The organism is Aerococcus urinaeequi (assembly GCF_001543205.1).
Taxonomy (GTDB): Bacteria; Bacillota; Bacilli; order Lactobacillales; family Aerococcaceae; genus Aerococcus; species Aerococcus urinaeequi.
Window position 1 is genome coordinate 1326440 of sequence record NZ_CP014162.1, and the last position, 57671, is coordinate 1384110.

At 39.5% G+C, this 57671-nt stretch carries 57 protein-coding genes, 1 pseudogene and 2 riboswitches (1 of these 60 cut by a window edge); of the genes and pseudogenes, 41 read left to right on the top strand and 17 right to left on the bottom strand.

Annotated elements, in window-relative coordinates:
- Window positions 1-735, bottom strand: the 5' portion of a protein-coding gene (locus AWM74_RS06015; protein ID WP_026465776.1) for a uroporphyrinogen decarboxylase/cobalamine-independent methonine synthase family protein. It extends 444 nt beyond the left edge of the window; the window shows 735 of its 1179 coding nt (coding positions 1-735); the start codon lies at window positions 733-735; its stop codon lies off the left edge, out of view.
- Window positions 736-862: 127 nt separating this feature from the next.
- On the opposite strand from AWM74_RS06015, the gene AWM74_RS06020 reads away from it, so the two are divergent.
- The 3 genes from AWM74_RS06020 (at window position 863) to rpsI (ending at window position 2776) form a co-directional block, all read left to right on the top strand.
- Entirely contained in the window at window positions 863-1774 is a 912-nt protein-coding gene (locus tag AWM74_RS06020; RefSeq protein WP_026465775.1) for a LysR family transcriptional regulator, read from the top strand.
- Window positions 1775-1925: 151 nt separating this feature from the next.
- On the top strand, window positions 1926-2369 hold the full coding sequence (gene rplM, locus AWM74_RS06025; protein ID WP_004262667.1) for a 50S ribosomal protein L13: 444 nt from the start codon (window positions 1926-1928) through the stop codon (window positions 2367-2369).
- Between the two features lie 14 nt (window positions 2370-2383).
- On the top strand, window positions 2384-2776 hold the full coding sequence (rpsI, locus tag AWM74_RS06030; RefSeq protein WP_026465774.1) for a 30S ribosomal protein S9: 393 nt from the start codon (window positions 2384-2386) through the stop codon (window positions 2774-2776).
- Between the two features lie 294 nt (window positions 2777-3070).
- Here the strand turns inward: rpsI and AWM74_RS06035 are convergent, their stop codons facing one another.
- On the bottom strand, window positions 3071-3385 hold the full coding sequence (locus AWM74_RS06035; protein ID WP_026465773.1) for a DUF4298 domain-containing protein: 315 nt from the start codon (window positions 3383-3385) through the stop codon (window positions 3071-3073).
- 38 nt (window positions 3386-3423) lie between these two features.
- Window positions 3424-3654: a hypothetical protein gene (locus AWM74_RS06040; RefSeq protein WP_026465772.1), complete on the bottom strand. Its 231-nt coding sequence runs from the start codon at window positions 3652-3654 to the stop codon at window positions 3424-3426.
- Window positions 3655-3806: 152 nt separating this feature from the next.
- Between AWM74_RS06040 and AWM74_RS06045 the strand changes: the two genes are divergently transcribed.
- The 11 genes from AWM74_RS06045 (at window position 3807) to AWM74_RS06095 (ending at window position 13216) form a co-directional block, all read left to right on the top strand.
- On the top strand, window positions 3807-4241 hold the full coding sequence (locus AWM74_RS06045; protein WP_026465771.1) for a cupin domain-containing protein: 435 nt from the start codon (window positions 3807-3809) through the stop codon (window positions 4239-4241).
- Between the two features lie 241 nt (window positions 4242-4482).
- Window positions 4483-4866 (top strand): tautomerase family protein, encoded by a 384-nt coding sequence (locus AWM74_RS06050; protein WP_026465770.1) that lies wholly within the window; start codon window positions 4483-4485, stop codon window positions 4864-4866.
- Between the two features lie 98 nt (window positions 4867-4964).
- Window positions 4965-5492 carry a methylated-DNA--[protein]-cysteine S-methyltransferase gene (locus tag AWM74_RS06055; RefSeq protein WP_026465769.1) on the top strand — a complete coding sequence of 176 codons (528 nt, stop codon included), beginning with the start codon at window positions 4965-4967 and terminating at the stop codon, window positions 5490-5492.
- Window positions 5493-5574: 82 nt separating this feature from the next.
- Complete coding sequence (locus tag AWM74_RS06060) at window positions 5575-6213, top strand: endonuclease III domain-containing protein (protein WP_026465768.1); 639 nt, start codon at window positions 5575-5577, stop codon at window positions 6211-6213.
- A 94-nt stretch (window positions 6214-6307) separates the two neighbouring features.
- Window positions 6308-6429: riboswitch (FMN riboswitch) on the top strand.
- A 120-nt stretch (window positions 6430-6549) separates the two neighbouring features.
- On the top strand, window positions 6550-7644 hold the full coding sequence (gene ribD / locus AWM74_RS06065; RefSeq protein WP_026465767.1) for a bifunctional diaminohydroxyphosphoribosylaminopyrimidine deaminase/5-amino-6-(5-phosphoribosylamino)uracil reductase RibD: 1095 nt from the start codon (window positions 6550-6552) through the stop codon (window positions 7642-7644).
- Window positions 7645-8247 (top strand): riboflavin synthase, encoded by a 603-nt coding sequence (locus tag AWM74_RS06070; protein WP_026465766.1) that lies wholly within the window; start codon window positions 7645-7647, stop codon window positions 8245-8247.
- Entirely contained in the window at window positions 8248-9444 is a 1197-nt protein-coding gene (locus tag AWM74_RS06075; RefSeq protein ID WP_026465765.1) for a bifunctional 3,4-dihydroxy-2-butanone-4-phosphate synthase/GTP cyclohydrolase II, read from the top strand. It abuts the gene before it with no gap.
- Window positions 9445-9462: 18 nt separating this feature from the next.
- The gene (gene ribH, locus AWM74_RS06080) at window positions 9463-9936 is read left to right on the top strand and encodes a 6,7-dimethyl-8-ribityllumazine synthase (RefSeq protein ID WP_026465764.1); all 474 of its coding nucleotides are present in this window, start codon (window positions 9463-9465) and stop codon (window positions 9934-9936) included.
- A gap of 149 nt (window positions 9937-10085) precedes the next feature.
- Window positions 10086-11465 carry a M24 family metallopeptidase gene (locus AWM74_RS06085; protein WP_026465763.1) on the top strand — a complete coding sequence of 460 codons (1380 nt, stop codon included), beginning with the start codon at window positions 10086-10088 and terminating at the stop codon, window positions 11463-11465.
- A 136-nt stretch (window positions 11466-11601) separates the two neighbouring features.
- The gene (locus AWM74_RS06090) at window positions 11602-12444 is read left to right on the top strand and encodes a glycosyltransferase family 8 protein (protein ID WP_051218204.1); all 843 of its coding nucleotides are present in this window, start codon (window positions 11602-11604) and stop codon (window positions 12442-12444) included.
- 64 nt (window positions 12445-12508) lie between these two features.
- Complete coding sequence (locus AWM74_RS06095; RefSeq protein ID WP_026465761.1) at window positions 12509-13216, top strand: GntR family transcriptional regulator; 708 nt, start codon at window positions 12509-12511, stop codon at window positions 13214-13216.
- A 42-nt stretch (window positions 13217-13258) separates the two neighbouring features.
- Here AWM74_RS06095 and AWM74_RS06100 read toward each other — a convergent pair whose 3' ends face one another.
- On the bottom strand, window positions 13259-14458 hold the full coding sequence (locus AWM74_RS06100) for an enolase C-terminal domain-like protein (protein WP_026465760.1): 1200 nt from the start codon (window positions 14456-14458) through the stop codon (window positions 13259-13261).
- 263 nt (window positions 14459-14721) lie between these two features.
- Here AWM74_RS06100 and AWM74_RS06105 point away from each other — a divergent pair, with 263 nt between their 5' ends.
- Window positions 14722-16554, top strand: coding sequence for a glucose PTS transporter subunit IIA (locus AWM74_RS06105; protein ID WP_026465759.1), 1833 nt, complete (start codon window positions 14722-14724; stop codon window positions 16552-16554).
- A 177-nt stretch (window positions 16555-16731) separates the two neighbouring features.
- Here the strand turns inward: AWM74_RS06105 and AWM74_RS06110 are convergent, their stop codons facing one another.
- A complete protein-coding gene (locus AWM74_RS06110) occupies window positions 16732-20685 on the bottom strand; it encodes an FtsX-like permease family protein (protein WP_026465758.1) in 3954 nt (1317 codons plus the stop codon).
- A gap of 13 nt (window positions 20686-20698) precedes the next feature.
- Entirely contained in the window at window positions 20699-21400 is a 702-nt protein-coding gene (locus tag AWM74_RS06115) for an ABC transporter ATP-binding protein (protein WP_026465757.1), read from the bottom strand.
- Between the two features lie 180 nt (window positions 21401-21580).
- Here AWM74_RS06115 and AWM74_RS06120 point away from each other — a divergent pair, with 180 nt between their 5' ends.
- Complete coding sequence (locus AWM74_RS06120; protein WP_026465756.1) at window positions 21581-22177, top strand: TetR/AcrR family transcriptional regulator; 597 nt, start codon at window positions 21581-21583, stop codon at window positions 22175-22177.
- A 122-nt stretch (window positions 22178-22299) separates the two neighbouring features.
- Here AWM74_RS06120 and AWM74_RS06125 read toward each other — a convergent pair whose 3' ends face one another.
- Window positions 22300-23172, bottom strand: coding sequence for an alpha/beta hydrolase (locus AWM74_RS06125; RefSeq protein WP_026465755.1), 873 nt, complete (start codon window positions 23170-23172; stop codon window positions 22300-22302).
- Window positions 23156-23743 (bottom strand): MFS transporter, encoded by a 588-nt coding sequence (locus AWM74_RS06130; RefSeq protein WP_026465754.1) that lies wholly within the window; start codon window positions 23741-23743, stop codon window positions 23156-23158. The genes AWM74_RS06125 and AWM74_RS06130 overlap by 17 nt, the downstream gene beginning before the upstream one ends.
- Window positions 23744-24181: 438 nt before the next feature.
- On the opposite strand from AWM74_RS06130, the gene AWM74_RS06135 reads away from it, so the two are divergent.
- Together AWM74_RS06135 and AWM74_RS06140 are read left to right on the top strand one after the other, a co-directional pair.
- Window positions 24182-26086: a beta-glucoside-specific PTS transporter subunit IIABC gene (locus AWM74_RS06135; protein ID WP_026465753.1), complete on the top strand. Its 1905-nt coding sequence runs from the start codon at window positions 24182-24184 to the stop codon at window positions 26084-26086.
- Between the two features lie 23 nt (window positions 26087-26109).
- Window positions 26110-27549, top strand: a complete 1440-nt coding sequence (locus AWM74_RS06140; RefSeq protein ID WP_026465752.1) for a 6-phospho-beta-glucosidase — start codon at window positions 26110-26112, stop codon at window positions 27547-27549.
- An 83-nt stretch (window positions 27550-27632) separates the two neighbouring features.
- Here the strand turns inward: AWM74_RS06140 and AWM74_RS09475 are convergent, their stop codons facing one another.
- On the bottom strand, window positions 27633-28994 hold the full coding sequence (locus AWM74_RS09475; RefSeq protein WP_051218202.1) for a DNA/RNA non-specific endonuclease: 1362 nt from the start codon (window positions 28992-28994) through the stop codon (window positions 27633-27635).
- 229 nt (window positions 28995-29223) lie between these two features.
- Here AWM74_RS09475 and AWM74_RS06150 point away from each other — a divergent pair, with 229 nt between their 5' ends.
- Both AWM74_RS06150 and AWM74_RS06155 read left to right on the top strand, forming a co-directional pair.
- Window positions 29224-29577, top strand: a complete 354-nt coding sequence (locus AWM74_RS06150) for a winged helix-turn-helix transcriptional regulator (RefSeq protein WP_026465751.1) — start codon at window positions 29224-29226, stop codon at window positions 29575-29577.
- A 158-nt stretch (window positions 29578-29735) separates the two neighbouring features.
- Complete coding sequence (locus AWM74_RS06155) at window positions 29736-30305, top strand: NADPH-dependent F420 reductase (protein WP_026465750.1); 570 nt, start codon at window positions 29736-29738, stop codon at window positions 30303-30305.
- A 174-nt stretch (window positions 30306-30479) separates the two neighbouring features.
- Here AWM74_RS06155 and AWM74_RS06160 read toward each other — a convergent pair whose 3' ends face one another.
- Together AWM74_RS06160 and AWM74_RS06165 are read right to left on the bottom strand one after the other, a co-directional pair.
- Window positions 30480-30767, bottom strand: coding sequence for a YkvA family protein (locus AWM74_RS06160; protein WP_236702824.1), 288 nt, complete (start codon window positions 30765-30767; stop codon window positions 30480-30482).
- 74 nt (window positions 30768-30841) lie between these two features.
- Window positions 30842-31339 carry a GNAT family N-acetyltransferase gene (locus AWM74_RS06165; protein ID WP_026465748.1) on the bottom strand — a complete coding sequence of 166 codons (498 nt, stop codon included), beginning with the start codon at window positions 31337-31339 and terminating at the stop codon, window positions 30842-30844.
- Window positions 31340-31572: 233 nt separating this feature from the next.
- A riboswitch (TPP riboswitch) is annotated at window positions 31573-31663 on the top strand.
- Between the two features lie 186 nt (window positions 31664-31849).
- Between AWM74_RS06165 and thiM the strand changes: the two genes are divergently transcribed.
- Genes thiM through thiD form a run of 3 tightly spaced genes read left to right on the top strand, consistent with a single transcriptional unit; the run spans window position 31850 to window position 34140 of the window.
- Window positions 31850-32689 (top strand): hydroxyethylthiazole kinase, encoded by an 840-nt coding sequence (gene thiM / locus AWM74_RS06170; protein ID WP_051218200.1) that lies wholly within the window; start codon window positions 31850-31852, stop codon window positions 32687-32689.
- Complete coding sequence (thiE, locus tag AWM74_RS06175) at window positions 32689-33315, top strand: thiamine phosphate synthase (protein ID WP_026465746.1); 627 nt, start codon at window positions 32689-32691, stop codon at window positions 33313-33315. The genes thiM and thiE overlap by 1 nt, the downstream gene beginning before the upstream one ends.
- Window positions 33316-34140 (top strand): bifunctional hydroxymethylpyrimidine kinase/phosphomethylpyrimidine kinase, encoded by an 825-nt coding sequence (gene thiD / locus AWM74_RS06180; protein ID WP_026465745.1) that lies wholly within the window; start codon window positions 33316-33318, stop codon window positions 34138-34140.
- 89 nt (window positions 34141-34229) lie between these two features.
- Here thiD and AWM74_RS06185 read toward each other — a convergent pair whose 3' ends face one another.
- Entirely contained in the window at window positions 34230-34433 is a 204-nt protein-coding gene (locus AWM74_RS06185) for a hypothetical protein (protein WP_148639034.1), read from the bottom strand.
- A gap of 252 nt (window positions 34434-34685) precedes the next feature.
- Between AWM74_RS06185 and AWM74_RS06190 the strand changes: the two genes are divergently transcribed.
- The 7 genes and pseudogenes from AWM74_RS06190 to AWM74_RS06220 all read left to right on the top strand — a co-directional run.
- Window positions 34686-35972: a GntP family permease gene (locus AWM74_RS06190; protein WP_026465744.1), complete on the top strand. Its 1287-nt coding sequence runs from the start codon at window positions 34686-34688 to the stop codon at window positions 35970-35972.
- Window positions 35973-35997: 25 nt separating this feature from the next.
- On the top strand, window positions 35998-37134 hold the full coding sequence (locus AWM74_RS06195; protein ID WP_026465743.1) for a glycerate kinase family protein: 1137 nt from the start codon (window positions 35998-36000) through the stop codon (window positions 37132-37134).
- Between the two features lie 33 nt (window positions 37135-37167).
- The gene (locus AWM74_RS06200; RefSeq protein ID WP_026465742.1) at window positions 37168-38211 is read left to right on the top strand and encodes a CdaR family transcriptional regulator; all 1044 of its coding nucleotides are present in this window, start codon (window positions 37168-37170) and stop codon (window positions 38209-38211) included.
- A gap of 137 nt (window positions 38212-38348) precedes the next feature.
- Window positions 38349-39446 (top strand): SLC13 family permease, encoded by a 1098-nt coding sequence (locus AWM74_RS06205; protein ID WP_026465741.1) that lies wholly within the window; start codon window positions 38349-38351, stop codon window positions 39444-39446.
- Window positions 39447-39785: 339 nt separating this feature from the next.
- Window positions 39786-40964, top strand: a complete 1179-nt coding sequence (locus AWM74_RS06210; protein WP_026465740.1) for an ABC transporter substrate-binding protein — start codon at window positions 39786-39788, stop codon at window positions 40962-40964.
- A gap of 262 nt (window positions 40965-41226) precedes the next feature.
- A complete protein-coding gene (gene nagA / locus AWM74_RS06215; protein WP_026465739.1) occupies window positions 41227-42384 on the top strand; it encodes an N-acetylglucosamine-6-phosphate deacetylase in 1158 nt (385 codons plus the stop codon).
- A 76-nt stretch (window positions 42385-42460) separates the two neighbouring features.
- Window positions 42461-42685, top strand: a pseudogene (locus AWM74_RS06220) (peptide ABC transporter ATP-binding protein); the annotation flags it as partial.
- Window positions 42686-42761: 76 nt separating this feature from the next.
- Here the strand turns inward: AWM74_RS06220 and AWM74_RS06225 are convergent.
- The 4 genes from AWM74_RS06225 to AWM74_RS06240 are packed head-to-tail and all read right to left on the bottom strand — an operon-like array spanning window position 42762 to window position 45843.
- The gene (locus AWM74_RS06225; protein WP_148639035.1) at window positions 42762-43958 is read right to left on the bottom strand and encodes a hypothetical protein; all 1197 of its coding nucleotides are present in this window, start codon (window positions 43956-43958) and stop codon (window positions 42762-42764) included.
- Window positions 43959-43971: 13 nt separating this feature from the next.
- Window positions 43972-44787, bottom strand: a complete 816-nt coding sequence (locus AWM74_RS06230) for a hypothetical protein (RefSeq protein ID WP_026465736.1) — start codon at window positions 44785-44787, stop codon at window positions 43972-43974.
- A complete protein-coding gene (locus AWM74_RS06235) occupies window positions 44787-45473 on the bottom strand; it encodes an ATP-binding cassette domain-containing protein (protein WP_026465735.1) in 687 nt (228 codons plus the stop codon). The genes AWM74_RS06230 and AWM74_RS06235 overlap by 1 nt, the downstream gene beginning before the upstream one ends.
- Window positions 45466-45843: a GntR family transcriptional regulator gene (locus tag AWM74_RS06240; RefSeq protein ID WP_016896652.1), complete on the bottom strand. Its 378-nt coding sequence runs from the start codon at window positions 45841-45843 to the stop codon at window positions 45466-45468. Before AWM74_RS06240 ends, AWM74_RS06235 begins: the two co-directional genes overlap by 8 nt.
- A gap of 950 nt (window positions 45844-46793) precedes the next feature.
- Between AWM74_RS06240 and AWM74_RS06245 the strand changes: the two genes are divergently transcribed.
- The 11 genes from AWM74_RS06245 (at window position 46794) to AWM74_RS06295 (ending at window position 56795) form a co-directional block, all read left to right on the top strand.
- Window positions 46794-47600, top strand: coding sequence for an ATP phosphoribosyltransferase regulatory subunit (locus tag AWM74_RS06245; protein ID WP_026465734.1), 807 nt, complete (start codon window positions 46794-46796; stop codon window positions 47598-47600).
- The gene (hisG, locus tag AWM74_RS06250; RefSeq protein ID WP_026465733.1) at window positions 47597-48205 is read left to right on the top strand and encodes an ATP phosphoribosyltransferase; all 609 of its coding nucleotides are present in this window, start codon (window positions 47597-47599) and stop codon (window positions 48203-48205) included. Before AWM74_RS06245 ends, hisG begins: the two co-directional genes overlap by 4 nt.
- Complete coding sequence (hisD, locus tag AWM74_RS06255; RefSeq protein ID WP_026465732.1) at window positions 48206-49456, top strand: histidinol dehydrogenase; 1251 nt, start codon at window positions 48206-48208, stop codon at window positions 49454-49456.
- A gap of 3 nt (window positions 49457-49459) precedes the next feature.
- A complete protein-coding gene (locus AWM74_RS06260) occupies window positions 49460-50500 on the top strand; it encodes a pyridoxal phosphate-dependent aminotransferase (protein ID WP_026465731.1) in 1041 nt (346 codons plus the stop codon).
- Window positions 50490-51068 carry an imidazoleglycerol-phosphate dehydratase HisB gene (gene hisB, locus AWM74_RS06265; RefSeq protein WP_026465730.1) on the top strand — a complete coding sequence of 193 codons (579 nt, stop codon included), beginning with the start codon at window positions 50490-50492 and terminating at the stop codon, window positions 51066-51068. The genes AWM74_RS06260 and hisB overlap by 11 nt, the downstream gene beginning before the upstream one ends.
- A gap of 161 nt (window positions 51069-51229) precedes the next feature.
- Entirely contained in the window at window positions 51230-51928 is a 699-nt protein-coding gene (locus AWM74_RS06270) for a HisA/HisF-related TIM barrel protein (RefSeq protein ID WP_026465729.1), read from the top strand.
- Between the two features lie 3 nt (window positions 51929-51931).
- Window positions 51932-52678 (top strand): imidazole glycerol phosphate synthase subunit HisF, encoded by a 747-nt coding sequence (gene hisF / locus AWM74_RS06275; RefSeq protein ID WP_026465728.1) that lies wholly within the window; start codon window positions 51932-51934, stop codon window positions 52676-52678.
- A gap of 3 nt (window positions 52679-52681) precedes the next feature.
- Complete coding sequence (gene hisIE, locus AWM74_RS06280; protein ID WP_026465727.1) at window positions 52682-53320, top strand: bifunctional phosphoribosyl-AMP cyclohydrolase/phosphoribosyl-ATP diphosphatase HisIE; 639 nt, start codon at window positions 52682-52684, stop codon at window positions 53318-53320.
- A 490-nt stretch (window positions 53321-53810) separates the two neighbouring features.
- The gene (locus AWM74_RS06285) at window positions 53811-54536 is read left to right on the top strand and encodes an isocitrate lyase/phosphoenolpyruvate mutase family protein (protein ID WP_051218198.1); all 726 of its coding nucleotides are present in this window, start codon (window positions 53811-53813) and stop codon (window positions 54534-54536) included.
- 12 nt (window positions 54537-54548) lie between these two features.
- Entirely contained in the window at window positions 54549-55451 is a 903-nt protein-coding gene (locus AWM74_RS06290) for an isocitrate lyase/PEP mutase family protein (RefSeq protein ID WP_026465726.1), read from the top strand.
- A 39-nt stretch (window positions 55452-55490) separates the two neighbouring features.
- Window positions 55491-56795, top strand: a complete 1305-nt coding sequence (locus tag AWM74_RS06295) for an SLC13 family permease (protein ID WP_026465725.1) — start codon at window positions 55491-55493, stop codon at window positions 56793-56795.
- 55 nt (window positions 56796-56850) lie between these two features.
- Here AWM74_RS06295 and AWM74_RS06300 read toward each other — a convergent pair whose 3' ends face one another.
- A complete protein-coding gene (locus tag AWM74_RS06300; protein ID WP_026465724.1) occupies window positions 56851-57573 on the bottom strand; it encodes a GntR family transcriptional regulator in 723 nt (240 codons plus the stop codon).
- Window positions 57574-57671 lie beyond the last annotated feature (98 nt).

The window sequence follows — 57671 nt, forward strand, 5'->3', positions numbered from 1 at the left end:
ATTGTTAACAGCTACATAAGCTTCTGCACTGGCTTTAGCTGCCTCATCATCCCAAGTACCATCTTCATTTCTAAATGGTGAATTTGAAGCATCCTCAGCATGGATAGTCCATAAACAGTCATCTAATTGGATGATCTTACCGCCTTCTTGCACATATTCATCTAAGAATTCTTTGTAGGCATTGATTAGACCTTCTCGTAATTCAGCTTGTGATTTGTATACCTGGTTGTATGTTTGTAGGTTTAAACCTAAATCAACATAAATATGACCTGGTGAAGGGATACAAACTTTCACATCAGCATCTGAATCATTTAAGGCTACTAATCGCTTGTAGTGGTCAATGAAAGGATGGTTTTTACCTGATAAGGGTTTGAAGATTTCAATCCCGATGTCTTTACGTGTTTCAAATGGGTTTTCGTCGTCATGATCAACAAAGATATACCCTTGGTCAGCAATGAAACGACGTACGCCGTCAAAGCCCCAAACGAAGTCTAGATGCCATAATGATTTAGAGTATTCGCCATCTGTAATTTCTGGGAAGTCTAATTCGATTTCTTTTTTTACGATATCAGCAACTGCCTCGTCTTCTACTTTTTCGTAGTTGTCGAAATCTTGGTAGAATGGATATTGGATATCGTCGCGTTCCTCGATTTGACGTTTGTAAGCTAATAAGTCTTCTGGACGTAAGAATGAACCAACTGTAAGGAATCGTTTTGAAGTTTGTGTTTGTGTCATAATAATGTTCTCCTTTTTCGATAAATATTTTTGAACTTGTTATGAGTATATGGGTCTGGCATAATAATTACAAATAACTATTATTTGTCGGTTTTCATAGCTTGAAACTATGGTAAGGAGTGAGCGTATGCGGATTGAAGATTTGCAGTATTTTATGAAGGTTGTTGAAGTGGGGAACATGACGCAGGCGGCCAAGGATTTGTTTATTGCCCAGCCGTCTTTGTCGAAGGCCATGGCCAATTTGGAGTCTGAGATGGGGGTAACTTTATTTCAGCGGACGGCTAAGGGGACAGTTCTGACGGTGCAGGGGGAGGAATTTCTCCAGTATGCACGGCAAGTCTTGGAGCAGATTGACTTGATGAATCACCGCTATAAGGAAGGAAGTCAGGCCAACCGGATATTTTCAGTATCGGGCCAGCATTATGCCTTTGTAGTGGATGCTTTCGTGAAGTTACTAAGGGAGATGGATGCAGACCAATATGAGGCGACATTAAAAGAAGAGCGAACATTTGAGGTCTTGGATGACGTTGCTAATTTTACCTCTGAGGTGGGCGTTATTTACCGGTCTAATTATAATCAGAAAGTATTGGAAGGGGCTTTTCAAGAAAAGCAACTGACTTTTACGCCATTGTTTAAAACTGCACCACATGTGTTTATTGATAAAGGGCATCCTTTAGCTAAACAAGCGACCATTAGTTTAGATGACTTAACTGCTTATCCTCGTTTATCATATGAACAAGGCACCCACAACTCTTTCTACTATTGGGAAGAGATTTTAGCGGATATTCCTGTCCCAAAACGGATTATTGTTTCTGACCGAGCAACCTTATTTAATCTACTCATCGGTCTAGATGGCTATACTATTTCTTCAGGAATCATCAATGATGACTTGAACAGTCCGGATATATTAGCAATTCCTCTTGAGTCAGACGAGGTGATTGAACTAGGTTACCTAACCGCTAACCGTCACCAGCTGTCTTCAATCGCCAAGCGCTATTTAGGCTTACTTGAAGAATCTATTCAACAATATGCTAAATAATAAATCCGGCATAAGTGATTTTTTCGTTGAAAAAGATTGACTAAATGGATTGTGAAGTGATACAATATAAGACGGTATTGTTTGCCCCATGATAGGCCCCGGAAACCAATTATGAATCGAACAATCAGACAAGATAAACGGAGGAAATATAATGCGTACAACATATATGGCGAAAGCAAATGAAGTTGAACGTAACTGGGTTGTCCTAGACGCTACAGATGTTCCATTGGGACGTCTATCAACAGTTGTGGCAAGCATGTTACGTGGTAAAAATAAACCAACATTCACACCAAACGTTGACACAGGTGATCAAGTTATCATCATCAACGCTGAAAAAGTGAAATTAACTGGTAAAAAAGCAACAGATAAAAAATACTACCGTCACTCAGGTTACCCAGGTGGTATCTATGAAACAACTGCAGGTACATTACGTGATGAAAAACCAGCACGTTTAATCGAAACTTCAGTTAAAGGTATGTTACCAAAAAACCGTTTAGGTCGTGCTCAATTTACACACCTACACGTATACGCTGGTGCGGAACACCCACATGCAGCGCAACAACCTAAACAATTAGACATTAACGAATTAATCTAAGGAGGGAAAAGCAAATGGCACAAGCTCAATACATCGCAACAGGCCGTCGTAAAAACTCAACAGCCCGTGTACGCTTAGTACCTGGTACAGGTAAAATCGTTTTTAACGGTAAAGAAATGGCAGAATACCTACCATACGAATCATTATTCGTAATCGTTAAACAACCTTTAGCAGTTACACAAACTGAAGGCCAATATGACATCTTCATCAACGTTAACGGTGGTGGATATGCTGGTCAATCAGGTGCAGCTCGTCACGGTATCTCTCGTGCATTATTAGAAGTAGATCCTGACTTCCGTAAACCACTTAAAGATGCTGGTCTTTTAACACGTGACCCACGTATGAAAGAACGTAAGAAACCAGGTCTTAAAAAAGCGCGTAAATCACCTCAATTCTCAAAACGTTAATCTTTGGGCTATTACGAATTTATTCGCTTACGGATACAGTATGGGACGGAGATTTCAAAAGAAGTCGAGTACCAATCCATATTCAAACCAAAAAGACATTTCTCACTTATGTGGGAAATGTCTTTTTTTTTGTTTTTTGTGATAAATAAGTCTAATACCATTAAAGTAGCTTACACTAAAATTCTTTTCTTGATAGATATGCCAAATGAAGCTAAATAGAAAAAATGATAGCTATTCACCACTTAAAATTCGATTTAATTAGCAGTAAATAACTAAATTTTTGTTATTGATGGATTAGGAATTTGAGCTGTCTTCCAATAAGCTTTCACCAACACTTTTTAGTTTATTGGCTAAATCCATAATAGCTATAACAAGGTCATAACTGTAGTCTTCTCCTAGTACAGCTGTTGTACTAGCATCTTCAAATAAGCCTTGTTCTTCCATCTTTAAATGTTTAAACCAAGTCTCACTGCCATAGTAGTTAAGGAATAGTTTGATATTTGGTAGGTATTTTTCAAAATTTTCCAGTGAACCAGATATGGCCTCGATTTCTTTAGAAATCTTCGAAAAATTTTCTTCCATCTCATAAAAATTATCAGTATTCTTCACGTTACCCCCAACTTTCTTAAAGAATATACATTGGATGATTATTTTATTGCGCTAATGATAGTGGTAATTGTTGGTACGATTGAAATGATCGTATAAACTTGGACAAAATAAGCAATAGGTTCCTCCCATGAAGGAGGTGCAATTAAAGCAATAAAGTAGAGTATAATAATAAAAATAAGATTTGTTAAAAACCTAGATAAAGCCTCACGCCAGCTTATTTTCTGTTTAAAATTAAATGCTTGTTGCCAAAAATGGATAAATAACTTCATGATAAAACGCCTTTCTAAGGATGAATGAATAGCTAAAAAAAGCATAAACTAAAAATAAACAGCAAGCAACAAAATCATTTATGATCACTGATTCACAATATATTTGCATTTAAATATATAAGGAGTAAAATTATAGATAAGGAGGGATTATGATGACTGATAATAAATTTCTAACTGGTAATGTAGATAACGACAAAAAGCCATATATTATAGATGTTGAAAAAGAAACGTTAGAGAATACAAATTTTCGTACGACTATTTGGACAGGTAATAAGTTGCAGTTGACTGTTATGGAAATTCCTGTAGGTGGTGATATTGGTTTAGAAGTACATCATGAAAGTGATCAATTTATCCGTATCGAGCAAGGTGAGGGTCTTTGCCAGATGGGCCCTGCTGAGGACGATTTATCCTTTGAACAAAAAATTGGAGAAGATGAAGCAGTCTTTGTGCCACTAGGTTTATGGCATAATATCACCAATCGGGGGAGTGTACCGTTAAAACTGTACACCATTTATGCTAGCCCTGACCACGTACCTGGTACTGTTCATGGCACTCAAGAAGATGCTGAAAGCGATCCAAATGAATAAAACAACCATGAAATGCATGAAAAGTACAAACAATAGTTAAGTCAAGTAAACCGATGACCTTAAAAGCGTTATCGGTTTTTTTATGCTAGAAATCAACCAGTCTCTATAAAAAGATATTCCTTTACATATATCAAACAATGTATAGTACGGTACTTCTAAAAATTGTTGTAGGATGAAACTAGCAATTTAATTAATTTTTCATATATAATAATATTATGCAAAAAGATAAGGAGTGTGCTACATGCCATTAGTTAGAATCGATCTATTAGAAGGTAAGACTGCAGAATTTAAAACGCAATTAGGTGAGTTAGTTTACGAATCTATGCTTGAAACGATTGGAATCCCTGAAGAAGATAAGTTCGTTATTGTGAATGATTTAAAAGCTGAAGAACTGATATTTTCTACCAATTACCTAGGTGTTGACCGTACAGAAGGTATCGTGATCATTCAAATCACGATGAATGAAGGGCGTACAACTGAGGTAAAGAAAGCTTTATACAAGACGGTTGCTGATAAATTAAATAACCAATTAGATATTCGCAAAGAAGATGTCTTTATCAACTTAGTCGAAGTAAATAAAGAGAACTGGTCCTTTGGTAATGGTATTGCACAGTACGCAGAATAAATAGCATTACTACAAGTACATAAAAGCCATACCCTAGCTATCCCCATCTTTTTTGAGATAGCTGGGGTATCTGTCATCTTAACCCAGGAGGGATTACCATGTATTACAAATCATCTTACACCTCACCACTTGGTCAAATGACTATCGTGAATGATGAACAAGCGATTAAAGGATTGTGGTTTAGTGATCAAAGATACTTTGGTGGTAAATACGACTTACAGACTATGGTAGAAGGAGAAACACCAGTGACAAAGCAAGTCAAAAATTGGTTAGATGCTTATTTTGCTGGTGAGAACCCAACTCTTGACCCAAACATTTTGGACCCAGAAGTAACGCCTTACCGTAAGGAAATCCTGAACGCACTGATTAATGTCCCTTACGGCCAAACGACTAGCTATAAGGAATTAGCTGATAAAGTTGCTTTAACCACTCCTGGGAAAAGGGGCTCTGCTCGTGCAGCTGGCGGCGCTGTTGGTCATAATCCTATTTCAATTCTAATCCCATGTCACCGGGTTGTAGCCACTAACGGTGCATTAACTGGTTATGCAGGTGGTATCGACCGCAAAATTGCCTTGCTGGCTTTAGAAGGCATTGACCAATCCAAGCTAGACAACCATAAAGTATAGGTGTGACGCTGATAGGAATCCATTCATTTTTACATAAAGATGCAAAAAAATAACACATAACGGTAAAATAATTTAGGGTGAGATGATGAATAAATTAGCTATTAGAAAGTTATACGATACCTTATTAAATGAAATGGGCCCACAAGGTTGGTGGCCTGCTGATTCTAAGGTAGAAATAATCCTGGGAGCTATCCTTGTTCAAGATACCAACTGGCGTAACGTTGAAAAGTCCCTAAATAACTTGAACGCAGCTACTGGTTTTTTGCCAGAAGAAATTTTAAAGCTCCCGTTAGAAGAATTAGAAACGCTGATTCGACCAAGTGGTTTCTACCGCAACAAGGCGCGAGCAATTCAAGCCAGTTTCCAATGGTTTGGTAACCACAAATGGGATTATCAAGCCGTGCAGTATGAATACGGAAAACAGTTGCGAAGTGAAATCTTGAAATTACACGGGGTAGGGTTTGAAACAGCTGACGTATTTCGCGTTTTTATATTTGACCAACCAGCGTTTATCGCTGATGCCTACGCTAGGCGGTTATTCAGTTGGTTGACAGGCAATTCGTACACAACCTATCAAAGCCTTTACCAAGAGATTAACCTACCGGATGACTTCACTTATGAGGAAGCCCAGGAATTCCATGGCTTAATTGATGAGTTTGGCAAACTATACTTGGGTAAAAATGGCCAGGTGAAGGGAAATTTTTTATCCAATCACCCATGATAAATACTCTATAGTATATATTTTTAATTTAAAAAATACATTTGGGTTTACATTTTCTTTTTAATACCGTATGATATCACCATAAACATTCAAATAAAATCTTCAGGGCAGGGTGTAATTCCCGACCGGCGGTAAAGTCCGCGACCTCCTTTAATTAGGGGCTGACTCGGTGTAATTCCGAGACCGACAGTAGAGTCTGGATGGAAGAAGAGTAGAATCAAAATAAACGAATACTATAAGTCTATAGTTTATTTGTGTGCCCTAGAAATCTTATTTCTAGGGCTTTTTTTCGTCACTCTGACTGGATTATTTGTTGTTTAGAGAAAGGATGAGTGAATGAAAGACTATATGCAAGAAGCACTTGACCTAGCCAAATTAGGACAGGGTTGGACAAGGTCTAATCCTATGGTTGGTGCAGTTATCGTAAAGAATAGCCAAATCATCGGTCGAGGCTATCATCAGCAGTATGGCGGTTTGCATGCGGAAAGAGAAGCCTTAAAGGATGCCAGCGAACAAGGGCATGATGTAAAAGGGGCAACTATGTACGTCACGCTGGAACCCTGCTGTTATTTTGGTAAAACACCTCCCTGTACGCAAGCTATTATCGAAGCGGGAATTGAAAAAGTGGTAGTTGCTGCAATTGATCCGAATCCATTAGTTGCTGAAAAAGGCATCCAGGAATTAAGAAACCACCATATTGAAGTAGAAACGGGTCTTTTGGCTGAAGAGAGTGAAGATCTTAACCGTAAATTCAATTACTTTATGACTCATCAACGCCCCTATGTCACCATGAAATATGCCATGACCCTAGATGGTCGAACGGCCGCCTATACTGGGGATTCCCAGTGGATAACGGACAAAATTGCACGAGAGCATGTGCATTACCAACGCCACAGTAACCAAGCCATTATGGTTGGCATAGGGACTGCGCTTGCTGATGATCCATCGTTAACAGTTCGAATTGACGACTTTGAGGGGATTAATCCTATCCGTATTGTTTGTGATACGAGCTTGAAGCTACCCTTAACCAGCCAATTAGTGAAAACAGCGAAGGAAACGCCCACAATTATTGCGACAACTAATCAGAATCCACAAGATCACCAAGCCTATCAAGCAGCTGGCTGCCAGCTATTGGTTGTGAATGTGAAGAATGACAAGGTAGATTTAGTGGATTTAACCACACAACTAGGCCAACAAGGTATTCAAAGTATTTATGTTGAAGGCGGATCAAGACTAAATGCTTCGCTACTTGAATCAGAGTTAATCGAGGAAATCCACACTTATATTGGTCCCAAAGTCATTGGTGGTTTTGACCAGTATAGTCCTATCCGTGGTTTTGGTTTTCCGCAGATGGACCAAGCGCTCACAAGTTATATCCAAGCAATCACGCCATTAGGTAAAGACCTTTTGATAGAAAGTAGGGTGGATTAAATGTTTACAGGAATTATCGAAGATATTGGCCGTATTGAAAGTATCGAGGCCATCAACAATCATGCAGGACTTCTTTTAACCATTATTTCGGAAAAAATAGTATCCGATGTCAATCTAGGTGACTCTATTAGTGTGAACGGCATTTGTCTTACCGTGACGAATTTCACTGATACTAATTTCCAAGTTGAAGTGATGCCAGAAACGATTGCGAAAACATCTTTAGAAGGAATTGCTAACAATAGACGAGTGAATCTTGAACGAGCGATGAAAGCCAGCGCGAGATTCGGTGGTCATATTGTAAGTGGCCATATTGATGGTATTGGTAAAATCACCGCAATTGAGGCGGATGGTATCGCTAATTGGTACACGGTTCAAACAAGTAAAGACCTAATGCGCTATATCATCATGAAGGGGTCTATCGCTATTGATGGTACAAGTTTAACGGTTGCTGGCGTTGAAGGAGATAGTTTCAAAGTTTCCATTATCCCCCACACGAGTGAACAAACAATTTTTTCAACCTATCAAGTAGGCACTATCGTGAATTTAGAAAATGATATTGTTGGTAAGTATATTGAGCGATTTACAGTGAAGGAGCGGGTATAGATGGATTTTTCAACAATCGAAGACGCATTAGCAGCTTTACAAGCGGGTCAAATTATCATGGTTTTGGATGATGAGAATAGAGAAAATGAAGGAGACTTAATTTGTGCAGCAGAGTTTGCAACAACAGCTAATATTAATTTTATGGCGACTCATGCTAAGGGGTTAATTTGCCAGCCAATGAGTCAGGAAGTAGCTAGTCGTTTGAATTTGTCGCCAATGGTGGATGATAATACAGACCCACATACAACCGCATTTACGGTATCCATTGACCATAAAGAGACAAGCACTGGTGTATCCGCAGTTGAGCGGGGACTCACTATGCGTGAAGCAGCAAATCCGGCTAGTCAACCCAGCGACTTTAATCGTCCGGGACATGTTTTCCCATTGGTGGCGAAAGAAAATGGTGTGTTGGAGCGAAATGGTCATACAGAAGCAACGGTTGATTTAATGAAATTAGCTGGACTGAATCCAGTGGGTGTTTGTGTAGAAATTATGCGCGAAGACGGTACGATGATGCGCCAAGCCGAATTGCTTAAGCAAGCAGAGATGTGGCAGATGCCAGTCATCACTATTAAAGGCTTACAAGACTACCGGTTAAAAACTGAGCGTCATACCCACCATGTATCACAAGCTAAAATGCCGACAAAATTTGGTGAATTTACTATCCATACTTTTATCAACGATGTAGATAATCAAGAACATGTGGCTTTGGTAAAAGGGGATGTTTCAGGTAAGGGACAGGTCCTAACGCGTTTGCATTCTGAATGTTTAACGGGAGATGTATTGGGCTCAAACCGGTGTGACTGCGGAGAACAATTACATGAGGCTTTACGGAAAATCAACGAAGCTGGCCAAGGCGTTCTCTTATATTTAAGACAGGAAGGTCGCGGTATTGGCTTAATCAATAAAATAAAAGCCTACCAGTTACAAGAAGAAGGACTGGATACTGTAGAAGCCAACCATGCCCTAGGATTCCCAGATGATTTAAGGGAATACCATACGGCTGCACAAATGTTAGGGGAACTGGGTGTGACATCCATTGACCTTATGACCAACAATCCTGATAAAATCGCACAATTAGAAGCATCGGGTATCCAAGTAGCCAACCGTGTGAGTATTGAAATGGCTGCTAATCCGGATGATGAAAACTACTTAATCACTAAAAAAGTAAAAATGGGTCATTTATTAGACTTATAAAATATGGAGGAAAATAGCATGAATATTATTCAAGGAAAATTGTTTAACGGAGAAGATATTAAAATTGGGATTGTTATTGCGCGATTCAATGATTTTCTAACTAAAAGCTTACTAAGTGGTTGTGAAGATGGGCTTACACGTTCAGGTGTTTTGACAGAAAATATCGATGTTGCTTGGGTACCGGGCGCTTATGAAATCCCGCTGACGGCTGCAACGATGGCTGAAACAGGTAAATACGATGCGATCATTACACTGGGTGCTGTGATTAGAGGGGCTACAAGTCATTTTGATGTGGTGGTTAATCAAGCGTCAAGTGGGGTATCTCAAGTGGGACTAACGCATAAATTACCGGTTATCTTTGGTGTTTTAACGGTCGAAAATATTGAACAAGCCATTGAACGCTCTGGTACTAAAGCTGGTAACCTAGGCTTTACTTATGCAACGAATGCCATTGAAATGATTAATTTATTCAAGGAAATTAAACACAAATAAGTCATTATTCAATATGAAAATATCTCTAACAGCATAAGGCTAGCTTTAATTTTCAATCATGGTAAGATGGGAGATGGGAAAATAAAGCGCATTCAATTAATTATCAAGCCTTTTTGATGATTTGCGCAAAAAGCTTAAGGAGACTTCATATGACAATACAATTTAAACAAACATTAGCGCCGGCTAAGGATAATTCTGGAAAACCTATCATTTTAAGTGACGCTACCTTCGCTCAACGCAAGGACAAAGTCCTTCAATTGATGCGAAAATATGACTTCTCATCATTGATGATTTACGCAGACAAAGAACACGGTAGTAACTTTGAATATTTAACTGGTTTTATTCCACGATTTGAAGAAGCTATCCAGGTAATCAACCAAGACGGGACGTCGACACTGATTTTAGGTAATGAGAACTACAATAAGACCAGTATGGCACGTACACAAAGCGAAGGCGTTCTTTGTCCATTCTTCTCTTTACCAAACCAACCTATGGATTTCACTAAAACTTTCGCTGACTATCTTAAAGACACTGAAGTAGATGCTTCTAAACGAATTGGTTTAGTAGATTGGAAGCTTTTGTCTAATGATATGAATAACTTCCACAACCACCATTCAGTACCAGCATTTATTGTGGATGGTGTACATGAGGTTTTTGGTGCTGATAAAGTAGTCAATGCTACCCAACTTTACATGCATCCAAAAGAGGGTGCTCGTGTGACAAACAATGCAGAGGAAATCGCTCGTTATGAATATGGTGCTTCGCTTGCTTCTGATGCTATTCTTGAAGCAATGAACCAGCTAAATATTGGTCAAAGCGAGTTAGAGGCAGGGAATCGCTTAAATCGCGATGGTCAATATCCTTCTGTTGTGACCATTGCAGCCTTTGGTGATCGTTTTAAAGACGCTAATATTTATCCCACTGATAACACGTTAAATGATGGCGATAAAGTTGCATTAACTGTAGCCTATAAAGGTGGCTTGTCTAGCCGGTCTGGCTATGCAGTGAAAGACGAAAGTCAGCTCGCAGAAAGTGATCCAGGTTACTTAGAGGAAGTCGTTTTCCCCTATTTCCAAGCCTATAAATGGTGGTTAGACAATCTGAACATTGGTACAAAAGGTGGCGATTTCTACCAAGCGTTTAGTGAGTTTTATCCGCAAGCTACTTATGGCTGGAACTTGTGCCCGGGGCATTTAGTAGCTGACGAAGAATGGCTAAGCTCACCATTTTATAAAGATTCTGATGCAACAATTCAAAGTGGCTACATCTTCCAACTAGACTTTATACCTTCACAAGCGAACCATAATGGTGTTTCAGCTGAATCGACGATAGCGGTTGCGGACGCAGCACTACGTGAAGAGATTAAGATTAAACAACCAGAACTTTGGTCAAGAATCTCTAAGCGGAAGGATTATCTAAAAGAAGCATTAGGTTTAGCGTTACCAGAACATTTATTACCATTAGCGAGTACTTTTGCCTACTATAGACCATTCTTATTAGACAAAAAAACTGCTATCTACTTTGGATAAAAAAATTCCCCTCAAGATTGGTTGCCAAACTTGAGGGATTTTTGTCTATTTTTAAGTGAATAATGACGGACTATCCATACTGAATTGCCATAAAGATGTTAATATATGTATAATATTATAAATAAATTGGAGGGTTATGCTCTTGGACGAACAGATTGAATTATTATTTACCATCGATGAAGGCTATTTAAATCCCTTAAAAGTGGCATTAACATCGATTCGCCAAAATAATCCAGGCCAAGCCATCCGTATTTGGCTGATTCATGAATCAATTACAACGCAAACTATTCGCGAATTGCAGAAGCTAACGGATTATTTACAGTTTGGTTTTGAAGCGATTAAAATTGATGGTAGTCGATGGAATAGCGCTAAAACTGAAAATAGGTACCCAAAAGAGATGTACTTCCGCCTGCTTGCGGGTGAAATATTACCTAAAGAAATGAAACATGTGATTTATTTAGATCCAGATATTTTAGTGGTTAATCCTTTATTAGATCTGTGGCAAACAGATCTAGAAGGTCATATGCTAGCAGCCGCTACACATGTTGGGTTGACGGACGTTTCTACCCGAGTAAACCAAATGCGACTTGACGTTGACCATGCATACTATAATTCTGGTGTGATGGTGATTGATTTAGATAAAGCTAGAGAAATTGTCAAATGGTCAGATATTGCGCAAATGATTGAAAAATATAACTTGCTATTAATCCTACCCGACCAGGATATCCTCAACCGATTATATGGTAAATACACTAAGGGAATTCCAGAAGAAATTTGGAATTATGATACGCGTAAATATATGCGGTATTTCACCAAAAGTCTTGCTCAACATGATATTCACTGGGTGATGAAGAATACTGCTATTCTCCATTTCTGTGGTGGGCCCAAACCATGGGACGATAAACATGATAATCGCTTTACCAGTCTTTATCTTAACTATCAAAACCAATTGAAGCGAATAGAAGAAGCGATTAAATAGTGTAGAATATATACATATTTCTATGACGGTAGATTGAATGATAGAACGTTGGGAGGATAATTTTTTGAAAAAAAGTGAATTCATCGTACAAGATCTTTTGAGTAAAATATATCAAGAAAACTTTATAAATGGTAAACTGCCCAGTCAAAGAGAACTTGCCAAAATTTATGAAGTATCCCGGTATACGATTCAATCAGTTGTAAAAATATTGGAAGATATCGGAATTGTAGAAGTGAGACATGGATCAGGAATCTATGTACGTACCGGATGGGTTAAAAATCCGCTGATCTTTAATTCTTTAACTAGAACACCGTACGAGAGAATTACATCCAAAATGTTAAGTTTAAATAGAAGATTAGCGAGTAAAGAAGAACAGCGGATTTTTCAAATTGATACGGAAGCTGAAATATGGGAATTTGAGCGTGTTCGAATTGTAAACTATAAAATAGAACAACTTGAGAAATCAAAAATGCCAGTAACATTATTTCCAGAATTAACCAAAGAAATAATTGAACACTCTATTCAAGACTATGTCGAAAAAAGTGGCTATCGAATATCTCACTTTATTACGAGTTACAATTCTGTAAGTGTAGGTAAAGAACTAGCTGAAAAATTAGTATGTAGAAAAGGTACGCCAGCAATGGAAATTATTAATAGATCTTTGTTAGAAGATGGAAAAGTATATGAGTATAGTGAAATTATATCAATTGATTATGCTGTTACTTATATTCGACCTTTTGATCGTGATGTTCACCAAACTAGAATAGATTAGAAAAAGGCTCAAGATAATAGAAGCTTATCTTGAGCCTTTTCACTATGGTGTTATAAGAGTGCCGTCTGGAATTCTGCTTTGGGTCCATTCATGAGGTCTGTATTCGACAGGAAATTGTTCTACTAATTTTTCATTAAAAGTAATGCCAATACCATCACGCTCTATTGGATAAAAGTAACCGTCTTCAGGTTCTGGTATATTTCCAAATATTTTTTTAGTATTTGGTTTAATATCAATGTTTTCTTGAATTGCTGCATTATGAAAATGAATATTTAGGTGCGTATTGACTGCTAAACCTACTGGGCTAATATCTGACGGGGTGTGCCAAGCGAGTCTAATACCCATAGCTTCACAAAAATGAGCTAACTTAATTGCCGGTGTAATACCGCCTATCTGAGAAACGTGAACTCTAAGGAAATCAATTTGACGATTAATGATTAAATCCTTCCACTCCATTGGGTTATTAAACAATTCACCTGTAGCAATAGGTGTTGTTGATTGACTGCGCAATTGGGTTAGCCATTCATTTTGATCTGGTGCTAGGATATCTTCTAAGAAAAATAGATTATATTTCTCAGCAGCCTTCGCAAATTGAATTGCTTGATTTGGATATAAACGCTCATGTACATCGTGCAAGATTTGGAATTTATTTCCATACTTATTTGTGATACTTTCAAACATTTTTAACGTAGTCTGCATGTATGATTGCTGGTCAAAGTATGATCCGACCAGTGGATTTTTAGGCGTTTCTAGATGATCGGGATTCCCACCGTAAAAACCTAATTGACATCTGATGTATTTGTACCCTTCATTTAAAAATTTATCTATTTCTTGGTAAAGTTCTTCTAAATTATCTGCAACTGCATGTGTATAAGCGGGGATTGCTGTTCTTGATTTGCCACCTAAAAGTTGATATAAAGGCATTTTTGCGTATTTTCCTTTGATATCCCAAAGTGCCATATCAACGCCTGAGATAGCATTATTAATGACTGGACCATTTCTCCAGTAAGCATTAACGTTCATCAGTTGCCATAAATCCTCTATATTGTTTGCATCCCTACCTAGTAATAAAGGTTTTAAGTTTTCGTCAATAATAGATTTTACTGCTAATGGCCTAAATTGAAATGTTGCACATCCTAGTCCATAAAGTCCTGATTCAGTTTCTACTTTCACAATTACTAAATTATGACGGTCTGGTTTTGTAATAAATGATTTTATATCGGTGATTATGTTTGGATTCATTTTTGTCACTCCCTTGTTAAGTCTATTTCAGTATAAGTAGTCATTAGATAAAAACTCAAGGGCTAAAGTAAGTGGTTTGAATTTATTAGACTATTAGCATTAAAACCAGTCCAATTTCAATAGAAAGTAATTAGATAGCTTATATATCAACGTTTTTAAAGAGAATTATGAATAAAGGACTGGTTTTACTTTATAGGTGTACCATGCTAACATCTATTTGAAAGCGGAAACATTATTGTGCGTCTATTGTGGGAGGTAGAATTATGGATTATAAGGAAACAGGCAGGTTTATAATTAAAAATGTGGGTGGAGAGTCGAATATTAACAATGTTTGGCACTGTATGACTCGATTACGTTTTGACTTAAAAGATGAAACAATGGTAAATTATGATAATTTGGAAAAAGATACCAATATTGTTGGGACTAAATACCAAAGTGATCAATTACAAATAGTCATCGGAACTGATGTAGAAAATTATTTCACAGAAATCGCGAATATATTACATATAGATTCAGGAGAAGAAAATGAGAATAAAGAGAAGAAAGGATTTATCTCTTTGTTCATGGATACGGTATCTGGTGTATTTGGGCCTATTGTACCAGCTATTGCTGGTGCAGGAATGATTAAAGGGTTAATGGCAGGATTAGTCGCACTAGAAGTCATCTCTAATCAGACAGATTCATACTTGGTAATTGATATGATTGCTAGTGGAGTGTTTACTTTCTTACCGTTTTTTGTAGCGATGTCAGCAGCAAAAATATTTAAAACTAATCAATACCTTGCTGTAGCTATTGCTGCAACTTTACAATTTCCAACGATGACCAGTGCTGTTGCTGAAGGAGCGGTTACACAGTTTAACTTGTTTGGAATAATACCTGTTCCAGTTTTTAATTATGCTGGTACAGTAATACCGATTATATTTGCTGTTTTAGCACTGAGTTATATATATAATTGGGTTGATAAAATACTTCCCAAAGTACTTAGAACAGTATTCACACCAACGATATCTCTTTTTCTTTCTGGTATTCTAACATTAACAGTAATTGGTCCAATCAGTATCTTCTTAGGTAATCTATTGGCGGATGGTGTTGCTTGGTTATTCACTATTTCACCAGTATTAGCGGGGATTATAGTCGGTGCAATTAGACCAATTTCGATATTTACTGGACTTCATCACGCTATGACACCAATTGCTTTACAAAACTTTGCTAATCAAGGGTATGATATGTTAATGCCGATGATGTTTATGGCAAATATGGCGATAACGGGTGCAACACTAGCAGTATATTTTAAAGTATCAAATAAAGAAGAAAAATCACTCGTATTATCATCTGCAATTTCAGGTCTACTTGGGATTACCGAACCAGCATTATTCGGTATACTTTCAAAATATAAAAAAGCATTTATTGCAGCTACAGTTGGAAGTTCTATAGCCTCAGCATTTATTAGTTTTTTTGGCGTAAGAATCTATGGATATATCTTATCCAGTATTTTTAGTTTACCAGCGTATATTGGAGAATATTTTGTATATGCGGTAATAGGAATTATCCTTGCGATTGCTAGCTCTTTCACCATCACCTACTTATTAATACCAAAGGCGTCCATTGATAATAAAGAAGCTAATTCAGGTAAAACAGTTGAACTATATACAGCTGTAGAAGGCAAGTATGTACCTTTAGCTGATGTGCCTGATGAGGTGTTTGCTAATAAAATGGTTGGCGATGGGTATGCAATCAGTCCTTCTGAGGGCAATATATATGCGCCAGTTACTGGTAAGATTACATCAGTCTTTTCAACAAAGCATGCTATTGGTATTACGACTGATGAAGGTATTGAAGTACTCATTCATATGGGATTAGACACAGTAAGTCTAAATGGAAATGGATTTGAAACATATGTTCAAACTGGAGATACTGTAGCTGTCGGCGATAGAATAGCTTATATGAATCTAGACTATATAAGTAGTCAAGGAAAAGAAACAGTGGTTATTGTTGTGATTACCAATATGGATAAAATTGATACGTTTACCATGAATAAAGATATTGAAGGTAATCATGAAATTGGGTCACCATTGATTTTTGCTCATGTAAATTAATTATTACATTATAAATTACTATCTGTTAATAGATTATTGAAAGTAATCTTCATTAGTTTTTTTGAAAAAAATAGTACATGTGTTTGAACTTAATAATGATCAATAAAAAAATCCCCAGAAGTAAGCGTATGTCTGCGTACTTCTGGGGATTCTTTTTTTATAGGATAAATAATCCAATTAATCGACTGATTTTAATGCTTCTAGCATATCGACGTGTTGTAGACGTTTATAAATGATATAGGCTAGAACGGCTGTAATTGATCCGATAATAACAGCTGGAACAATAAAGCTTGTCGCTGCTAATGCAGGGTTAAACATGACATCAGCAGGTGGAACGATTCGAATAATATATTGGTGGAGCAGTTCACCAATACCGAAACCTACTAGTATACCTAGGGCAGTTAAAACAATCGTTTCACGGTAAATATATAAGGTAACTTCATTATCAAAGAAACCAAGCACTTTGATAGTGGATAATTCACGCATCCGTTCAGAAACATTAATATTCGTTAGGTTATATAGGATAACGATACCTAGTAAACCAGCAACAACAATTAGAACAGTCATGATTTTATCCAACGAATGAACAATTGTATCGATTTGATTCATTAGGGTAGTGTTTTGTACTACACCGGCAACACCGTCTAATTCAATGAATTTTGCAGCTTGATTTTCTGTGTTGTTAATTGAATCATCTTTTAGGTTGACTAGATAAGCATTAGATTGGTAATCCTCACCATAAATTGTTTCATAAACTTGTGGACTAGCGAAGACAAAGTGACCAATATACATTTCTGTTATACCAGATACTTTCATTTCACGGTCTTTACCGTTCGTATCTTGAAGTGTAATTGTATCACCCACTTCAGCATCTAATAATGTAGCAAGTCGTTCAGAAATCACTACACCATCATCTGGTAAGTTTAACGTTTCTTCAGAGCCACGTTCAGTTAATTGAATATAGTCTGAAAATTCATCTATATTTTCTGGGGAAATTAAAGTGATATCTTGTGTATCGTTTTGTTTTCCACCGACAGTTGTTAACTCTTGATATGCTACTTCACCGTATTGATCAATGTCTTGAGAAGATAGTGTATCCTCAATCTCCTCATATTGTTGGTCTGAGACATAATCATTTTCTGCAACAATCATATCATAATGGATTAAATCACCAAATTGACGTTGGTTAATTTCACCGATAGATGATTGTACGCTAAGCCCTGAGAACAGTAAGGCAGTAGCACCGGCAACTCCAAAGATTGTCATTAGCATCCGTTGTTTATAACGGAAGATATTTCTTGCTGTTACTTTGTGGGTGAAGGACATGCGGTTCCAAATTGGTGTAATCCGTTCTAATAAAATCTTAGATCCAGCGCTAGGAGCTTTAGGTAAAAGCAGTTGCGCAGGTTGTTCTTGTAATTCTCTCTTCGCTACTAAGTAGGCTGGTAAAACAGCTGCTAGTAAAGCTAGAAGAATAGCAACCAAGGAAACTGCCCAGTGGAAGTGTAATTCAATGGCTGGCAAGGTATAGCTTGCACTATAAGCATTGTAAACAATATAAGGGAGTAGGGTGTGTCCTAAGATAATCCCTAAAATAGTACCGGATAAGCTGGCGGTTAAACCGTAGAAAGTAAATTTCTTAATAACGTCTTGGTCATCATAACCTAGGGCTTTCAAGGTACCTGATTTAGTCCGTTCTTCGTCTACAAAGCGTGTCATGGTAGTAAAGGTAACGAGTGCAGCAACGAAGTATAAGAAGATTGGGAAGATATTTGCTAGGGAATCTACAATATTTGAAATGGTACTGTAGATTTTATACCCATCGCTACCTGGAATCTCCCGACGACTATTTACGGAATAAGTTGGTAGGGATAAATTATCCACCATTTCTTGTGCTTCGGCTAGTTCATCTTCTTTGTCTGCTATCTCATCTTCAGCATCCGCTTTGGTTTTTGCGAATTCAGCGGCTTTATCTTCGTATTCTGCCTGACCTTTCGCAAGACTTTCTTTGGCATCTGCAATTTGGGCTTCAGCATCTGCAGATTCAGTTGCTAATTGGTCTTCTGCTTGGGCTAATTCCGCTTCTTTATCAGCTAATTCCGCTTTTGCTTGGGCTAACTTATCTACATTCGCTTGGTATTCCGCTGATTTCTTATCTAATGTCTCTACACCAGCAGTCCATTGTGCTAGACCCTCATAGTAAGTATTTAAACCGTCATTATAAGATTGGATACCGGCATTGTATTTGGATAAGCCATCTTGGTATGCCGCTTCTTTTTCTTGTAAGAGGGCTTCATTCTCGCTTAAGCTAGCAGTTGCTGCTTCAATTTGAGCTTTACCATCATCAATTTTGGCTTGATTGCTAGATAATGCAGCGTTACCATCACTTAATTGTTTGTTTGCACTATCTAATTGTGCTTTAGCACTGTTTAATTGTTCTTGGCCAGCATCTAGCTGACTTTTAGCACTTTCTAATGCTGATTTTTGTTGGTCTAACTCAGCTTGACTAGCCTCTATTTTTGCCATTCCAGGAGTGTATGTTGAATTCATGAAGGATTCATATTCACTTTGGCTAGCATCCAATTCTTCTTGTAGGTCAGCAATTTGTGCTTGTAAATCAGCAGTATCAGCTTCATTTAAATCACCTGCATCTAATTTATTTTGTAGGCTAGTGATTTGTTCTGTTAAAGCTTGGATACCCTTCTCATAATTTGCTTTTCCGTTTGCCAATTCTTGATTATTTTGATCAAGTTGATTTTGTGCGCCTTCTACTTGACTGGCTTTTGCTTCATAGTCAGCTTGTTTTTCCTCAAAAGCATTTAAGTTTTGAGTATATTCACTGTATTTGTTATCATACTCAGCTTGTTTGCTCTCAAGTGTTGCGTTTGCTTCGGCGATTTCTGCCTCAGCGCTATTTATTTGGGCTTTCTTTTCAGCTAATTGACTATAACCATTAGCAATCGCTGTTTGACCTTGATCTAATTGGCTTCTTGCGGTAGTTAACTGACTTTGACTATCATTTAATTGTTTCTTTGCTTGGTTTAATTTAGCTTTACCATCTTGGAGTTGGTTCCACTTTTCGTCTAATGTAGCTTGCCCATTAGCTAACTGCGTTTTAGCAGCATCTAATTGTGCTTGACTATCATCAATTGTAGTATGGGCATTCGCAATTTGATTGGCACCATCATTAATTTGTGCAGTGGCGTCAGCTACTTTAGTGTCTAATTGATTTTGTGCATCATCAATTTCAGCTTGACCATCAATTAATTGTTGTTTGGCATCATCTAGTTGTGCTTGTCCATCTGCCAATTTCTTCTTGGCATCATCAATTTGTTTTTGGCCATCATCAATTTCCGATTGATAATCATTTTTAATTGTTTCAAGACGATTTTCTGGTTGGTCTGCTAAGGCATCATCTAAATCATCTTTGTGAACTTGAAGTCTTTCAGTGTAAGTATCTGAATAAGGGTCGATATCAATTAAATCATCGAATCTTAATCGAGCCAGCATGTAGACATCTGAATCAAACGCAGATTCAGGAACAATCGCGTAACCTTTTAAGGCGCCAGTTCCGGCTGTAGAAGCACCTTGGTTTAGATTGGATAAAATTTCACCAGAATAAATAAAACCAACAATTTCATAGGTGTCTTCTTTTAGTACGGTATCACCAGAGGCATCCGCCTGTTCTGACAGGTCAATTTTATCACCTACTTGATATTGATCATCAAAGCTTGCATCTATCGCTATTTCATTACTTGCTTTAGGTAATTGACCTTCCACTAATTCATAATCAGAGATATCTTCTCCCATTGAGAATACGCGAATAGCTGTATGGCTATCATCAATTGTGACATCTTTTAAATAGCCATATTCAATATCTGCCAAGCCCGAGGTTTTATCCAAGATGTCAACATCATCATCATCAATACCCATTGAACCAATCACAGTGATATCAGAAACGTTTAACTCGTCAAAATAATGTTCACCAGTTGCCCGCATATCTGGTCCGGTCACTTTTAAACCAATTAAGGCAAAAGAACCTATCAACATTAACCCCATGATAGAGAAAAATCTACCTTTTGATTTAGTGATTGATTTTCGAATATCCTTCCATAACATTTTCTTTTTCATGTTTATTTGTCACCTACCATTCGATATCTGAGATATTTTCAGGTGCATCATTCACTTCAATGGATTCCACTGTAGCATTACGCATGTGAATAACTCTATCAGCAATAGGTGCAATGGCTGCATTATGGGTAACGATAACTACAGTGGCACCATTCTTGCGACTCATATCTTGTAAGATTTGTAAGACTTGTTTACCAGTTTCAAAGTCTAAAGCACCTGTTGGTTCATCACATAATAAGATTTTTGGTTTTTTAGCAACCGCTCTAGCAATAGAAACGCGTTGTTGCTCACCACCCGATAATTGTGCAGGGAAGTTATTGATTCTTTCACCTAAACCTACACCCTCTAATACCTCGATAGGATCACTCGCATCTTTAACAATTTCAGAAGCTAACTCCACATTCTCTTTTGAAGTTAAGTTAGGCACTAAATTATAAAATTGAAATACGAAACCGACATCTTCTCGGCGGTATTTGGTTAATTGCTTTTTGTTGTAAGTAGCAATGTCATTGCCGTCAATAATGACCTGACCTTCATCATTTGTGTCCATGCCTCCCAGAATATTTAGCATGGTAGATTTTCCGGCACCGGATGACCCTAAAATAATAGCTAATTCACCTTTCTCAACTGAAAAATTAACATCATTATTTGCGGTAATCACATTTTCACCCATTTGATAATATTTAGAACTATTAATGACCTCTATGTAACTCATTTTCATTTCCTTCCTTATAAATATAAAATGAATTGTTCAACTAAATGAACAACGTGTTGATTTATTTACTAAGAGAGTATATGATTAAAGTACAAGAGAATCAATAAACAAAATACTAAAAAGTGTTGATTTCTCAACACATTCTACCAATCTGTCTATTTAAAGAAAGTAGGAGTATCAATGAATCGAAAGACGGAAACCAAGGAGAAAATAAAAGCAGCCTTTATCGACCTAGTACATGAAAAAGGTTTTGAAGCGATGACAGTGAGTGATATCGCCCGTAGATGTGATATTAATCGTGGTACCTTTTACTTACATTATGTGGATAAGTATGACTTGATGAATAAACTAGAAGAAGAAGTGATGTATGATTTAGAGGCGATCATCTTAAAAGATTCGGATCAAGATCAAGATCAAGATCAAGAGGGTGAAGCTACACAATTGATTCCTTATGAAGAGATTTTAGAAGCTTTAGTCTATGTAAAAGCTGAATTTGAATTTGTAAAAGCGATTGCTAGTCCTGGTGGAGACCCCAATTTTATGCAAACCCTAAAGTCTATTATTGGACAACTTATTGATATAAAGGTGAAGCAGTCTAATCGCGTAAAATTTGAGAAAATAGATTTACCTGAAGACTATGCGATTGAAATACTTTTATCATCAATAGTGGGCATTATTACCTTATGGATCAAGAAGGATGGAAAAGAATCACCGGAAGAAATTGCGCACATGATTACTAAAGCGAAACTATTGTCGCCATATGAACTGCTAATGTAGAAATATATACGGGATAAAGGATTGATCGCCGTTTTTAATGGATATCTATCCTTTTTCGATGATATAAAAAAATAAAGCCAGTAAACCATGATGAACATGATTACTGACTTTATGTCATTTTTCTAACACATATGTTTTCTAAAGAAATCAAGTTGGTCAAGGTTACAGTCTTTTGCAACACTGGATTTTTGATCAATATGAAATACATGATTTAGTTCAGAACCATCAGTGTTTCTATAGATTTTAAAGTAGACTTCATTCCCTTTAGAAATTAAAAATTGGCCAAATTGGATAGCAGTTTCTTTTAGGAAATCATGGCTTGATGTCATGACAAAAGCAGGTGGAAAGTTGGTGGTGATGTATTGTTCAACGGGTAACTGAGCTTTGAGTTGATCAGCCATTTTTCCATCGAGGTAATAAGGAAAATCATCAGCGGAACCGATATTATTGCCGATGTAATAGGCACCACAATTTAAACCAACAGCGTTAAATTGGATGTTAGGTACTTGAAAGTCAAACAAATTTTGATAATCAGGATTTGAAGCAATTGTAGCGTACTGTTGAGTGAGTTGACCACCTGCAGAATCGCCCAATAAAAATAAATTATCTAAATCGATGTAGTATTCTTCGCTATTTGCAGTCATCCATTGTAGCACTCGGTTGATATCTTCAAGTGGTGCTGGGTAAGTATAGTCTGGTGCGAGACGGTAATTGAAATTAATTACCGTAAAGCCTTGCGTAGCTAAAAACATGGTATAAAAACGGTAAAGTTCCTTATCGCCGTAAAAGAACCCACCCCCATGAATATGAATTAAGGTTGGTAATTTTTGACTTGTGCCAATTGGATAGTAAACATCCAAAGTATTCTCAATACCATGAGGACCATAAGAAATATCACGAAACTTCTCAATTGATGTAGGTTCAACTAGACCTGCATCTCTTTTAGCATCGACTTCTTTAAGTTCTATACGCATTTTTTCAATATCGATTTCCATGAGGCATAACTCCTTCTACTTTAATTTCATTTCGTTTAATCGAAACTGTTTTAATTGTCAGTAAGATAAATAATAATAGAAAACCTGCACCAGCAATGATCATACTAAAGGCGGGATCATAGTTATTAAAGAAAGCTGCAATTGCGTTTAGTAGTATTGGGGAACAGAAGACACCAATGTTAATTGCAATTAACAAAAGTGTGTAAGAAATGTTTATGGCATTCTTAGGTGCAATTTCAGCTGTCCAAGTATAAATGTAGGGTACGCTAAGACCAAATCCAATACCAGTCATTAAGACACCTGCAATTAGAACTGGCAGATTCGGAGCAGTAGAAAGGATGATGAAGCCACAAGTTAGAGTTAGTAAACCAATGGGTAGGATAATCCTGTTCACTTTCTTGTAGAAAGCCCCGTATAAGATACCAACTGGCAAACCAACTAGGGTATAACTAATTTCAAAGGACCGGTGCCAATGTCTAGGGATATAAGTCACATTGTTGGGATTGGTATGGTGAATAATTTTAAAGGGCAAGGAGCCATCAGTTAAATCGATAATTTTATGAAGGAACAAAGAAAATCACCTCTTCTAAAGGATAAAAATCTTGGGCTATCGGAGTGCAGTTTGTCGTTCACTGGCTGTAAATATTATGGCTATAATAACGCAAGCGGTAAGAATTGTATAGGTATAAAATAGCAAATACAATTTCCAATAGATACTAGATTCTTGAAAAATGAACATACCTTTGATGCAAATGTCATGAAAAAAATATTTTTCTTAAAATGGGGGGATCACCCAAATAATGAAAATACGCGCTTCGATAGCCTGGTTGCTAGGGTAGAGAAGTATAGCCCTTTTCCCAAAAATACAACATTCCAATTTTTAAGGCACGATTGAAGTGTACACCACTTGACAAATTATTAGGGTACAATGTATGATTAGACCATCAAATGAAAAGGCTACCATTTTTAATGGTAAATAGCAGAATTATATTAGAGGAGAAAACAAAGTATGGCAGATAAAAATAAAGAAACTGCAAAATTTGTAATGGACCACATAGGTGGTCAAAGTAATGTAAACTCCCTAGTTCACTGTGCGACACGTTTAAGATTTCAATTAAAAGACGAGTCAATCGTGGATGAGGAAGCATTAAAAAATAATCCAAATATTTTGACCGCACAGGCAAAGGGTGGCCAATATCAAGTGGTTATCGGTAATAATGTAGCAAAGGTTTATGCAGAAATTGTCAATAATACAGATGTTCAAGCAGGTGGCACAACAGATGCTGATCCGGCAGAAACTGCCACGGACAATAAACAAGAAAAGAAACAAAAGAATCCTGTTTCAGTAGTATTTGAATATATTTCAGGAACCTTTTCACCGCTAATTCCAGCCCTTGCAGGTGCAGGTATGGTGAAGGCCTTACTAGCCATTTTAGAATTATTCCCGGCTTGGGATGCAACGAGTACAACAGGTTCAGTTTTGCAAGCGGCTTCAAATGGGTTATTCTACTTCTTCCCAATCTTTGTAGCCATTTCAGCTGGTAAATACTTCAAGGTAAATCCTTGGGTGGCTGGTGTAATTGGTGCATCCTTATTGGATCCAAACTTTACTGGTCTAGCCGAAGCGGGTGGAAACCTAAACTTTATGGGCATACCATTATTAATTTCGGACTATTCTCAAACAGTGTTCCCAATGTTGGTAGCGATTGCAATATATGCACCACTTGAACGATTCTTGAAGAAATACATTCCAGATACGATTCAGTTATTCGCTGTCCCAATGATTTCAATCCTTGTGATGGTGCCGCTAACTGCTTTAGCATTTGGACCATTCTCGCAATTCTTCTCGGGTTTAATTGCAAGCGGTTTACTATGGTTACTAGACTTCTCATCTCTGCTAACCGGTATGGTGATGGCTGCGGCTTGGCCCTTCTTAGTTATCCTGGGTGTGCATTGGGGGATTACACCAATCTCATTGGATAACTTAACACGTGGTGGTGACCCATTAAATGCTATGGCAGCGGGTGCGACTTTTGCCCAAATGGGAATCGCTTTTGGGGTCTTCCTACGTTACCGTAAAAACCAAAACTTGAGTTCATTATCACTTTCAGCAACCATTTCAGGTGTCCTAGCAGGGGTTACCGAACCGATTTTATACGGGATTATCTTACGTTATAAACGAGTCATTCCAATTCTTGTGGTTTCATCAGCAGTTGGTGGGGGAATCTTAGGGGCATTAGGTACAGAAATGACTTCATACGCCTTCAACTCAGTCCTTACCATTCCAGCTTACGCACCGATTCCACAATATGTTATTGGGATTTCAGCAGCCTTCCTAACAGGTACTATCTTAACCTTCATCTTCGGTTTAGGCGATGATGTGGATGGCGACACTAAAGGCGATAGTAATACTACTGAAGATTCTCAATCTTCTGCCAAAACGTCAACACTCACCCAAGCTGGCGACCAAGAAACATTAATTAAACCTCTAAAAGGGACAAGCTTAGCCTTAGACCAAGTGGACGATCCAGTATTTTCATCAGGCGCAATGGGTCAAGGGGTAGCCGTTGAACCAAGCGAAGGGATCTTAGTAGCCCCAGCTGACGGGGAAATTAACCTATTAGCCGCTACCAAACATGCAGTGGGTTTAAAAACAGCCCAAGGCGCTGAACTTTTGATGCATGTTGGATTAGACACTGTTGAATTAGAAGGTAAACCTTTCCATGCGAAAGTTGCAGTTGGCGACCAAGTTAAACAAGGGGATACGTTACTTGAAATTGATTTAGCAGCAATAAAAGCGGCTGGAAAAGCCACAACAACGCCTGTCATTGTGACAAATGCGGGAGACTATACTGAAGTAAAAATGCATAACGATGCTGAAGATGGTCAAACTTTGATTCAATTAACCAAATAAATTTATAAAGGAGTTTATCAATCATGGCAAAATTACCAAAAGATTTCTTATGGGGTGGCGCAATCGCTGCTCATCAAGCTGAAGGTGGCTGGAATGCTGACGGCAAAGGCCCAAGTGTTGCCGACGTAATGACTGCTGGTGGCCCTAACCAACCACGTGAAATTACAAAAACAGTTGAAGAAGATAAATACTATCCTAACCATGAAGCAGTTGACTTATATGGTCACTACAAAGAAGATGTGAAGCTATTTGCTGAAATGGGCTTAAAAGCTTTCCGTACATCTATTAACTGGACACGTATTTTCCCTAATGGAGATGACGCAGAACCAAATGAAGCAGGTTTACAATTCTACGATGATTTCTTTGATGAATTATTAAAATATGATATCGAACCAGTCATTACAGTAACGCATTTTGAGATGCCATTGAATTTAGCCCAAAATTACGGTGGTTTTAAAAACCGTGAAGTAGTTGACCACTTTGTACGATTTGCTGAAACTGTCTTTGAACGCTATAAAGATAAAGTGAAATACTGGATGACTTTCAACGAAATCAACAATATGATGGATTATTCAAATCCTGTATTCTTGTGGACAAATGCAGGTGTGACTGTTGAAGAGGGTGAAAATCCTGAACAAGTCATGTATCAAGCAGCCCACCATACTTTAATTGCCTCAGCTTTAGCTGTTGCAGCAGGTAAAAAAATTAATCCTGATTTTGAAATTGGTGCGATGGTTTCACACGTGCCAGTTTATCCAAAAACTGGTGATCCAGCCAACGTCTTCTTAGCTGAAGAAACTATGCGCATGCGTTACTTCTTCCCAGATGTGCAAGTGCGCGGGTACTATCCAAATTATTCATTAAAGGAATTTGAACGTAACGGTATTGAAATTCCATTCTTAGATGGTGATGAAGAAATTCTGAAAAATGGTAAAGTTGATTACTTAGGTTTCTCTTATTATATGTCAACGATGGTGGATAAAGATGAGCCAATCAAGGCATCTAACAAAGTCCACGGTGGTGTACCGCATGAAGTTGAGAACGAATATATCGAACGCTCAGACTGGGGTTGGGCGATCGACCCAATCGGTTTACGTTATACCCTAAATCGCTTCTACGACCGTTACCAAGTGCCATTATTTATCGTGGAAAATGGCTTGGGACTTGTAGATGAGTTTGACGCTGACGGTCAGATCCATGACCAAGCAAGGATTGCTTACTTACGTGACCACATTGAACAAATCAAATTAGCTGTTGACGAAGACGGCGTTGATTTAATGGGTTACACACCGTGGGGCGTGATTGATATCGTATCCTTTACAACAGGAGAAATGAAAAAACGTTATGGTATGATTTATGTAGACCGCGATAATGAAGGTAACGGAACGCTAGAGCGTTCTAAAAAAGCTTCATTTGATTGGTTCCGTAAAGCAATTGACTCAGACGGAGAAGACTTAGCTTAATCATTACAATAATAAAAGACGAAATGCACTTTTGTCGAAGCGCATTTCGTCTTTTTTCGCGTATATACAACTTGTAGGGCGGATTACTCACCAACCATACCATCGCCGTCACGGTCGTCCATATATGGATACAACCAATGGTCTGAATAAATAGGCATTGAGAAGCCTGCTGCTTTGGCTTCTTTAATGGTTACCTGACCGTTGCCATTGGCATCAACCGAACTGACATCACCGCCGGAAGCGGGCGCTGTAGTAGCGGGTGCACTTTCGGCTGCAGGGGCAGTTTCAGAAACGGTTGAAGATTGGTTCAAGTTTGGTAATGATTCATCTTGTGTTGGGCCTTCAGGACCTACTGATGAGCCGTCTGCATAGTTGATTTCGACGTCTGGTTGGATGTTTGGTACATAGATATTGAATTGGATAGTCGCTCCGTTATCTTCAATAGAGAGACCTTCCATGTAAACACCGGATGCAAGTAGGTTATCACCTTCGAATGCTGGTGTAACACGGTAGCGGACATGGTTTTCTGTTTGTTCAATATAGTTAGCCACAAAGTTTTCAAATGGCAACATCCCTTCAACATTAAACCATCTAGTCCCAGTCATCAAGTTGCGGGCATTGGCATCTTCACCAGTTAGTTGGTGGCCAATCAAATGAGATCGGTTATACAACCAACCACCAGAAACGTTGGCATACTTAGCTTGTTGCCAGCCAGTGGGTTTGATATCTGAAATATCACCACGTTCTGTAGTAGGCATCAGTTCGACTCCGAGGACAGCGTTTGCGGCGGTTACCCGACCTAAACTATCCAGTTCACCATATGATTCGTAGGCTTCAGTCGATGTAATATCCGCATCTGTAAAGTAAGGGATATTATTGTTAATTTCTATATAAGTTTGCCCAGCAGGTACTGTACGTACTTTTGTGAATTCAGCGCTTGCTTGGCTGGCAATTTCACTTTCGGCTTTTACTTTAGATTCAGCTGCTGCTTTTTCTTTAGACTCTGATTCAGCACGTTTCATAGAAGAGGCTTGGCGTGCACTTGATTCAGCGGCTAATTTTTTGTCATAAGATTCCTTGGAGGATTTTTGTGACGCATCTTTAGCGGACTTAGCAGCCGCTTCTTCGGCCGCTGATTCAGAATCATCAGCGGAATTCTCATCAGCATCTTGATCTGAGGTTATGACTTGTTCTTGTGGTTGAAGGTCGGTTTGATCGGCTTCGGTTTCACCTGTGTCTATTGAAAAGATGACAATCGTACCGATTAATGCAGCTGCTGAGGCAATCAAGCTGTTTCTCAACCATTGATTATTTGGCTTAATCTTGTAGAAAAACAAGGCCAGAATAGGCGCAACAACTAAAATGAATGGTGATAACAAGATAAATATTATCAGTAAAGCCAAGTAAGCCAACAAACGTAACCAGTTAATATTCTTTTTCTTCATTATTTATATTTCTCCCAAAAGTATCTATTCTTTCCCATATTGCCTAACATTATATCGGCCGTCATTCTAAACTGCAATGATTATCGTTCTTTTATTTACAAAATGTAAAATAGATAAAATTATTTCTCGTCAAGAGTTCACAAAATCAATGTCTATAGTCTTTTTACAATAATCATCAGGAAAATTTCTGGTATGATACTTGTAATAGAAAGTCGATTGAGGTGAAATCATGTTAGCGAAAGAAGAATTACCGGTATGTCCAGTAGCGACAACGGTCGATCTAATTGTGAATAAATGGAAGGTTTTAATTATTCGAGAATTATTAAAGGGAACTTACCGTTTCAATGAACTGCACCGGTCTATTGAAGGAATCAGTCAGAAAGTCTTGACGGAAAACCTGCGCAAGTTGGAGTCAGACGGGATTATCCAGCGGACCGTCTATGCAGAAGTGCCACCAAGAGTGGAGTATTCCTTGAGTGAATTGGGCGATACCTTAAGACCTATTATTGAAGTGATGCGGGCCTGGGGGAACGATTATTTGAACGGTAACCTGCCTGGAATTGAAAATACAGAAAAAAATTAAAAATATTTTTTGCTGGCAAAGCCTTGGTATCCGTCATTACTTACCAATAAGTAAGTAGCTAAGGAAAAAGTGCCTACTTTTAGTAAGTGGATTTTCATGGTTAAATATACCTATCAACAAGTAACCAATAAACTTACAAATGAAAGAGGTATATAAACATGGTAAATATTACAGTATTCGGTAAAGGTAACATGGGTTCAGCAATCGGTGGCTTATTCCAAGAAGCAGGAAACGACGTCGCTTACATCGGTTCTCAAGACGGTAAACAAGCATTAGGCGACATTGTTGTATTGGCAGTGCCTTATGCAGCAGTAGATGGCATCATCTCTAACTACGCTGACGAATTAGCGGGCAAAATCATTGTTGATATCACAAACCCAGTAAATTTCGACACTTTCGATGGTTTAGTCGTACCAGCTGACTCATCAGCAGCCCAAGAAATCCAAGCAAAAGTAAGTGGTGCGAAAGTTATCAAAGCTTTCAACACAAACTTTGGAACTACATTAGCCTCTAAACAAGTTGGCGACAACACGACAACTGTTTTAGCAGCCGGTGAAGCAGACGCTAAAGCAACCTTCAAAGATGCATTAGAAGGTAGTGGCTTGAACTTTGTAGACGCAGGTGAATTATCACGTGCTCGTGAATTAGAAGCAATTGGCTTCCTACAAATCACATTAGCAGCCCGCGAAGAAATCGCTTGGACAGCAGGATTTGCAGTAGTTAAATAAAGCCCGATATAGAGACTAGAATTAGTTATAAAAATATTATAGATTTAACACAACCACTAACGACTCAGTTAATACTAGCTTGTTGGTGGTTTTTATTTTGCCACATCCACAAAAAAATAAGCCGTAACACCCGGGGTAGTGGGTTTCACGGCTTTTAGGGGTAGGTATTTTAATCTAGTTGATCACTTTATTTGGATCAAAGTCGGTGTGTGTATTGGCTGTTTGCGTAGATTGTTTTTCATTGTAATTATCTAATAAGGACATGGCAATCGTCGTCAAGACACCAATTACAGCTGCGTCATCCACAAATCCCAAGGGACCGAAGATATCTGGTAAGACATCAGCTGGGAAGACGGTATAAGCGAGTGCTAATCCAGTAATCGCCTTGATGTAGGTAGGTGTTTCCTTATTAAATAAGGCTTTGGCGAACTTGCCCAAGGTCATTTTTGATGTTTGTTTCATTGCGTACATCATCCTTTCTCATGTCTATATATTAAATGGAAAAGGGATTTGATGTATCCGTCCTAAGACCTAATTTAGGGATTTGTCTTCGTTAAATCTAGATACATGATATGCATATCCACATAACGACCGTCTTTCACTTGGAAACCGCCTGGAATAGTTCCCACAATTTCAAAGCCAAATTTCTCGTAAGTATGGATAGCAGCCTTGTTTTCGGCCACAACCGCGTTAAATTGAATCCCTCTAAAACCGTGCATTTTAGCCGTTTCAATGGATTTTGCTACTAAGTCATTGATCAAACCCTGACCCCGGAAGGCTTTATTCACTGCGTAAGTCCCGTTGGCCACGTGACTAGCGCGCCCTTCGTTATTTGCTTTAATCAGGTAGTAGCCAGCAATCTGATCATCCACCAGCAAGACGTCAACTTGGTCATAAGCAGCCAGTTTCTTCTCAAATGCGGCACTTGAATAGAGGTCTAAACCTGGGAAGGCGACACCGTCCACCAAAATATCGTTCCATATTTCTCTAAGAACTTCCGTGTCGACTTGAGTGTAATGTTTAAAAATTTTCATACTTTTAGACCTCCTATAAAGTTGTGTCGAATTCCCTTATTATATCCATACGAATCACATGCTTACAATAGTGCGTAAACAATAATATTCTTTAGACAGACAATATGCCATCTAAGGTGATGATAGGTGAAGCATAAGGCCTAAGGCTTAATTTTTTAAACTATCGTTCAATAATGCCTCGAATTGAGAGGGTTGACATTCCTTTAAAAGATTGTTTGAATAGAGTTAATTCATAGAGACATTTGGGGTGCTGTGACAGCTGAGATTATACCCATGGAACCTGATACAGTTAATACTGGCGAAGGAAAATGTAGTAAATACTGTCGAAAATATGATTCATTTGGCTTTTTGCCTTGCTATCATTCATTTGGACACTATTTCCCCCCCTTTTGTCGAATACTGACAGGAAAGGGGGCTTTTTTTGTTTTCCAAAAGGTGTCTAGATAATTGAACACCAATGATACTTCACCATATTGATTTAAAAGATGCGATATTGAAAGGATTTAAAAGATGACAATCGATTTATATACATTAAAAGCTTTACCAACTTACGACAACCCCTTCCCATTAGCCAAAAGCCCGCTAATCCAGTGCTTAACCAATACCGTGACGGTGGAATCGGTGGCCAACGCCTTATTATATGTGGGGGCGGCACCAGTCATGGCAGACCAGGCAGCTGAGATGGAAGATTTCTTCAATCAAAACGATGGGGCCATGATCAATATTGGGAGTTTATCGCCTGAAAAAATCCGCAACATTTTATTGGCTGCTAGAACAGCTGACGAAACAGACACGCCTTTCGTTCTGGATTTAGTGGGGGTTTCAGCCAGTCCCTTGCGTAACGACTTAGCCCAAGAAATCAGCGCATTCACACCAGATGTCATCAAAGGCAACTTGTCTGAAATGCGGACTTTCTGTGGTTTAGGGTCAACGGGACGAGGTGTTGACGCAGGTGAAGATGACCAAAATGAAGCGGCCTTAGTAGAACTGGGACAAGCTATGCAAGAATGGGTGTCAGACCATGCCGGTACAACCTTATTAGCGACAGGTCCAGTAGACGTGGTCGCTGATGCGTCAGGCATTTACTACTTGAAGAATGGCGTAGCCAATCTTGGTCGCTTTACTGGGACGGGAGATATTGTCGGTGCCTTGATTACAGCCTTATTAGGAGCTGGTCAACCAGTCCTAGAGGCTGTGATTTTAGCGGTATCTTACTTCAATTTATGTGGTGAAAAAGCGGAGGCAACAACACATGGCCTAGCTGATTTTAGACAAGCAACATTGAATAACCTGTCTCTATTGTTGGCAGACGATGAATGGTTAACAGGTATCAAGGGAGGTCAACTATAATGGATTACAGTTTATACCTAGTCACAGCGAGTTTTGATTACCAAGAAGACGCCTTTTTACAAGTGGTTGAAGAAGCTATAAAAGCAGGGGTTACTCTAGTGCAATTCCGCGATAAGACGGCGACGAGTCGTGATGCATATGCATTAGCTTTAAAATTAAAGGCGATTACGGACCGATATGCCGTACCTTTAATTATTAATGACCGGGTAGATCTAGCGTTGGCGGTGGATGCTGCTGGTGTTCATATTGGCGATGATGAATTACCTGTAGATGTTGTACGAAAACTGATTGGTTCGGATAAGATTTTAGGGGTTTCAGCCAAAACCTTAGCGCGGGCAGAAGAAGCCTACCAACAAGGGGCGGACTATTTGGGTGTCGGGGCCATCTTCCCAACAACTACCAAGGATTCCAGCCTAGTAACAGTAGAAACTTTACAGACGATCAGCAGCCAAGTAGCTATCCCAGTTGTCGCAATTGGCGGCATTCAATTGGATAATATCAAAACATTAGCCGGTAGTGGGATTGCGGGGATTTCAGTAGTTTCTGAAATTATGTTGGCAGATTCGGTGACACAACGCGTAAGAGATTTAAAAGCTGAAGTAGCAGATATTTTGGAGGTGGACTAAATGGTAAATTCAACACCACAAGTAGTGACAATCGCAGGATCGGACTCAGGCGGGGGTGCAGGGATTCAAGCTGACTTGAAAACTTTCCAAGCTCGCAAAGCCTTTGGTATGTCGATTGTGGTCGCCTTGACTGCCCAAAACACCCTAGGTGTCCAGTCATCCTTACCGGTACCATTGGACTTTATTGATGCACAATTTGCTTCACTTGCAGCAGATTTTAAGATTGGCGCTGTTAAAACAGGTATGTTATTTAACGGGGCATATGTAGAAAATGTCGTGAATAACTTAAAAAAGGTAGACTTTGGTCCATTAATTATTGATCCCGTCATGGTAGCTAAAGGGGGGCATCAGCTCTTAGACCAAGACGCCATAAATGCGATTCAAAACCAGTTACTACCTATAGCGACTTTGGTTACGCCAAATATTCCAGAAGCTGAGATCATTGCGGACATGACGATTGAATCAGAAGCGGATATGTTAGCGGCTAGTGTAAAACTACAAGGATACGGAGCTAAAAATGTTATTGTAAAAGGCGGTCACTCCAAAGCTGCTAAAGCTCGGGACTTAGTACTTTTGGAAAATGGTGAAATTTTGTGGTTATCTAGTCCCCGCGTGGATACAAAAAATACCCATGGGACAGGCGATACATTATCTGCCGCCATTGCTGCTGAATTAGCAAAAGGCAGCGAATTGAAAGAAGCAATTATTATTGCTAAGCGGTTTATACAAGGCGCAATCGCAGATGGCATTAATGTCGGCCATGGCCACGGACCAACCAACCACTGGGCTGATTTGTCAGATGAAGTATTAGTCGAAAGTGAATAATAAGAACGAACGAAAGAGACCCACACTAGTGTAAAATATATTTTTACGAAAGTGTGGGTCTTTATTATATTTTATGGGTTTTCTGCTTGTTAATTCTTCGATTTACGTACTTTAATATCATAGACTGTATCTATGATTAGGAAAGTAATCACCAAGATGGGCGCAATTGTTTTCCAGAAGTTGTCTTGAGTAACTATAGCCGAAATTAAAATAATGGTTACAATGATTCTGAAGACCACATTCCATATTGGTCTATTGGTAATGCGACTAAGTTTCTTGAGTAAATTCAACAAAATAACTTCCTTTCTAAATAGCGCGAACTTGTAACCGTCCGATTAAGTCATGATCTACCACAACAAAATAGTACTTTCAAATTATGAAATTGACTAAAAAGTATTTAATAGGGAGTGCCTAAGGTTATTGATTGGTCAAGTGCACAAAAATGTCTGTTTATGCCCCTATAGTAAAACGCTTTCTTCTGTTCTAATATATACTAATGTAAGCGCAATCAAAGTGTGCATGATTATATATAGAGGAGTGACATAATGGAAATGGTAATTCCATGGTATTCAGCAATCATCGGACTAGCTTTAGCTATTGTATTGATATTAATGAAGTTAAACCCAACATATGCCTTGATTTTTGGTGCAGTAGTTGGCTGTTTAGTAGGAGGTGCTGACTTAGTTCAGACCTTGAACGTTCTTATTTCAGGGACACAAAGTGTAATGGGTACGGTTATCAGAATCCTATCAGCAGGTGTTTTTGCGGGGGTAATGATGGAGTCTGGCGCAGCAGAAACAATCGCCAATTTCATTGTGCGGAAAATGCCGGGTACTTTTTCACTATTTGCCTTGGCACTGGCGACAATGGTTATTACTGGTGTGGGTGTTTTTATTCCAGTAGCCGTTTTAATCGTGGCGCCGATTGCTTTATCGGTTGCAGCGGAGAATGGTTATTCAAAGATTGCAATCCTAATTGCCTTGTCAGGTGGCGGAAAGGCCGGCAATATCATCTCACCTAACCCTAATACGATTGCGGCAGCAGAAGGATTCGGGATTTCAACTATTCAAGCCATGGTGGGTGGTTTAATCCCAGCGCTTTTTGGTTTATGGGTAACAGTTTTAGTGGCGAATGCGATTAAATCAAAATATACTAAAGTGACGATGCACGAAAAAGAAAGTCAAGCTGATGACACTAAACAAGCTAGTTTACCAAGTGTAGGGAAAGCCTTCATAGCGCCGGTATTAGCAGTTGTACTTTTACTACTAGGTCCACTTGGACAAGCTGTTGGTGTTACTGGACTAGACTTTGATTCATTCTATGTATTACCAATAGCTGGCTTAATTGGTTTATTGATTATGGGTAAAAGCAATAAAATACTTGATTTTACTAAGTCAGGATTGGATAGGATGACACCAACTATTTTGATTATTATTGGTGCCGGAGCAATCGGTGGTTTAATTACTGCATCAGATTTATCAACACAAATTGTAACTATTATGGATACTTGGAACGTGCCAAGTGTCTTACTAGCACCAATTTCCGGTATCTTAATGGGGGCAGCAACAGCTTCAACCTCTACTGGTGTTATTTTGGCTACTGGTTCTTTTGGGCCTGCCATCTTGCAAACAGGTATTGCACCACTCAATGCTGCTATTATGGTTCATACTGGTGCAGTAGTGATCGATCATTTACCACATGGGACTTATTTCCACGTATCAGCAGATGCAGTGGATATGTCGTTTGCGGATAGAATGAAGTGTATTGGCTATGAATCAATTATTGGTCTATCAATCGCTACAGTCGCTACTATTATTTACGGCATTTTATAATCAAGGATAAAAAGGAGAAGAAGGTATGAACAAGAAAATACTCGTAGCCCCTGACTCGTATAAAGGTAGTTTAACAGCTTTAGAGGCTTGTGAAGCAATTAGTATAGGGATTAAACGGGCTTTACCGGATGCAGAAATTGTCTCTTTACCAATGGCAGATGGCGGTGAAGGTACCGTACAATCTTTAGTTGACGCTACTGAAGGTACCATCCACCAACTAGAAGTAGTTGGACCTTTGGGGACACCAGTTACTGCTAGCTATGGCATTTTAGGGGATGGTAAAACAGCTGTCATCGAGATGGCTGAAGCTTCTGGTATCGGATACGTTAATGAACAAACAAAGAATCCTTTAGTAACAACAACCTATGGTACAGGCCAACTTATTCTAGCTTGTATTGATCAAGGTATAGAAGAAATTATCTTAGGAATTGGCGGATCAGCAACAAATGATGGTGGTGCTGGTATGGCACAAGCTTTAGGCTATCAATTATTAGATAGTGATGGAGACGAAATTCCATACGGTGGCGGTAGTTTAAACCAATTAGCCAGCATTCAAATGAGTCAAGCCCATCCAGCCCTAAAAAAAGTAAAACTAATTGTTGCATCTGATGTTAACAACCCACTTTGTGGACCAGATGGTGCCTCCAATGTTTTTGGCCCGCAAAAAGGGGCAACTAAAGAAATGATTCAAACCTTAGACCAAAATCTCGCACATTATGCTGAAATCTTGAAAAAAGACCTCGGTATTGATGTGATTGATACTCCTGGTGCAGGAGCTGCTGGCGGATTAGGAGCAGGTTTATTGGCTTTTACCCAATCAGAAATGCATACTGGGATTGAAATTGTCCTTGAATATGCGAAGTTTAAAGAGTTTGCAACTGGTTGTGACCTTTGCTTTACTGGTGAAGGTGGGATCGATTTTCAAACAAAATTTGGTAAAACCCCTTATGGTGTAGCCCAAGCCTTTAAAGCAGTTAACCCGGATAAAAAAGTGATTGCTATTGCGGGTACAGTAGGAGAAGATATCGAAGAACTTTATGAAGTTGGTATTGATGCGGTATTTTCTTCTGCTCCAGGTGCTGCTAAATTAGAAGAATTAATAGAACAAGCGACATTTAATTTAGCACAAACTGCAGAAAATATTGTAAGAGTGTTAGTATAGATATTAAGATAGCTAAGTAAAGGGGGCAGTCCAGTGAATGAAAAGCATTATGTTTTGACCAAAGAACAAGCACAAAAGTATGTGAATCAATTGATGGAAGATGTCCCCTATAATATTAATATTATTGATCAAGATGGTACGATTATTGCGAGTGGAGATCCAGATCGAATTGGCGATTTTCATTTTTCTGGTAAAAAAGCCTTTCAAAGAAAAGCTAAGGTATTAGTTTATAGTGATCAAGATGGTGAACGGCAGGGAGCTAATGAACCGGTCACTATCCAAGGAAAGATTATTTGTGTAGTAGGGATTTCAGGCGCACCAGAAGAAGTGCAAAACTATACGAAACTCTTATCTTCTATGATTAAATTATTAATTGAACAAGAAGTAGACGCCATGTTATCTATGCAGAAGAAGCAAGATGATGAAATGTTCATGAATGATTTGATTCAAAATACTCAAGGCATATATGAGGAAGATATTAGGAAACTAGCAAGTGATAAATATCATATCGATTTAACGCAATCAGTGACGGTTGTGCTATCTAAAGAAGCCAATGCCTTAAAGCAGCTAGCGCAATCATTGAAGTTAACTATATTTACTTACCAAAGTGATGCACTACTTTTAGTGAATACAAATGTGGTGAGTAGAGAGCATATAAAAGCTTTGACAGATGACGGTACTTGGGTTGATAGTGGTCAAAATATCGCTGAAAGTATTGCAAATATTCAGCAAACAGCTATTTACTTTTCACTACTCCAACTTGACCATACAAGTCCGGTATTTGTGAAAGACCATCCTTTCTATTTATTTACACCCGGTATTTTCAAAAAGGACGACGTTTTATTTGAGCGTGTGGATCAAATGGAAGATGAGCTAGCCACTACTTTGGCTATTTTTATCAAACATAATTTGGATACGCGAGCAACTAGTGAGGAATTGTTTATTCACCGAAATACTGTCAATTATCGGTTAGAGAAAATTCATAGACAAACCCAATTGAATCCTAGAAACATTATTGATTTATTTGTTTTGCTGGTTTATCTAGGATACAAAATTAAACCAAATGCCCATCGCTAAATCCCCAAAAAAATTTCTATTTATTCGTATGTCCTGGTCAATTCTTTTGGTAAAATAATGTAGCAATTAATGTAGTCACCGCCGATTTCTTGGCTGGTGGCTTTTTTATAGGAATACAAATTTGAGGGGATTTACTTATGTATAAAATTAACATTTGGGTACGGCAGAACCTGCTCTTTGTGATTGCCGCAAGCTTGGCCACAATCGCTGTGATTTTCGGCCAATTTGACCCGACCTATATCAAATATGACGTCTTAGTCAGTTTATTCGGCTTGATGATTGTCCTAGCCTTTTTCCAGACGTCAGGCTTATTACGGTGGGCGTCGATAAAATTGATCGACTGGTCCGGAAATAGCCGCGTCATCGTCCAATCCATGGTCCTGGCTTCATTCTTCGGGTCATTCCTATTGTCCAACGACATCGCTGTCCTGACCCTACTACCGATTTACTTGAACATCCTGCGCCACCTACCAGCATTCAAGGGCCGTGTACTCGGGGCAGCCCTAATCGTAGTGGCGGCAAACCTAGGCGGGGTCTTCTTCCCCTTCTCCAACCCACAAAATCTCATCATCTATTCAACCTATCCAGTCGATTTCGTCAGCTTCATGTGGTGGACCCTACCCCTGGTGGTTGCCGGCTTTATCCTTGTTATGGTCGCAACTTTCTTCGTAGAGAAAAGGGCAGCCCACACACAAGTTGAGGGCAATGCAGTAGATAGATCGATAGTCATTCAAGCTAGCATTGGCATGGTGCTCATGGTCATTGCCATCTTTGGCTTATTCAATATTTATTGGACCGTGGCCTTCATTGTAGCCTATGTCCTACTGACTAACTGGCGGTATTTACTGCAAGTGGATTATTTATTGCTACTGACTTTTGCGTCATTTTTTGTGTTAGTCGGAAACATTACTGACTTAACACTTGTCCAAACTTGGTTGGCAGCTAATATTTCAAGCAAGACCATGGCTTACCTAACAGGGCTCTTGGCTTCACAAGTCTTTTCAAATGTTCCAACCACTATTCTGGTTTCACCCTTTACAGACCAGGCTCATAGCTTGTTGATGGGGGTTAACATTGGTGGCTTAGGGACCATGGTCGCTTCATTAGCTAACTTAATCGGTTTTACCATTATTCGAAACGCTATGTCCATGGATTCTAGGGCTTATTTCAAGATCTTCACCATAATAAATGTGATTTTTATTCTGATTTTAGCCCTTCTTTTCTTCCCATGGTAGCTTTTTCTCACTTTTTTATCATTATTCTTTAATTAGACCTTGCATTATTGACCTTTTTAGTATAAATTAAAATCATATTAGAAAACGAAAGAGGCATCTCATTATGTTAAGCACAACACAAAATAATAAGCATATTGTCATTATTATTATTGATTCTAGGACTTAGGGAATTCGGCGGCAGCCAATTTCATATGTCCTATTTGTGTTGAAACACTAGATGGGACCTAAGCTTCCCATTTAGGGAGGCTTTTTTTATTGGTATAAGTGAATTTTTAGTCTACTTGATAAAGGTTTGCATTGTTGGTTTTTATTGGTTGGGTTTGTTTTAGGAGGAAAAATATGAATTTGAAAAAATTTGGTTTAACATTATTATCTGCAGCTACTTTAGCCGCCTGTGGTTCAGTGACACAAACATCTAACAGCTCTTCTTCTGCGGGATCAGAAGATTCTGATACGATTAACATCGGGGGCGACTTTGGTTTAACTGGGTCAGCATCTGCTTACGGTTCTTACATCAATGACGGTGCGACTTTAGCCTTCAATGAACTCAACGAATCGGGTGGTATCGATGGTAAGCAAATCAACTATATCGCAACAGATAACAAATCTAACGTTCAAGAGTCTGCCAATGAAGCCACACGTCTGTTAGCAGAAGAAAACTTGTCTGTATTATTAGCGTCAGATATCGCAGCCTCAACAGAAGCAGCGATTCAACCAGCTGAAAACGCGCAAGTTCCAATGATCATCCCTTCAGCAACGGTTGATGATTTAACATTGGATTCACAAGGAAATGTATTTGAATATGTCTTCCAAATTGCCTTCCAAATCTCTAACCAAACGGAAGCACTTGGCCGTTTTGCGGACGAGAAAGGTTGGAGCACGGCTGCCGTTTTACAAGATAACTCATCGGATTATGGTCAAAACTTAGCTTCTCAATTTGAAGAAGACTACTCAGGTGACGTTGTCATCAAAGAGTCGTTCTTATCAGGAGACACTGACTTCAGCTCAATCCTAAACAACGTTAAAGCCCAAGATCCAGACGTATTATTCATCGCTGGTTACTACCCAGAAGGTGGAGCCATCGTGAAACAAGCCCGTGAAATGGGTATCGATGCCGCTATCTTAGGTCCAAACGGATTAGGTAACGACGAATTCATCAACTTAGCTGGTGCAGAAAACGTAACTGACTTCTACTACGCAACAATCTTCGTAACAGGAGAATATGGTTCAGACGCAGCCAACGAATTCGCAGAGAAATACCGTGCAGAATTTGACACAGAGCCAGACTTGTTCTCAGCAGGTGGTTACGACGCAGCCCGCTTAGCAGCTGACGCCATTGACCGTGCCGGTTCAACAGACCCACAAGCAATCCGCGACGCCCTAGAAGAAACTCAAGACTTTGAAGGGGTAACAGGAAACATCTCATTCGATGAAGACCACAATCCAGTAATGGACTCATTCGTAGTAGGCTATACAGAAGGCGAAATCTCATCAGTAGAAGCCGTAACAGCTGAATAAGACCTACTTTTTTGAAAAAAGGATAACAAGACCAAGTTGGGTCAATATTAGTAGAAGAGTCGCGATGTTCATGTCGTGACTCTTTTTTTGAGTACAGCTAATATTTCAAGTTAATTCTACACATAGCTTCTGAGACATTTTCACGGTATGCGAAAATCGATTGTTTGTCATAGGATGATTCGATCAAGTAGCGTATAATATATTATGGATCTACAAATCAAATTGAAAATATATTTATATATAGAAAGAAAGTGTGAGACATATGGTAGAAGAAAATAAATATTATATCTATGCGGACCGGATTATCTTAGCGGACGAAGTTGTAGAAAAGGCTTATTTAGAAGTCAAAGATGGTCAATTTGGTTATGCAACTTTAGAGAAACCCTTAAAAGGTGAGGTTAAAGATTACACGGGTTATACGGTGGCAGCTGGTTTAGTGGATACCCACATCCATGGTTTCCAAGGGGCAGATGTGATGGACGACGATTTTGAAGCGGTCCAGACTATGTCTAAGGGGTTACCATCAACAGGTGTGACAGCCTTTTTGCCAACAACCTTAACTTCTTCTGCTGACTTATTGACATCAGTTGCTGGTAAAATTGGTGACCACTATGAGGAAGCTGAGGGGGCGAAAATCTTAGGTATATTCTTCGAAGGGCCATGGTTTACGGAAGAACACAAGGGGGCACAAAACCCAGCCTACATGGGTGATCCTGACTTGGCTCAATTTGAGGTCTGGCAAACAGCCGCTAAAGGACTCATTCACAAAATTGCACTAGCGCCAGAGCGGAAAACGGCTAAAGCTTTCACAGAAACTATCACGAAAGAAGGGGTACGAGTAGCCCTAGCCCACTCATCTGCGACCTATGAAGAAGCGACTGCAGTGGTTGATGCGGGTGCCAACATTTTCATCCATACTTATAACGGCATGTCTGGTTTACACCACCGCAACCCTGGTATGGTTGGTGCAGCCATGGCAACAGATGATACCTATGCGGAAGTCATTTGTGACGGCAAACATGTCCACCCAGGTGCAATCAAGGCGCTTGTTAAAGCTAAGGGATGGGACAAAACAGTTCTTATTACAGATGCCATGTCAGCTGCTGGTATGCCTGATGGTAAATATCAATTAGGTGAATTTCCAGTTATTGTCAAAGACGGTGAAGCGCGTCTTGAGTCAGGTAATTTAGCAGGATCTGTACTAACCTTAAATCAAGCAGTCAAGAATGTGGTAGATTGGGGTATTGTAGATAGTGAGCAAGCCTTACGGATGGCTTCACAAGTGCCCGCTGCCTCTGTAGGTTTAGATGATCAGGTTGGTATAATTGCGCCAGGACGTGTGGCTGATTTCATTGTGGTAGATGCGGATATGAACTTAAAAGAAACCTATCTAAATGGTGTTTCTGTATTTCAAAACTAAATAAGCATAAAAGTATAGCACCAAGCTAGTTGACATGAGTAGACTAGTTTGGTGCTTCTTTGTTTGTAAAAAGGCAAAGTTAATCATTGCGGATGAAGCTATTTCAGCCCTTGATGTGTCCATTCAAGCCCAAATCGTTAACTTGTTGAAGGAATTGAAAATCACCAATGATTTAACCTATTTATTCATTACCCATGATTTGTCCATGGTCAAATATATTTCTGACCACTTTGTCTACTGTCATTCAAGTGAAGTAGCTGGCTACAAAGACCAGGTGAAACCAGCTTTGGCATTGGTATAAATATAGGTGCATACGAAAAAGGTGGTCTGGAATCTTTCCAGGCCACCTTTTTAAGATTTTTCATGACATTATTTTCTTATTGAAGGAATTGTTGTTCTTCAACACTGGCGATTTTTGCGAAAGAATATGGACTGTTTTCTTCTATAGTATATTCTTCTACAGTGGTCGTTTCACCAGTGGTAATATCCACTCGTTGCAATTGGCCTGTTTTGCCATCTGCAATGGTTTGGAAGATATAGCCATTGTCAATGTAGTAGTCAGGGGATTGTTCAAGGTCTGACTGCCATACTTGGTCAAAGTTTTGACTCTCCATGTCGTAAGCGTAAATACTTAATTGACTAGGAAAGCTACCGTAGTCATTCTCCACATAATTATTGGTTAAGACAAAGATTTTATCTTCAATAATTATTGGCATAACGTCGGTGTCACCAGATTGTTCTTTTAAAGTACTTACTAATGATGACGTGTCCATAGTTTCTTTGTCACCACTTGTTGGATTGATAATCTCATAAGTAGTTGGAGAGATATAGTCTTCACTGACTTCATTATTTGTTGCCGCTATTGGTAACAAGTGGTACTTAGGATTCCGGTTTAAGCTATCAACGCTGCCTGAGTACAATTCATAACTCGCATTGTCCATGGTAGTAGCTTCCGTGATTTCGCCATTTTCCTTGTTTAATTCAAAGGTTTTTAAATAATTGGCTTGGTCGTAGTCTTGTAGGAAAGCGTATACCAGGTAAATGGTCGTGTCATCTTCAGCGATTGACATCAAGGTGTTACCAGTCCGGTCCGCTTGGTCTAACTGATAAGAGGGTATGGTATAGGTCCAGTTGCCCTCATCATTTTTTTGAATCAGAGTCAAGTTTAACTGGGCTTTGCTATCACCTAGGAGGGTATCAGCCTGCCATAATTGTAGGTCATCATTCTCCAAAATCAATCGGGAATTGGACAAGTTTGGCCGGTCGAACAAGGAGAAGTTTTTGTAGACCGCGTCTTGGACTTGGGCGCTAAACATACCGTAACTAGCGTTGGTCGTAGGAATTAGCGCGTCTCCTCGTCTTGATAGGGGGATCCAATGAATTGAATTCTGATCGTCTTCGCTTGTTAGATAAAGACTCGATGCTTGGGTTTCTTGCCCGCTAACTTCAGGGTTTACACTAGTTACCTTAACAGGTTTAAAAGTGCCAACCCCAAGCCAGACGAATAAGGACACGCCAGCAATTACCACTAGGAAAATAAGTGTCAGCCAGTTTTGTTTACGCATTTTCATCATGATACCTCCTTTCTTAAATACTGACATAATGGTTCATCAACCATGACATCATATAACCGTTGATCATATTTGCGGCATAAATGAAGACTAAGACGATAATAGTCCCTTCTGTCGCAGTAAGTGGCATAGTGAGTGTTGAAAAGCCCATCAGGTAGACAAGGGCAATGGATACTACCCAGTAAATGACGATTGTTAATAAAGTCCGCGTCCAAGTATAACCTTTCGCACTAAGTAAAATGATCATGCTATTCATTAAGGTGAATAAGAACCATAGGCCACCACCATAAGTCAGAAAGGTTTGTCCTGGGTAAGGCGGGAACAAGACTAAACTCGTCTGCATTTTGGTTGCAAGTTGAATGAGAACGGGTATCGTGGTGTAGCTATCAGCAAACATGATAGAAAAAGCGGCGTTTGCAACATAGAATACGACCAATTGTAAAATCAAAATCCCAGCCATCATGATTAAAGTAGAGATTAACTTGGCATATGCAATTGGTGCCCGGTTTCCAGGTAGGGTTAACAATCGGTAAATAAAGTTTCCCTGAAAGTGCCAGTCACGAATCCAGGAAAAGACCGAATAAGCGAGTAATGCAAAACCAGTGGCCCCAATAATCATGGTAAAGGCCATGCTATCATCAAAAGCAGATGCTAAATTGGTAATAGGGAAGGGGTAATCCGAGGTATTTCCGGATGCAATCGCCATAAAGCTTGTCCTGACGTTTCTAAAAACCATGATTCCTTCAGTCACTAATACAAAAGCAATCAGCAGGAAATAGAACACTTTCGCCCGTTTTAATTCATCCGTTATTAAATTCAGTAATTTTGTCATTAGCGATACACCTCCCACATCTTATCGGTAATCGACTTGCCTTCTTCTAAACGTAAATCTTCCGTATAGAAATCTTGAATAATCCGGCGGTCTTTTAGCATGACTACCCGGTCCACCAAAGTTTCAATCTCATTAATCTCATGGGTTGAAATCAAGACGCCGCGCCCAGCCATCAACTTACTGGTGAAAACATTGGCAATCTCTTCCCTAGTAAAGATATCAACCCCAGAAAACGGTTCATCCATGATGAGATAATCCGAGTTTAAAGTTAGACCTAGCAGTAAATTCACCTTAGCCGTATTCCCCTTAGACAAGTGTGAAATCTTTTCATCAGGATTTAAATTGAAGAAAGTCACCAAGTCTTCAGCTAAGACTGGATCATAAGTATCATAGTATGTGGCCATATAATCCAAAGCTTCTTGAATAGTCATCTCTTTCACCACGATGATGGTGTCAGGAATGTAAGAAATCCGATTAAAATCATTAAAATCGATCGGTTTACCATCAATTAAAAACTGACCAGAAGCGACTGGGGTTAACTTCATCAAACCGTTCATCAAACTCGTTTTTCCAGACCCATTCTCCCCAATTAAAGCCGTAATTTCCCCTGGTTTAATAGAGAAAGATACATCCTCGAGAATTTTCTTCGCCCCGTAAAATTTATTCACCTTTTCAATCTCAATCATCTTGTTCACCTCGTTTTTGGAAATATTCTGTCATGTAAGTGGCAATCTCATGCGGGTCCATATTCAAGACCTGGGTCGTATCATAGAAGACCGCCATGGCCTGCTCCAAAGCATCACGCTTTAATTGTTGAATAATCATTTGGTTTTCCGTCACTCGACTCGGCACATTGGCTTCTGACACAATAATCCCTTCTTCCTCTAATGATTTAAACGCCCGCTGAACCGTATTAGGGTTAATCTTGAACGTTTTGGCGATATCACGACGAGAGGGCAACTTATCCCCAGCCATCAATCGGCTAGCAACAATTTCCCCCTTATAATGGTCGGCTAATTGCACATAAATTGGCGCCTGCTTATCAAACACAACCATGAAGACCCTCCTTTCAAAAATGCTTTAACAAAAGTGTGTTAGTCAATCAATACACTTTTCTTATCTGTATTATATGGTTAATACACTTCAAGTGTCAATAGCAGGATTCTATAAAAATCATTTAATGATTTTTATTGGCAAAAAGGGGATAGGTTGACAAGCGTATGTATATTGAGGGAGGGTTGTTGCTATACAAATCAATTCGCTACTTAAGAGAGCAGTCGTGTATAAAAGTTCAACTAACGCAGATTATTCTCTTACGTTCTATTGCAGTACTTTTTTGACAAAGCATTGACAACGTTTGTCCACGGGTAAAAGAAAACATACTTAAGGAAATGGTTGAAAAGCATTGTTAATTTTTACTAGAATAATGCTTACACTTAACTAAAATCAGCAAATTAAAAAGAATTATTCAATGCAAATTATAAAAAAGTCACTTCATTTTTATTAGAGGCTACGGCTAAATTTTAAAGCCAAGGCTGAAGCTTACCTAGCATGCTTTCGCGGTGAGCACAGGATGGCCTGACGTATGTCATTCTGTTTGGTGTTCACGCCTTACAGAATGTATAGTCAGCCAAGCCGTAGGGTTTAGAATTATTCACCCTAAAATTAGAATATTATTAAGATTCACTTGACTTTTTAATTTGGACATTTTATTATGAGTATAATCAAGTGAGAGACAGTAAAGATTAAGAGATAGGATCAACATTTCCAGAAAGTCTGTGGTTGCTGTGAACAGACAATGTCCCCTATGAAGACACGCCTTTGCTTAAATGACACTTAGTCCGGTGGCACCGTTATAGCCAGACTAGCGGATAAAGACTAGTCAATGAGGTTATAAGTGTGAACTTATAACGAATTAAGGTGGGAACACGTTTCGGCGTCCTTGATCCAGTGATGGATTGGGGGCGTTTTTTTTATAACATTTTGCATTTTAAAGGAGGGGCAACATGGCAACATCTTACGTATTACAACGAATTTCATTAGCGAGAGATTATCTTGAAACAGTATCGAATGCTGGTTTCCAATTAATTGATTTGAATATGGTTGAACCATTCGATGGGGACGGCAAAGCCGAATACCCAAGCAACATTGTATTTGAAAAGGAAGGGCAATTATATGCCATTCGTAGTGACTGGACTCGGTCCATTTTAAATTACATGAAGACTTACGATCTTAAACAAGATAACTTCGCATACTATGGTCCAATGGTGAGAGACCACCAATCAACTTACCAAGCAGGTGTTGAATTAGTGGAACCAAGTGCTAGTCAAATGGCTAATACCATTGAACTGCATTTAGATTTCGTTGAACAGATGAGTCAAGCGTCTTTCAATATGATTGTTGTAAACAACGAAGAAATTTTAGATAAATACATTGAAAAATTTGCTTTTGGTCCTGAAATTAAGGGCTATGTAATTGAAAAGAACTTGTCGGCTCTAGGTAACACCATTGGTAAAGACCATTATTTCTACCAGTTAATGGCTAAGCCGGTATCAGCACAATTTGATTTAGTGAAGAAAGACTTTGGCGATACGGAGGAAATGGCTGTGATTCATTTGCTTAAAGATACGCTTGAAAAGCGAAACACCAAAATGGTGCTTGATTTATCATTCCGGTCGCCGCAAAAATACTACAACGGCTTTTATTTCCAAGCCTTTTTACAAGGGAATTCCAAACCTATCTTCTCAGGTGGACAGTACGCTAACGGCTGGTTTGGGATTGGATTGAATTTATCTAAAGGAGGATTTCTATGATTACTGTGGCTTTAGCAAAGGGTCGTGTTTACAAGGCTTTCAATAAATTTTTAGCAGATAAGGATTTAAATGACTATGCGGAGGCCTTGACAGATAGTGGTCGTGATCTCTTCCGTGAGGTTGGCGGGGTTAAATTCATTTTCGCAAAAGGAAAAGATGTCCCTACTTATGTGGAGCAGGGGGTTGCGGACCTCGGTGTTGTAGGGTCTGACACGATTGCCGAAAAGTTGTTCAATGTCTTGAATGTGTCTGAATTGCCATTTGGTCAATGTCGACTAGCGATTGCCGGGCCTACTAACTTGGATGAATCAGATATCAAAGTGGTGGCAACATCATTTCCAAATATTACCCGCAAGTACTTTAACCAACAAAAGCAAGATGTATCGTTAATCTTCTTAAACGGTTCGGTTGAATTGGCACCGATTCTAGGCTTAGCTGATGCGATTGTGGATATTGTCCAAACTGGGACAACCTTAAAAGAAAATGACCTAGAGGAGTACAAAACTATTTTGCCGGTACAAGCACGACTGATTGCCAACAAGCAGTCATTCTATACGAAAGAGAAGGAAATCTACAAGTTTATGCAAGAAATTGAGGTGGTATAAGTGGATGTAGCAGCATTTCAAGCGGCATTTAGCACAAAGAATCAAGAGACAGTAGACCTAAACCGGTTGGTGGCTGTGCAAGAGATGATTCAAGCGGTTCAGGCAAGTGGAGACCAGGCAGTCATTGACTATACTAACCAATTCGATGGGCAAGCCTATACGAATCCAGAAGATTTTAAAGTTTCCTTTGAACGTTTAAAAGCGTCTTGGGACAACTTAGATCCAACTTTAAAAGAAGCTTTGCGGATTGCTAAAGACCGAATTGAACGTTATGAACAAGCTGCCTTATACTCAGACCGACCAGGGGAAGAAATTTCCTATGTTTACAACGCTTTAGATAGTGCAGGATTTTATATTCCTGGTGGGAAGGCCTTGTACCCGTCAACAGTTTTGATGACGGTTGTGCCAGCCCTTGTTGCGGGGGTCGAAAAATTGGTGGTGACAACGCCTGTTTTCACGGAAGAATCAGTGACTTTCGCAGCCTTATACTTATGCGGGATCCGAGACAATGTGTATGCGATTGGTGGGGCGCAAGCCGTTGCTGCTATGGCTTACGGGACGGAAACGATTCCTAGGGTAGACAAGATTTGTGGTCCAGGGAATGCCTATGTGGCGACTGCCAAACGGTTGGTCAACGGGGATGTATCGATTGATGCTATTGCTGGGCCGAGTGAAATCCTCCTATATGTGGATGAAACGATTCCGGTTGATGCCATTGTTTACGATATTTTCGCTCAGGCGGAACATGACCAAGACGCTCGGACTTTCCTCTTATGTGAGTCAGAAGATTTTCTTGGCAAAATAGCCGACCGCATGCAAGTTTTGTTGCCGAGCCAAAAAAGAGCGGACATTATTGAAGCTTCAGTTAAAAACAATCACTATGCAATCTGTGATACGAGAGAGCAATTGATCGCCGTATTGAATGACATTGCACCAGAGCACGTGTCCATTCAACATACAGCTCAAGATGAGATTGTTGAACAAATCAAATACGCGGGTGCTGTTTTCAAAGGCTACTACGCTATGGAAGCTATTGGTGACTATGTGGCAGGGCCATCGCATGTCTTACCAACTGGGCGGACTGCCCGGTTCTCGCATGGTTTAACCGCCAATGATTTCCGGACTTCACATGCTATTATTAATACATCAAAAGCCAGCTATGAAGCTATTGGGCCAGCTGGTCAAGCGATTGCTGAGGCTGAAGGTCTGGATTGCCATGCTCAGTCAATTGCCATTCGAAAGGAAGGGTAAGCTATGAAAACCGAGGATTATTTAAAAACGATTGAAGTGAATCAAGAGGGTGACACGGTAATTATGAACCGCAACACCTCTCCAATTCGTCCCTTGTCAGATCAAGATATTGTGGATGCGGTCTTGGCCACCCCTTTTAACCAGTATCCTGAAGACGAAGAAGCTAATTTCATCGCGGCGTATGCAAATTACGCCGGTCTTAATCCAAAGAATGTGGCTGTTGCTAACGGGTCAGATGAGTGGATTCAGAAATTGATTATCCAGTTTGGCCGCGGGGGTGTCTTGGCAGTTGATCCTGATTTCTTTATGTACCAGGATTACGCCAACCAGTTGGACTTCCCCTTTTTCCAGGTAGAGAGTGAAAAGGACTTCACTTTTACTTTAGACACAATTATCGGAGCTTTAGATGAATTTAAGCCGTCTTTATTCTTCTTGTCGAACCCGCAAAATCCTACGGGCCAGCAGTTTTCTGAGGAATTTTTACAGAACTTGGCGGATGAAACGGCAGATCGAGATATCACTTTTGTGATCGATGAAGCTTATATTGAATTCGGCCAGGACTATCAACGACCAGATAATGACAACGTCCTATTTATTCGGACCCTATCTAAGATTTATGGGGTAGCGGGTTTACGGGTTGGTATCGCCTTTGGGCAGGGACCTCGTTTCGACAAATTGAAGGAGATTAACCACCCTTATCCTATGAATAGTGTGTCACTAAACCTTGCCAGCAAGCTGTTTGAGGATACCAAGCGACTAGATGAGTGGGTGAATTACCAACGCGATATCAAGCAGGAATTGCAGGAGGCTTTTGACCAGGTTGCTGATCTAGTCACTGTGATTCCGTCCGCAACGAATTTTGTGTTTATCTTTGGCGATTTGGTCCCAGATTTAGACCAGTATTTAGCGGACAATGGCTTCGTTGGCCGTAAGTATGCAGATGGGAAAATGGTAAATGCGGCGCGATATTCGGTAATCGATTCAGCTGAATATCCCAAGTTAAAGGCAACAATCAAAGCATGGAGGGAACAAATTGAAGATTAAAGAGCGGAATACCTTAGAAACGCAAATCAAGCTGGGCCTGGCTAAGACGGATGGGTCTGAACAAACATCCATCAATACTGGCGTGGGTTTCCTTGACCACATGTTAACCCTATTTACCTTCCATTCGGGCCTTGATTTATATGTTGAAGCCAAGGGGGACACTTGGGTTGATGACCATCATGTCACTGAAGATATTGGGATTTTACTGGGTGAAGCTATTCGTGACCTTTACCAAGCCCAACCTTCATACGAACGGTACGGATCATATTTTTTGCCCATGGACGAAACCTTAGCCCGTGTCGTATTAGACTTATCAGGCCGACCAGTCTTAGTTTATGACGCCAACTTTTCAGCTGAAAAAGTGGGGGCCTTTGATACCGAACTTGTCAAAGAATTCTTCTACGCCGTAGCTATGAACGCTCGCATGACACTACATATTGACCTATTGAAAAACGGCAACACCCACCACGAAATCGAAGGCATTTTTAAAGCATTCGCCCGTGCCCTAAAAATCGCTTTGAAAGAAACAGACGGCGGCGTCCCATCCTCAAAAGGATTGATTCAATAAGTCAGGGTGTTTTGATCAAGAATAAGTGGCATGTCGTTGGATATTGATTGATATATATATTCAATACACGATCTATAAATGATTACTACACAGACTTAAAAAGAAGCCGTTGGCTTCATAAGTAAAATAAAATCATTTTTACAAAAAGGAGGCAATTATCCATGGAAATTATCCCTGCTATTGACCTGATTGATGGCAAAAGCGTTCGCTTACAACAAGGTGACTATGACAAACAAGTCGTCATGCCGATGTCAGCAGCCGAAGCGGTGACCTACTACAGCCAATTCCCACAGGTGACGAGAATTCACGTGGTGGACTTGATTGGCGCTACTAAACAAGCGGCTGTTGAAGGTGACACTGTTGAAGTTTTAAAATCTCTAACTGATATTCCTTTAGAAATCGGTGGCGGTATCCGCGACTTAGAAACTATCGATTTATACGATAAATTAGGCATTGACTACTTCATTCTAGGTACAAGAGCCATCATGGATGTGCCTTGGTTAAAAGAAGCTGTCGCTAAGTATCCTGGCCGTATCTATGTTGGTCTAGATTGTAAAGATGAAGCGATTTATATCAATGGTTGGAAAGAGGCATCTGGCCGCTACATCCAAGAATACCTTGAAGAAATTGCCGACTTAGATATCGCCGGCATTATCTATACTGATATTTATAAAGATGGCATGGAAGCCGGCCCTAATGTAGAGAAGACGGGCCAAATCCAACGTATCACCAAACACCAAGTCGTTGCTTCTGGCGGTGTGAGGAGCCGGCATGATTTAGATGCCCTTGAAGCACAAGGCGTAAACCAAGCAATTGTCGGAAAAGCTGCACAGAATCCAAGTTTTTGGGAAGGACTGTAAACTATGAAAAAGATTATTCCATGTTTAGATACGCGCGACGGTAAATTAGTCAAAGGTGTTCACTTTGTAGATGTAAAAGAGTTAGGGGACCCCGTTGATTTTGCCAAAAAATATTCAGACGCAGGTGCTGATGAATTAGTCATCCTAGATATTACGAAAACGACTGACGGTCACCAATTACGTACGCAAATGATTGCGGATGTAGCCAACGCTATTGATATTCCATTGACTGTTGGTGGGGGAATAGCCTCTGTTCAAGATATTCAAGACGCTCTTGATGCAGGTGCCAGCAAAGTCGGTATTAACTCAGCGGCTGTAAAAAATCCTGACTTCATTAATGAAGCGGTAGCCAAATTCGGTTCTGATGCGGTAACGATTGCCGTAGATATGGCTTATGATGAAGCGAAAGGTGACTACTTCGTGTACACTAACGCAGGTCAAACGCAAATCGACATTAACGCCCTTGAATGGTGTAAAGAGTGTGAAGAACGCGGTGCTGGCGCCTTACTAATCACTTCAATTGATACTGACGGTGCCTACACAGGTTTTGATATTCCATTCTTGAAATTGGCTTCTGAGACCGTTTCGATTCCAATTATCGCTTCAGGTGGTGCGAGCGGTATCCAAGATTTCATTGACTTGTTCCAACAAACAAACCTAGAGGCAGGACTTGCGGCATCTATTTTCCACAAGGGAGAAGTAGCGATCGAAGATTTAAAAGCAGCACTTATCGCAGAAGGGATTGACTAGTAAATGACAGCAATTGATTTTGGCAAAAACGGTGGGCTTGTCCCAGCTATCTTGCAAGATTACCGGACAAATCAAGTCTTAATGTTGGGTTACATGAATGAAGAAGCTTACGAACTAACGGTAAGTGAAGGTGTAGCTTGGTTTTATTCACGTTCTAAAGGACGTCTTTGGAAAAAGGGTGAAACTTCAGGCAACTTGCAAGAAGTGGTAAAAATTGAGTTGGACTGTGACCAAGATACCCTATTGGTACAGGTGCGCCCAACTGGCCCAACTTGCCATACGGGTAGCCAGTCATGTTTTGGAGATGATTTCTTCAACTTGAATATCCTTGAAAAAACGGTGGTCGACAAAGTGGGCAATCCTAAAGAAGGGTCGTATACGTCTTACTTGATGGAACAGGGTTTGGATAAGATTCTTAAAAAATGCGGGGAGGAAATGACGGAAGTCGTGATCGCCGCGAAAAATGCCCAGGCCGGTCAAGGAAATGATGAATTAGTATCTGAAACCAGTGACTTACTTTACCACCTGCTAGTTTTATTAGTTGAAAGAGGCCTGTCGTTAACAGATATTGAAGCAGCCTTAAATACCCGTCACGGCCAATATCATACCTATTCTGTCCGTAAAGAAATCGAAGATTATTAAGATAGAATGAACTATATTAGAATTATATTAAAATTGTTGTTGACACTTATCATAAATTTTAATATACTGATGTCAGTAAATAAAACAAGTTGATGCGTTGAGAAGTAGAAGTAAGTTAGACGCTTGTGCACAGAAAGTACCGATTGTTGAGAAGGTATGACAAGCCCTAATTGAAAAGTAGACTTTGAGCTGTAGATGCGATCCACCTAAAGGGTGGTTGAGTGTTTACCGGGTGCTGCCGTTAAAATGCCAGTTGATCGGATGAATGTCCCGTCAACGTGAGTCTAATAGTCTAACCAACTATTAGAAAAATTAAAGGTGGTACCGTGCAGAAAGCGCCCTTTGACTTAACCAGTCAAAGGGCGCTTTTTTTATTTACTAAAAACTTAAAATATATGTAAAAAACTAGGAGCAATAAAGATAAGACGAATCAAATTGTCACTAGTAAGCCATATAACAGACTTGTAGTAGTGATTAGGAGGATTTTTCAATGACATTATTAGCAGATTTAAAACAAGCTCCCACAGCGATCATTCCCGCTTGTGGCGACGGCCATACTTTTCAAATGTTAGCCAACAGCAAGGCACCAGCCATTTTCCTATCTGGTCAATTAACCACTGACCATTTAATTGCGGAGGGTGACCAAGGGTTGTTGTCGATCACTGAATATAAAAATTATGCATTCAGTTTGGGATTGAAGAAGGCGCAACCCTTGTTGTTAGATCTACAATCGGGATTTGGGAATCCTTTAAACACCTACTATGCAGCAAAAGAATTGGAACGTTCGGGTGCGGACATCATGATTTTATCAGATCAAAAATACCCGGCCCACAACACTGATCAACCAGCCACAACCACTGCGGAGGACTTCATTGGGAAAATTCGCGCAGGACTTGACGGCATTGAAAACTCAGACATTGAAATTTGGGCGCGGCTAGAAGGTTTGCATGAATACGGTCTAGAAGGATTTAAAGACCGAGCACGATATGCCTATAACGCGGGTGCCAAAGCCATTATCTTAGACCACTATACAGACGCTGATCTAGAAACCCTAGCCAAGGCTGATTTACCATTGCCATTATTAGCTACATTAAAAGCAGGGCAAACAGCTAAAGCAATTGACGCCGATAACTTCTACGGTTATCTAGATTTAGGCCATTTAGCCTTAGCCGCTCACAAAGCACTTGAAACCGCCATGGCAGACTTATTGAAGTAAAGGAAGGTAGCTATGTTAAAAAACGAAAGAATACGTAAGCAATTTAAAAATCATATTTATTCAGGTAAGGCGTTACAGCTACCTGTAGCACCGGATGCCTTAGCAGCAAAGATCGCTGAAAAACTAGGTTTTGATGCGGTCTTCTCAGCCGGTTATGCAACCTCTGCTTCAGCCTTTGCCATGCCAGACCGCGGGGTAACAGATTTTGGTAAGTCCCTAGAACGCACTCGGGACATCATCAATGCCGTTGATATTCCGGTATTCGCCGATTCAGACACTGGATACGGTGACTTGGAAAATGTACGCCGGACGGTTGAAAATTACGAAGCTATTGGTGCAGCTGGCATCTTCATTGAAGACCAGGTTTGGCCCAAACGTTGCGGGCACATGTCTGGGAAAATGGTTGAACCAACTGAAACCCTAGAAGAAAAAATCAAGGTGGCAGTAGCAGCTCGTAAAAACGATGATTTCTTAATCATGTCAAGAACAGATGCAAGAACCGTTTATGACTTAGAAGAAGCTATTGAACGTAGCCGTCGCTATAAGGCTGCTGGGGCTGATTTAATCTTTATCGAATCACCACGAAGCTTTGAAGAATTTGAAGAAATTCACGAAGCCTTCCCAGACACCTTTATGATGGCCAACATGATTGAAGGTGGGTTAACACCATTAACTAAGACCGCTGAACTAGAAAAATTAGGTTTCAATATTATCGTATACCCAACGGCCTTAACATACGCTCAAGCCTATACAGAAAAGAACCTACTACAAACCTTGTTAGATGAAGGCACAACCGAAAACTACCAGGACAAGATGATTACATTTGACGAATTCAACGACTTTATTGGTTTAGATGAAGTCAACCAAAGAGATAGTGCATACGCACCAGAGAATATGTTGAAATACATGAATTAATTTAAGAATTAAAAAGACGAAACGAAATGAGGGAAACGAATGACTTATATGTTGTTAATCATAGGCGCAATTATACTAGCTATCTTCTTAGGGGAAAAATTTGATGTCAATGCAGGGATAGTTGGGGTCGTCTTTGCTTACATACTAGGTTCTTTCATGATTGGACTTAGTCCCGATGAGATTTTTGCCTTGTGGCCAGTTGAATTATTTATGATGATCTTCGGGGTTTCCTTCTTCTTCAACTTTGCCAATGAGAATGGGACCTTAGAAATTATCGGCCACCACTTGATCTATGCCTTTAGAAACCACCTATTTTGGTTACCCTTTGGCTTCTTCTTCGCCGCAGCCCTAATTTCAGGATTGGGCGGGTCCATTTGGGGATCGGTACCTATCGTTGGTTTCCTAGCTTTAAATATCGCTAAGGAAAACAATTTAGACACCCGAATCATCGCCATTGCCGTAATCGAAGGGGCACTTGCTGGTGGTATATTTCCATTCGGACCCCTTGGCGCTATCGTTCAAGGTTTGATGGCTTCCACAGGCTTCGCCGATATGGCCCAAGAAATTTCATGGCAATTATTTATCGTATCCGCCATTTATCCAATTTTATTGCTATTATTCTTAATGTTTAGAGACCGGAAAAATGACGCCTACAAGCAAGTAGAGTTGAAAGCACCAGAAGCCTTAAATCCTAAACAAAAGCAGACTTTAACCCTAATGACCATTTTCATTGGTATTATGTTAATCTTTCCTATCATCGATAACTTTACTGGTGGGTCAATCCCATTCATCGCCTCTATTAGTGATTCACTAAACCTAGGTTTAATGGGGATTGTATTTGGGGTTATTGCCTACATGTTTGAATTAGCAGACGGACAAAAAGTACTCAACCGGACACCTTGGTCAGTAATCTGGATGACTTGTGGGATTTCATTATTAATTGGGGTAGGGGTTCAAGTAGGGATTACTGAGTCGCTAGCAGCCTTAATTTCTTATGTACCATGGCCAATTATTCCAGTAACCATCGCCTTACTATGTGGTTGTATGTCAATTTTCTCCTCAACTATTGGGGTTATTGCACCACTATTCTTTACAACATTGCCTGCCCTATACGCAACAACAGGTTGGAGTCCAGCCATCATGGCCGTTTGTATTATTATCGGTGGATTTGCAGCAACCGTTACACCATTCTCGGATGGCGGTAGTTTACTACTCGCTTCATCAGGATACCTAGGAAAAGACCAAAAAGACTTGTACAACACCTTACTATTTAGGGTAACACCTTTTACAGTTGGGTCAGCAGCTATTACGGCCTTGACCTTATCAATTATCCACAGCATTTAAGCACAAAGACAAAGGACGCGAGCCAATCGCGTCCTTTGTCTTTGGTCAATTTCAATTAATAACGGTATTGAGTGCTCGCACCTTGAATAAAGAATTGTGTTTCCTCAAAGTGGTAAGTGACTTTAGAATAGTCGAACGGTTTCCCATTATTTAAATGGAAGATCGACTCTGTTTTTAAACAAGGATCGCCTTCACTTAAATTTAAATGGTTAGCTTGCTCAGCCTTCAATTTCCCAACACGCAAGAAGTGGTCACCATAGCCAATTGGAATTTCCAGATCTTCTGTAATATAGTCGAAGATGGAATTTGAAGCAATTTCTTCACTTAAGTAAGGGATTATATCCTTGTCAAAATAAGACTCCTCCACACAGAAGGGGCGCCCTTCGATGTAGCGGATGCGGGTAACATGGTAGACCTTTGTTTTTGCTGGGTCATCAATTTTTAAATTCTCTACCGCTTCCTCAGTTGGTGCAATTAAAGCAAGGGATAAAACTTTAGAATCGATTTTAAATTGGCTCAAGGTTGAATTAAACCCACCTAGGTTTAATAGGTTGATATAACCCTTACGTTGATTACCGCGTACATATACTCCAGAACCACGTACTTGGTAGATTAACCCTTGTTTCTCTAAGTCATTTAAGGCAGATAATACCGTATTCTTACTCACTTGGTAGTAGTCCACCATTTCTTGGATACTGGGTAACTTATCATCTGCATTTAATTCATTTTCATTGATGTAGCGGACCAACGCGCCAGCTACCTCTTCGTATTTAGCCATATATAAAGAACCTCTCTCTTAGGAATTTGATATATTATATCATGAAAGCTCTTACATTTGCAAATGGTTAGGGTATAAAAATGGATACCACCATATAA

Bases quoted from the DNA above. Each gene is read 5' to 3' on its own strand.
- ribD (WP_026465767.1), top strand. From the start codon at position 6,550: ATGAAAGACTATATGCAAGAAGCACTTGACCTAGCCAAATTAGGACAG.
- AWM74_RS06085 (WP_026465763.1), top strand. From the start codon at position 10,086: ATGACAATACAATTTAAACAAACATTAGCGCCGGCTAAGGATAATTCT.
- AWM74_RS06090 (WP_051218204.1), top strand. From the start codon at position 11,602: ATGCTCTTGGACGAACAGATTGAATTATTATTTACCATCGATGAAGGC.
- rplM (WP_004262667.1), top strand. From the start codon at position 1,926: ATGCGTACAACATATATGGCGAAAGCAAATGAAGTTGAACGTAACTGG.
- AWM74_RS06050 (WP_026465770.1), top strand. From the start codon at position 4,483: ATGCCATTAGTTAGAATCGATCTATTAGAAGGTAAGACTGCAGAATTT.
- AWM74_RS06055 (WP_026465769.1), top strand. From the start codon at position 4,965: ATGTATTACAAATCATCTTACACCTCACCACTTGGTCAAATGACTATC.
- AWM74_RS06155 (WP_026465750.1), top strand. From the start codon at position 29,736: ATGGTAAATATTACAGTATTCGGTAAAGGTAACATGGGTTCAGCAATC.
- AWM74_RS06140 (WP_026465752.1), top strand. From the start codon at position 26,110: ATGGCAAAATTACCAAAAGATTTCTTATGGGGTGGCGCAATCGCTGCT.
- AWM74_RS06150 (WP_026465751.1), top strand. From the start codon at position 29,224: ATGTTAGCGAAAGAAGAATTACCGGTATGTCCAGTAGCGACAACGGTC.
- AWM74_RS06120 (WP_026465756.1), top strand. From the start codon at position 21,581: ATGAATCGAAAGACGGAAACCAAGGAGAAAATAAAAGCAGCCTTTATC.
- AWM74_RS06075 (WP_026465765.1), top strand. From the start codon at position 8,248: ATGGATTTTTCAACAATCGAAGACGCATTAGCAGCTTTACAAGCGGGT.
- AWM74_RS06070 (WP_026465766.1), top strand. From the start codon at position 7,645: ATGTTTACAGGAATTATCGAAGATATTGGCCGTATTGAAAGTATCGAG.
- AWM74_RS06110 (WP_026465758.1), bottom strand. From the start codon at position 20,685: ATGAAAAAGAAAATGTTATGGAAGGATATTCGAAAATCAATCACTAAA.
- AWM74_RS06115 (WP_026465757.1), bottom strand. From the start codon at position 21,400: ATGAGTTACATAGAGGTCATTAATAGTTCTAAATATTATCAAATGGGT.
- AWM74_RS06160 (WP_236702824.1), bottom strand. From the start codon at position 30,767: ATGAAACAAACATCAAAAATGACCTTGGGCAAGTTCGCCAAAGCCTTA.
- AWM74_RS06205 (WP_026465741.1), top strand. From the start codon at position 38,349: ATGTATAAAATTAACATTTGGGTACGGCAGAACCTGCTCTTTGTGATT.
- AWM74_RS06290 (WP_026465726.1), top strand. From the start codon at position 54,549: ATGTTAAAAAACGAAAGAATACGTAAGCAATTTAAAAATCATATTTAT.
- AWM74_RS09475 (WP_051218202.1), bottom strand. From the start codon at position 28,994: ATGAAGAAAAAGAATATTAACTGGTTACGTTTGTTGGCTTACTTGGCT.
- thiE (WP_026465746.1), top strand. From the start codon at position 32,689: ATGGATTACAGTTTATACCTAGTCACAGCGAGTTTTGATTACCAAGAA.
- AWM74_RS06295 (WP_026465725.1), top strand. From the start codon at position 55,491: ATGACTTATATGTTGTTAATCATAGGCGCAATTATACTAGCTATCTTC.
- AWM74_RS06210 (WP_026465740.1), top strand. From the start codon at position 39,786: ATGAATTTGAAAAAATTTGGTTTAACATTATTATCTGCAGCTACTTTA.
- AWM74_RS06245 (WP_026465734.1), top strand. From the start codon at position 46,794: ATGGCAACATCTTACGTATTACAACGAATTTCATTAGCGAGAGATTAT.
- AWM74_RS06100 (WP_026465760.1), bottom strand. From the start codon at position 14,458: ATGAATCCAAACATAATCACCGATATAAAATCATTTATTACAAAACCA.
- AWM74_RS06135 (WP_026465753.1), top strand. From the start codon at position 24,182: ATGGCAGATAAAAATAAAGAAACTGCAAAATTTGTAATGGACCACATA.
- AWM74_RS06270 (WP_026465729.1), top strand. From the start codon at position 51,230: ATGGAAATTATCCCTGCTATTGACCTGATTGATGGCAAAAGCGTTCGC.
- ribH (WP_026465764.1), top strand. From the start codon at position 9,463: ATGAATATTATTCAAGGAAAATTGTTTAACGGAGAAGATATTAAAATT.
- AWM74_RS06165 (WP_026465748.1), bottom strand. From the start codon at position 31,339: ATGAAAATTTTTAAACATTACACTCAAGTCGACACGGAAGTTCTTAGA.
- hisIE (WP_026465727.1), top strand. From the start codon at position 52,682: ATGACAGCAATTGATTTTGGCAAAAACGGTGGGCTTGTCCCAGCTATC.
- AWM74_RS06225 (WP_148639035.1), bottom strand. From the start codon at position 43,958: ATGATGAAAATGCGTAAACAAAACTGGCTGACACTTATTTTCCTAGTG.
- AWM74_RS06020 (WP_026465775.1), top strand. From the start codon at position 863: ATGCGGATTGAAGATTTGCAGTATTTTATGAAGGTTGTTGAAGTGGGG.
- thiD (WP_026465745.1), top strand. From the start codon at position 33,316: ATGGTAAATTCAACACCACAAGTAGTGACAATCGCAGGATCGGACTCA.
- AWM74_RS06040 (WP_026465772.1), bottom strand. From the start codon at position 3,654: ATGAAGTTATTTATCCATTTTTGGCAACAAGCATTTAATTTTAAACAG.
- rpsI (WP_026465774.1), top strand. From the start codon at position 2,384: ATGGCACAAGCTCAATACATCGCAACAGGCCGTCGTAAAAACTCAACA.
- hisG (WP_026465733.1), top strand. From the start codon at position 47,597: ATGATTACTGTGGCTTTAGCAAAGGGTCGTGTTTACAAGGCTTTCAAT.
- AWM74_RS06240 (WP_016896652.1), bottom strand. From the start codon at position 45,843: ATGGTTGTGTTTGATAAGCAGGCGCCAATTTATGTGCAATTAGCCGAC.
- AWM74_RS06045 (WP_026465771.1), top strand. From the start codon at position 3,807: ATGACTGATAATAAATTTCTAACTGGTAATGTAGATAACGACAAAAAG.
- nagA (WP_026465739.1), top strand. From the start codon at position 41,227: ATGGTAGAAGAAAATAAATATTATATCTATGCGGACCGGATTATCTTA.
- AWM74_RS06125 (WP_026465755.1), bottom strand. From the start codon at position 23,172: ATGGAAATCGATATTGAAAAAATGCGTATAGAACTTAAAGAAGTCGAT.
- AWM74_RS06230 (WP_026465736.1), bottom strand. From the start codon at position 44,787: ATGACAAAATTACTGAATTTAATAACGGATGAATTAAAACGGGCGAAA.
- AWM74_RS06300 (WP_026465724.1), bottom strand. From the start codon at position 57,573: ATGGCTAAATACGAAGAGGTAGCTGGCGCGTTGGTCCGCTACATCAAT.
- AWM74_RS06060 (WP_026465768.1), top strand. From the start codon at position 5,575: ATGATGAATAAATTAGCTATTAGAAAGTTATACGATACCTTATTAAAT.
- AWM74_RS06195 (WP_026465743.1), top strand. From the start codon at position 35,998: ATGAACAAGAAAATACTCGTAGCCCCTGACTCGTATAAAGGTAGTTTA.
- thiM (WP_051218200.1), top strand. From the start codon at position 31,850: ATGACAATCGATTTATATACATTAAAAGCTTTACCAACTTACGACAAC.
- AWM74_RS06190 (WP_026465744.1), top strand. From the start codon at position 34,686: ATGGAAATGGTAATTCCATGGTATTCAGCAATCATCGGACTAGCTTTA.
- AWM74_RS06235 (WP_026465735.1), bottom strand. From the start codon at position 45,473: ATGATTGAGATTGAAAAGGTGAATAAATTTTACGGGGCGAAGAAAATT.
- AWM74_RS06105 (WP_026465759.1), top strand. From the start codon at position 14,722: ATGGATTATAAGGAAACAGGCAGGTTTATAATTAAAAATGTGGGTGGA.
- AWM74_RS06260 (WP_026465731.1), top strand. From the start codon at position 49,460: ATGAAAACCGAGGATTATTTAAAAACGATTGAAGTGAATCAAGAGGGT.
- AWM74_RS06285 (WP_051218198.1), top strand. From the start codon at position 53,811: ATGACATTATTAGCAGATTTAAAACAAGCTCCCACAGCGATCATTCCC.
- hisF (WP_026465728.1), top strand. From the start codon at position 51,932: ATGAAAAAGATTATTCCATGTTTAGATACGCGCGACGGTAAATTAGTC.